General features: G+C 67.2%; 50 protein-coding genes and 8 pseudogenes (1 of these 58 cut by a window edge). 34 read left to right on the top strand and 24 right to left on the bottom strand.

What is annotated here, in order from left to right; genetic code table 11:
- The 4 genes from BCY76_RS05300 to BCY76_RS05285 form a co-directional block, all read left to right on the top strand.
- Positions 1–470: the end of an MFS transporter gene (locus tag BCY76_RS05300; RefSeq protein ID WP_085437285.1), read on the top strand. The gene continues 841 nt to the left of window position 1, outside the view; 470 of the gene's 1,311 nt are visible here — the last part of the coding sequence; the start codon falls outside the window, past its left edge; it ends in the stop codon at positions 468–470.
- Positions 471–544: 74 nt separating this feature from the next.
- On the top strand, positions 545–1,153 hold the full coding sequence (locus BCY76_RS05295) for a CueP family metal-binding protein (protein WP_070160887.1): 609 nt from the start codon (positions 545–547) through the stop codon (positions 1,151–1,153).
- 34 nt (positions 1,154–1,187) lie between these two features.
- Positions 1,188–2,876: an acetolactate synthase large subunit gene (locus BCY76_RS05290; RefSeq protein ID WP_083277587.1), complete on the top strand. Its 1,689-nt coding sequence runs from the start codon at positions 1,188–1,190 to the stop codon at positions 2,874–2,876.
- Between the two features lie 39 nt (positions 2,877–2,915).
- The gene (locus tag BCY76_RS05285; protein WP_070160889.1) at positions 2,916–3,224 is read left to right on the top strand and encodes a hypothetical protein; all 309 of its coding nucleotides are present in this window, start codon (positions 2,916–2,918) and stop codon (positions 3,222–3,224) included.
- A 52-nt stretch (positions 3,225–3,276) separates the two neighbouring features.
- On the opposite strand, the pseudogene BCY76_RS05280 reads toward BCY76_RS05285, so the two are convergent.
- The 4 genes and pseudogenes from BCY76_RS05280 to BCY76_RS05265 form a co-directional block, all read right to left on the bottom strand.
- Positions 3,277–4,286, bottom strand: a pseudogene (locus BCY76_RS05280) (IS481 family transposase).
- Positions 4,287–4,303: 17 nt separating this feature from the next.
- Positions 4,304–5,422 (bottom strand): PheS-related mystery ligase SrmL, encoded by a 1,119-nt coding sequence (gene srmL / locus BCY76_RS05275; RefSeq protein WP_070160891.1) that lies wholly within the window; start codon positions 5,420–5,422, stop codon positions 4,304–4,306.
- A gap of 216 nt (positions 5,423–5,638) precedes the next feature.
- Positions 5,639–6,625, bottom strand: a pseudogene (locus tag BCY76_RS05270) (IS481 family transposase).
- 87 nt (positions 6,626–6,712) lie between these two features.
- Positions 6,713–7,078 carry a VOC family protein gene (locus BCY76_RS05265; protein WP_070160893.1) on the bottom strand — a complete coding sequence of 122 codons (366 nt, stop codon included), beginning with the start codon at positions 7,076–7,078 and terminating at the stop codon, positions 6,713–6,715.
- 95 nt (positions 7,079–7,173) lie between these two features.
- On the opposite strand from BCY76_RS05265, the gene BCY76_RS05260 reads away from it, so the two are divergent.
- From BCY76_RS05260 to BCY76_RS17445, 4 genes and pseudogenes are all read left to right on the top strand, one after another.
- Positions 7,174–8,139 carry a helix-turn-helix transcriptional regulator gene (locus tag BCY76_RS05260; RefSeq protein ID WP_070160895.1) on the top strand — a complete coding sequence of 322 codons (966 nt, stop codon included), beginning with the start codon at positions 7,174–7,176 and terminating at the stop codon, positions 8,137–8,139.
- A 243-nt stretch (positions 8,140–8,382) separates the two neighbouring features.
- Positions 8,383–8,955: a hypothetical protein gene (locus tag BCY76_RS05255; protein ID WP_070160897.1), complete on the top strand. Its 573-nt coding sequence runs from the start codon at positions 8,383–8,385 to the stop codon at positions 8,953–8,955.
- Between the two features lie 108 nt (positions 8,956–9,063).
- Positions 9,064–9,972: an Abi family protein gene (locus BCY76_RS05250; RefSeq protein ID WP_237089980.1), complete on the top strand. Its 909-nt coding sequence runs from the start codon at positions 9,064–9,066 to the stop codon at positions 9,970–9,972.
- A gap of 145 nt (positions 9,973–10,117) precedes the next feature.
- A pseudogene (locus BCY76_RS17445) lies at positions 10,118–11,295 on the top strand (IS3 family transposase).
- A gap of 34 nt (positions 11,296–11,329) precedes the next feature.
- Here the strand turns inward: BCY76_RS17445 and BCY76_RS05230 are convergent.
- On the bottom strand, positions 11,330–11,884 hold the full coding sequence (locus tag BCY76_RS05230) for a flavin reductase family protein (RefSeq protein WP_070160903.1): 555 nt from the start codon (positions 11,882–11,884) through the stop codon (positions 11,330–11,332).
- A gap of 4 nt (positions 11,885–11,888) precedes the next feature.
- A complete protein-coding gene (locus BCY76_RS05225; protein WP_201791081.1) occupies positions 11,889–12,716 on the bottom strand; it encodes an SDR family oxidoreductase in 828 nt (275 codons plus the stop codon).
- 200 nt (positions 12,717–12,916) lie between these two features.
- Between BCY76_RS05225 and BCY76_RS05220 the strand changes: the two genes are divergently transcribed.
- Complete coding sequence (locus BCY76_RS05220) at positions 12,917–13,780, top strand: helix-turn-helix domain-containing protein (RefSeq protein ID WP_237089979.1); 864 nt, start codon at positions 12,917–12,919, stop codon at positions 13,778–13,780.
- A gap of 25 nt (positions 13,781–13,805) precedes the next feature.
- Here the strand turns inward: BCY76_RS05220 and BCY76_RS05215 are convergent, their stop codons facing one another.
- The 3 genes from BCY76_RS05215 to BCY76_RS18950 are packed head-to-tail and all read right to left on the bottom strand — an operon-like array spanning position 13,806 to position 15,114.
- Positions 13,806–14,234 (bottom strand): DUF4260 family protein, encoded by a 429-nt coding sequence (locus BCY76_RS05215; RefSeq protein WP_085437283.1) that lies wholly within the window; start codon positions 14,232–14,234, stop codon positions 13,806–13,808.
- Between the two features lie 44 nt (positions 14,235–14,278).
- Positions 14,279–14,773, bottom strand: a complete 495-nt coding sequence (locus BCY76_RS18955) for an alpha/beta fold hydrolase (RefSeq protein ID WP_237089978.1) — start codon at positions 14,771–14,773, stop codon at positions 14,279–14,281.
- On the bottom strand, positions 14,770–15,114 hold the full coding sequence (locus BCY76_RS18950; RefSeq protein ID WP_237089977.1) for an alpha/beta fold hydrolase: 345 nt from the start codon (positions 15,112–15,114) through the stop codon (positions 14,770–14,772). The genes BCY76_RS18955 and BCY76_RS18950 overlap by 4 nt, the downstream gene beginning before the upstream one ends.
- A 119-nt stretch (positions 15,115–15,233) precedes the next feature.
- Here BCY76_RS18950 and BCY76_RS05205 point away from each other — a divergent pair, with 119 nt between their 5' ends.
- A complete protein-coding gene (locus BCY76_RS05205) occupies positions 15,234–15,734 on the top strand; it encodes a CGNR zinc finger domain-containing protein (RefSeq protein WP_083277590.1) in 501 nt (166 codons plus the stop codon).
- A 6-nt stretch (positions 15,735–15,740) separates the two neighbouring features.
- Here BCY76_RS05205 and BCY76_RS05200 read toward each other — a convergent pair whose 3' ends face one another.
- A complete protein-coding gene (locus BCY76_RS05200) occupies positions 15,741–16,151 on the bottom strand; it encodes a RidA family protein (RefSeq protein ID WP_070160912.1) in 411 nt (136 codons plus the stop codon).
- An 81-nt stretch (positions 16,152–16,232) separates the two neighbouring features.
- Between BCY76_RS05200 and BCY76_RS05195 the strand changes: the two genes are divergently transcribed.
- Complete coding sequence (locus tag BCY76_RS05195) at positions 16,233–16,613, top strand: winged helix-turn-helix transcriptional regulator (protein WP_070160914.1); 381 nt, start codon at positions 16,233–16,235, stop codon at positions 16,611–16,613.
- Between the two features lie 12 nt (positions 16,614–16,625).
- On the opposite strand, the gene BCY76_RS05190 is transcribed toward BCY76_RS05195, so the two are convergent.
- Together BCY76_RS05190 and BCY76_RS05185 are read right to left on the bottom strand one after the other, a co-directional pair.
- Complete coding sequence (locus BCY76_RS05190) at positions 16,626–17,240, bottom strand: Atu4866 domain-containing protein (RefSeq protein ID WP_070160916.1); 615 nt, start codon at positions 17,238–17,240, stop codon at positions 16,626–16,628.
- Positions 17,221–18,081 carry a helix-turn-helix transcriptional regulator gene (locus tag BCY76_RS05185; RefSeq protein WP_070160918.1) on the bottom strand — a complete coding sequence of 287 codons (861 nt, stop codon included), beginning with the start codon at positions 18,079–18,081 and terminating at the stop codon, positions 17,221–17,223. Before BCY76_RS05185 ends, BCY76_RS05190 begins: the two co-directional genes overlap by 20 nt.
- 155 nt (positions 18,082–18,236) lie before the next feature.
- Between BCY76_RS05185 and BCY76_RS05180 the strand changes: the two genes are divergently transcribed.
- Positions 18,237–18,986: an SDR family oxidoreductase gene (locus BCY76_RS05180; protein ID WP_070160920.1), complete on the top strand. Its 750-nt coding sequence runs from the start codon at positions 18,237–18,239 to the stop codon at positions 18,984–18,986.
- Positions 18,987–19,054: 68 nt separating this feature from the next.
- Here BCY76_RS05180 and BCY76_RS05175 read toward each other — a convergent pair.
- A protein-coding gene (locus BCY76_RS05175) for an IS3 family transposase (protein ID WP_442935347.1) occupies positions 19,055–20,235 on the bottom strand; the annotation gives its coding sequence in 2 pieces (ribosomal slippage) (positions 19,055–19,972 and positions 19,975–20,235; 1,179 coding nt in all).
- 152 nt (positions 20,236–20,387) lie between these two features.
- Between BCY76_RS05175 and BCY76_RS17985 the strand changes: the two genes are divergently transcribed.
- Positions 20,388–20,528 (top strand): hypothetical protein, encoded by a 141-nt coding sequence (locus BCY76_RS17985; RefSeq protein ID WP_170922596.1) that lies wholly within the window; start codon positions 20,388–20,390, stop codon positions 20,526–20,528.
- Positions 20,529–20,609: 81 nt separating this feature from the next.
- Here BCY76_RS17985 and BCY76_RS05170 read toward each other — a convergent pair whose 3' ends face one another.
- Positions 20,610–20,825, bottom strand: a complete 216-nt coding sequence (locus tag BCY76_RS05170) for a helix-turn-helix transcriptional regulator (RefSeq protein ID WP_070160926.1) — start codon at positions 20,823–20,825, stop codon at positions 20,610–20,612.
- Between the two features lie 461 nt (positions 20,826–21,286).
- Positions 21,287–21,676: a heavy metal-responsive transcriptional regulator gene (locus tag BCY76_RS05165; RefSeq protein WP_019157843.1), complete on the bottom strand. Its 390-nt coding sequence runs from the start codon at positions 21,674–21,676 to the stop codon at positions 21,287–21,289.
- Between the two features lie 107 nt (positions 21,677–21,783).
- Here BCY76_RS05165 and merA point away from each other — a divergent pair, with 107 nt between their 5' ends.
- Positions 21,784–23,208: a mercury(II) reductase gene (gene merA, locus BCY76_RS05160; RefSeq protein WP_065361614.1), complete on the top strand. Its 1,425-nt coding sequence runs from the start codon at positions 21,784–21,786 to the stop codon at positions 23,206–23,208.
- 1,277 nt (positions 23,209–24,485) lie between these two features.
- Here merA and BCY76_RS05155 read toward each other — a convergent pair.
- The 3 genes from BCY76_RS05155 to BCY76_RS05145 are packed head-to-tail and all read right to left on the bottom strand — an operon-like array spanning position 24,486 to position 27,791.
- On the bottom strand, positions 24,486–26,006 hold the full coding sequence (locus BCY76_RS05155) for a VanZ family protein (protein ID WP_201791080.1): 1,521 nt from the start codon (positions 26,004–26,006) through the stop codon (positions 24,486–24,488).
- 9 nt (positions 26,007–26,015) lie between these two features.
- Positions 26,016–27,209 (bottom strand): GDSL-type esterase/lipase family protein, encoded by a 1,194-nt coding sequence (locus tag BCY76_RS05150; protein WP_085437281.1) that lies wholly within the window; start codon positions 27,207–27,209, stop codon positions 26,016–26,018.
- A 60-nt stretch (positions 27,210–27,269) separates the two neighbouring features.
- Positions 27,270–27,791, bottom strand: coding sequence for a hypothetical protein (locus BCY76_RS05145; protein ID WP_201791079.1), 522 nt, complete (start codon positions 27,789–27,791; stop codon positions 27,270–27,272).
- 131 nt (positions 27,792–27,922) lie between these two features.
- Here BCY76_RS05145 and BCY76_RS05140 point away from each other — a divergent pair, with 131 nt between their 5' ends.
- From BCY76_RS05140 to thiD, 4 genes and pseudogenes are all read left to right on the top strand, one after another.
- Entirely contained in the window at positions 27,923–29,197 is a 1,275-nt protein-coding gene (locus BCY76_RS05140; protein WP_170922595.1) for a sensor histidine kinase, read from the top strand.
- Entirely contained in the window at positions 29,194–29,913 is a 720-nt protein-coding gene (locus BCY76_RS05135; protein WP_070160932.1) for a response regulator transcription factor, read from the top strand. Before BCY76_RS05140 ends, BCY76_RS05135 begins: the two co-directional genes overlap by 4 nt.
- Before the next feature lie 99 nt (positions 29,914–30,012).
- Entirely contained in the window at positions 30,013–31,254 is a 1,242-nt protein-coding gene (gene chrA / locus BCY76_RS05130; RefSeq protein WP_085437279.1) for a chromate efflux transporter, read from the top strand.
- A gap of 149 nt (positions 31,255–31,403) precedes the next feature.
- Positions 31,404–32,216: pseudogene (gene thiD / locus BCY76_RS18945) on the top strand (bifunctional hydroxymethylpyrimidine kinase/phosphomethylpyrimidine kinase); the annotation flags it as partial.
- Between the two features lie 164 nt (positions 32,217–32,380).
- Here the strand turns inward: thiD and BCY76_RS05120 are convergent.
- Positions 32,381–33,175: a GTP pyrophosphokinase gene (locus BCY76_RS05120; protein WP_070160936.1), complete on the bottom strand. Its 795-nt coding sequence runs from the start codon at positions 33,173–33,175 to the stop codon at positions 32,381–32,383.
- 534 nt (positions 33,176–33,709) lie between these two features.
- On the bottom strand, positions 33,710–34,705 hold the full coding sequence (locus BCY76_RS05115) for a sugar-binding transcriptional regulator (protein WP_085437277.1): 996 nt from the start codon (positions 34,703–34,705) through the stop codon (positions 33,710–33,712).
- Positions 34,706–34,866: 161 nt separating this feature from the next.
- Between BCY76_RS05115 and BCY76_RS05110 the strand changes: the two genes are divergently transcribed.
- The 3 genes from BCY76_RS05110 (at position 34,867) to glpK (ending at position 39,153) form a co-directional block, all read left to right on the top strand.
- Positions 34,867–36,591, top strand: a complete 1,725-nt coding sequence (locus BCY76_RS05110) for a glycerol-3-phosphate dehydrogenase/oxidase (protein WP_070160954.1) — start codon at positions 34,867–34,869, stop codon at positions 36,589–36,591.
- A gap of 196 nt (positions 36,592–36,787) precedes the next feature.
- The gene (locus tag BCY76_RS05105) at positions 36,788–37,519 is read left to right on the top strand and encodes an MIP/aquaporin family protein (protein ID WP_070160942.1); all 732 of its coding nucleotides are present in this window, start codon (positions 36,788–36,790) and stop codon (positions 37,517–37,519) included.
- A gap of 119 nt (positions 37,520–37,638) precedes the next feature.
- Positions 37,639–39,153: a glycerol kinase GlpK gene (glpK, locus tag BCY76_RS05100; RefSeq protein ID WP_070160944.1), complete on the top strand. Its 1,515-nt coding sequence runs from the start codon at positions 37,639–37,641 to the stop codon at positions 39,151–39,153.
- 57 nt (positions 39,154–39,210) lie between these two features.
- On the opposite strand, the gene eda is transcribed toward glpK, so the two are convergent.
- Positions 39,211–39,864 (bottom strand): bifunctional 4-hydroxy-2-oxoglutarate aldolase/2-dehydro-3-deoxy-phosphogluconate aldolase, encoded by a 654-nt coding sequence (eda, locus tag BCY76_RS05095; protein WP_070160946.1) that lies wholly within the window; start codon positions 39,862–39,864, stop codon positions 39,211–39,213.
- 134 nt (positions 39,865–39,998) lie between these two features.
- Here eda and BCY76_RS05090 point away from each other — a divergent pair, with 134 nt between their 5' ends.
- The 3 genes from BCY76_RS05090 to BCY76_RS05080 all read left to right on the top strand — a co-directional run bounded on the left by BCY76_RS05090 (position 39,999) and on the right by BCY76_RS05080 (position 42,392).
- On the top strand, positions 39,999–41,447 hold the full coding sequence (locus tag BCY76_RS05090; RefSeq protein ID WP_085437275.1) for a gluconokinase: 1,449 nt from the start codon (positions 39,999–40,001) through the stop codon (positions 41,445–41,447).
- Complete coding sequence (locus tag BCY76_RS05085) at positions 41,444–41,773, top strand: hypothetical protein (RefSeq protein ID WP_085437273.1); 330 nt, start codon at positions 41,444–41,446, stop codon at positions 41,771–41,773. The genes BCY76_RS05090 and BCY76_RS05085 overlap by 4 nt, the downstream gene beginning before the upstream one ends.
- 106 nt (positions 41,774–41,879) lie before the next feature.
- Positions 41,880–42,392, top strand: coding sequence for an NAD(P)-dependent oxidoreductase (locus BCY76_RS05080; RefSeq protein ID WP_085437271.1), 513 nt, complete (start codon positions 41,880–41,882; stop codon positions 42,390–42,392).
- A gap of 38 nt (positions 42,393–42,430) precedes the next feature.
- On the opposite strand, the pseudogene BCY76_RS18940 reads toward BCY76_RS05080, so the two are convergent.
- Positions 42,431–42,688 (bottom strand): annotated as a pseudogene (locus BCY76_RS18940) (FCD domain-containing protein); the annotation flags it as partial.
- 298 nt (positions 42,689–42,986) lie between these two features.
- A pseudogene (locus tag BCY76_RS18935) lies at positions 42,987–43,361 on the bottom strand (GntR family transcriptional regulator); the annotation flags it as partial.
- On the opposite strand from BCY76_RS18935, the gene BCY76_RS05070 reads away from it, so the two are divergent.
- From BCY76_RS05070 to BCY76_RS05030, 9 genes and pseudogenes are all read left to right on the top strand, one after another.
- On the top strand, positions 43,360–44,751 hold the full coding sequence (locus BCY76_RS05070) for a GntP family permease (RefSeq protein WP_070162613.1): 1,392 nt from the start codon (positions 43,360–43,362) through the stop codon (positions 44,749–44,751). The pseudogene BCY76_RS18935 and the gene BCY76_RS05070 overlap by 2 nt on opposite strands.
- A gap of 26 nt (positions 44,752–44,777) precedes the next feature.
- Entirely contained in the window at positions 44,778–45,602 is an 825-nt protein-coding gene (locus BCY76_RS05065) for a glucose 1-dehydrogenase (RefSeq protein WP_070162615.1), read from the top strand.
- Entirely contained in the window at positions 45,602–46,681 is a 1,080-nt protein-coding gene (locus BCY76_RS05060; RefSeq protein ID WP_085437269.1) for a zinc-binding dehydrogenase, read from the top strand. The genes BCY76_RS05065 and BCY76_RS05060 overlap by 1 nt, the downstream gene beginning before the upstream one ends.
- A 402-nt stretch (positions 46,682–47,083) precedes the next feature.
- Positions 47,084–47,332: a glutaredoxin-like protein NrdH gene (gene nrdH, locus BCY76_RS05055; RefSeq protein ID WP_070162619.1), complete on the top strand. Its 249-nt coding sequence runs from the start codon at positions 47,084–47,086 to the stop codon at positions 47,330–47,332.
- A 102-nt stretch (positions 47,333–47,434) separates the two neighbouring features.
- The gene (gene nrdI / locus BCY76_RS05050; RefSeq protein WP_070162621.1) at positions 47,435–47,935 is read left to right on the top strand and encodes a class Ib ribonucleoside-diphosphate reductase assembly flavoprotein NrdI; all 501 of its coding nucleotides are present in this window, start codon (positions 47,435–47,437) and stop codon (positions 47,933–47,935) included.
- A 50-nt stretch (positions 47,936–47,985) separates the two neighbouring features.
- Complete coding sequence (gene nrdE / locus BCY76_RS05045) at positions 47,986–50,106, top strand: class 1b ribonucleoside-diphosphate reductase subunit alpha (protein WP_442935350.1); 2,121 nt, start codon at positions 47,986–47,988, stop codon at positions 50,104–50,106.
- A 156-nt stretch (positions 50,107–50,262) separates the two neighbouring features.
- Positions 50,263–51,254, top strand: a pseudogene (gene nrdF / locus BCY76_RS05040) (class 1b ribonucleoside-diphosphate reductase subunit beta).
- A gap of 7 nt (positions 51,255–51,261) precedes the next feature.
- A pseudogene (locus tag BCY76_RS05035) lies at positions 51,262–52,088 on the top strand (thioesterase family protein).
- On the top strand, positions 52,085–52,861 hold the full coding sequence (locus BCY76_RS05030) for a lipoate--protein ligase family protein (RefSeq protein ID WP_442935346.1): 777 nt from the start codon (positions 52,085–52,087) through the stop codon (positions 52,859–52,861). The pseudogene BCY76_RS05035 and the gene BCY76_RS05030 overlap by 4 nt, the downstream one beginning before the upstream one ends.
- 66 nt (positions 52,862–52,927) lie before the next feature.
- Here BCY76_RS05030 and BCY76_RS17975 read toward each other — a convergent pair whose 3' ends face one another.
- Complete coding sequence (locus BCY76_RS17975) at positions 52,928–53,566, bottom strand: vitamin K epoxide reductase family protein (protein WP_170922594.1); 639 nt, start codon at positions 53,564–53,566, stop codon at positions 52,928–52,930.
- 926 nt (positions 53,567–54,492) lie between these two features.
- Here BCY76_RS17975 and BCY76_RS05020 point away from each other — a divergent pair.
- The coding region (locus tag BCY76_RS05020) for an Rne/Rng family ribonuclease (RefSeq protein ID WP_442935349.1) at positions 54,493–56,722 on the top strand (2,230 nt) is incomplete at its 3' end.

Raw genomic sequence — 56,722 nt, 5'->3', positions numbered from 1 at the left:
TGATGATCGGCGCGATCGTGCTCCTGATCGGCGTGCTGGCGGCCGTGGCCATGACCGGGGCCGCTGTTGTCTCGTGGGCGGCCACGATCGCAATCTGGGTCATCATCGGCGCCGGCATGGCATTGATCGTCACCCCCACCGGTCGCGTCATCCGCTCCGCGGTACGTCCCTCCGAACTACCCGCGGCATTCGCCGCCCAGTTCTCTCTCTCCCACATGGCCTGGCTACTGACCTACCCGATCGGCGGTTGGGTTGGCACCGCAGCCGGATTCACCTGGGCATGGTCCCTCCTAGCAGCTCTCGCCGTCACCGGCTCCGTAGGCGCCGTCCTGCTCTGGCCAGCCACCACCCAACAAGCACCCGCATCACCGCCACCCCCAGGCGGCATTGACCGCCCCCTCAAGAAAGAGGCCGTCGCCCAAGAAGCCACCCTCACTGCAACCCAATGCTCCTGTGCACGCTCCGTCTGACCACACCGTGGTGGCACGTAACCGCACACCAAACTGGAGGCACTGCCCCAGGAACTTCGACCCCATGGAGAACGATGCCCCACCCCAGACCACACACCGCAACCGCGATCACCCTCGCCCTGACACTGGCGCTGTTCGCGTCAGGCTGCTCCACCGCATCCGAAGAAAGCGACACCGAAACCAAATCGGCCATCCCGGATGCGAGCGAGACCTGGCTTGCCGAATATAACCTCGATGGTCTCGACGGGCGAGAGATCACCGAGTACTTCGATGCGATGCCGGTCGCGGACCGGCCGGAGCACCTGATCGCCTCGGTCGAACCTGAGACGCTCGTGCTCTACGACACCAGTGGCAACGAGACCACCGTCCCGCTGCCAGAGGACGAGTTCTACCTCTCCTTCGCCCCGTTCATCGAGCACACCCACGACTGCCACTTCCACAGCCTCACCACCTGCCTGGGAGAACTGGCCAACGAGGAGATCGACATCACCGTCACCGACGAGACTGATGCGATGCTCGTCGATGAGACCGTGCGCACCTACGACAACGGCTTCGCCGGGCTCTGGCTGCCCCGTGACATCAAAGCCACCCTCACCGTCACCCAGGGTGAGCGCTCCGCCACGGTGCCGATCTCCACCGCCGAGGACGCCCCGACCTGCCTCACCACCCTGCAGCTGACCTGACCGATTCGAGCAGACAAGGAGGGCCACCGCCATCATGACCACCACTTTCACCGCAGCCGATCTGCTGGTCGCAGGACTGGAGAACGAAGGCGTCGATCGCATCTTCGGACTCCCCGGCGAAGAGAACCTCGATCTGCTCGACGCGATCCGCCGCTCCAACATCAAACTGATTCTGACCCGTCACGAGCAGGCAGCCGCCTTCATGGCGGCCACCCACGGGCGACTCACCGGCCGGCCAGGGGTGTGCCTGACCACGCTCGGCCCCGGTGCCCTGAACCTATCCACCGGAGCGGCCTATGCGCTGCTCGGGGCGATGCCGATGGTCATGATCACTGGCCAGAAAGGCATCCTCACCGCCGCGCAGGCACGCTTCCAGATCGTGGACACGATCGCGGCGATGAAACCGTTGACCAAGATGACCCAGCAGATCGTCTCGCCCGGCACGATCCCCACCCTGGTCCGCGAAGCCTTCCGCGTCGCACAGGCTGAACGGCCCGGCCCGGTGCACCTGGAACTTCCCGAAGACATCGCCGCCACCGCCACACCCCGCCTGGACCTCATCAAACCCGCTCACCCCGTCCTGCCCACAGCCAGCACCGAGGCGATCAACACGGCCGTCGAGGTGATCTCGGGAGCCAAGCGTCCGTTGATCATGCTCGGCGCTGCCGCAGCACGACCACGATGCACCCAGGCGCTGACCGATTTCGTCTCTCGCTCACGGATTCCGTTCTTCACCACCCAGATGGGCAAGGGCACCGTCTCCGGATGCACCGACCTCTACCTGGGCACCGCCGCCCTGACCGAAGGCGACTACCTGCACGAGGCCATCGACCAGGCCGACGTGATCATCACCATCGGCCACGACACCGTCGAAAAGCCCCCGTTCACCATGCGAGCCGACGGGCCACGGGTCGTTCATCTCGACTACCAGCCAGCCACCGTCGAAGAGGTCTACACCCCGCACATCGAAGTCACAGGCGATCTCCACCACACCCTGCACGCCCTCACCGAACAACTCGCCGGACACATACCGCACGCCGGAGCGCTGCTGCCGCTGCGTGAGCGCATCCTCGCGAAGGTCGCCGACCGGGCCACCGAGGACCGGCTCACCCCGCAACGCATCGTGCACCAGGTCCGCCAGGTCATGCCCGATGACGGCATCGTCGCCCTCGATAACGGCATGTACAAAATCTGGTTCGCCCGCAACTACCGCACCACCACCGCGAACACGCTCCTGCTCGACAACGCCCTGGCCACCATGGGAGCCGGGCTGCCCTCGGCGATCACCGCCGCACTCCTGCACCCGAGTCGTCGGGTCATGGCCGTCTGCGGCGATGGCGGGTTCATGATGAACAGCCAAGAACTCGAAACCGCCGTCCGCCTCGGCCTCAACCTCGTGGTCGTGATCCTCGATGACCACGCCTACGGCATGATCCGATGGAAACAAACTGTCGACGGGTTCCCCGACTATGGCATGACCTTCGGCAACCCCGACTTCGTCGCCTACGCAAGGGCCTACGCCGCCACCGGCACCCACGTCACCGAAGCTGCGCAGCTTGGCCCCGCCCTGGAAGACGCATTTACTCAGGGCGGAGTGCAGCTCATCCATGTCCCGGTGGACTACTCCGAGAACACCCGCGTACTCATTGAGGAGCTCCAACACTGCTCCACAACTCACGACGAGGCGGCCGATAGTGCTCTTCATCAGGCTCTCCGTTCGTGACCCCGCCCTGATCCTCCCGACAGACCAGAGCGTGCGCGCATGATCTCCGTACTGCGCAACCCGACCTACGCGAAACTGTTCAGTGCGCAGATCATCGCACTGCTGGGCACGGGTCTGCTCACCGTCGCCCTCGGCCTGCTCGCCTTCGACATCGCCGCAGGCGACGCTGGCGTCATCATGGGAGTGGCCATGTCGATCAAGATGATCGCCTACGTCGCCGTTGCCCCGATTACCACCGCACTGCTTGCCCGGTTGCCGCGCAAGCCGGTGCTCATCGGTGCCGACCTCATCCGCGCCGCCGTCGCGGCCGTGCTCACTTCAGCCCCTGCGCATCGAAGCCCCCGATAATGGGCCTTATCTGACCTATCTGCGGGAACCCGCACCGCGATAGGCTCGTTGGCTAGATGTATGAGGCCATGACGTTGTCGACGTGTGCCGATGTTGCAGAGGCAGGCGGTTGCCCGTCGTGAGCGCCGTGGGGACGGTGATAGTTGTAGTGCCGGTTCCACGTTTCCAGCGCGGCAGCGCGTTCTGCTTCCGAGCGCCAGATGCGCGCGTAGAGCAACTCTTCAGCGAGGATCCGGTTGTAGCGCTCGACTTTGCCGTTGTGTCGAGGCGTGTATGGCGTGATGCGCTGGTGTCGGCTGGTCCCGACGCTTCGCGGAAGGCAGCAGATCGGTAGCAGGAACCGTTGTCAGTCACGACGCGCTCGATCCGGGTGATGCCGTGCTTAGCGAACCAGGCTCTGGCCTGCCCGAGGAACGCGACGGCAGTGGCGGCCCTCTCGTCCGGTAGCGCTTCTGCGTAAGCGAGTCGGGTGTGTCCGTCGATGGCCGAATGCAGGTAGATGTACCCGGTCCTGGCACCGCGGGTCTTCGTGCGGGCGACAGCTTTGGCTTTCTCGCTGCCTTTGCCGTGCGCACGCCACCCGCCGCCGTCGGGGATGCGCCCGACCTTCTTCACGTCTAGATGCACCATGTGGCCGGGACGTTTGGCGTTGATGCTTTGCGGCTCCCGGTTCGTCTCGCCGTTCGGGTCGATAAAGTTCCGTCGATTCAGGCCCAGCTGTGCGAGGAGCCGGGTGATGGTGCGGCGGCTCACCGGTGTTCCTGCCTGCTCGAGCTCGAACGCAATACGGGACGCCGACCATTTGTGTTCGCGCCGCATCGACTCGATCTGCTGCACGAGGCAGCCAGGCGTTGCAGATGGCTGTCGGGCCGGAGAGGATGAGCGGTCCAGTAGGCCGGTCTTCCCGAATCGCTTGTACCTGTTGACCCATTTCGAGGCGGTCGCGCGGGAGATCCCCATCTCGGCGGCCACGTGGGAGATGGGGCGGGTGCGGCAGCGTTCGATCAGGCGGCGTCGGCCTTCGGGTGAGAGGGGAGCGTTGGCATGCGTAGGCGAGGTCATGACTGCTCTCAGCGATCTCAGATCAGCTCCATCACCGGGCCTTCATGCACGGCCTCGTAGATCACGTTGCGGATCACGTTGGCCTCTTCCGAGGTCAGGGTGCGGTCGATGGGGCGCAGCATGATCCGGATCAGGAGATTGACTTGTCCTTCCAGGGTGCCGAGCCTAGAGCGCGCGGCCTCGGGTAGTCCCTCGTGGGGTGTACGGCTGAGAATCTCGAGAGACTCGATGACGTCGGCGTTGTCTCCGAGGGCGACGCGGATGCGGTCACCAAGCGTCTCCTCGTCCTCTTGTGCATCAACGACGACTGAGAGGTCGCGCCGTGCCGCAGGCAGAAGTGAAACGTGCTGCCATGGATCCAGGGTGAGAATCTGGGTTGCTATGCGAGGGTCTTCTGCCCGGAGATAGCGGATGTCAGGGATGCCCTTGCGCAGCATGAGCGCACGTTCAAGGCCCATACCGAGAGCCAGGCCGGACCATCGCTCGGGGTCGAGGCCCGATCCGCGCAGCACATCGGGATGGATGCGGCCGCACTCAGCGAGTTCAAGCCATTCGTCTTCGTGGAGCACGTCGATCTGCCGGCCATCGACGGTGTATGGGTGCGCCACGTCTGTTGTTCTCCACTGCGCATCCGGGAGGACTGCCTCGACCAATTGGCCGATCATCGTGAGCATGTCCTCATCATCGATATCCGGAGTGCTACGGATGCGCCACAGGTCGACCTGGTGTGGTTCCCCCACGTGGGTGCGATCGACGGCGTCGCGACGGTAGACGAGGCCGGGTGCCACGAGTAACTCATCCACCTCGGACATCCCCGCATAGTCCTCAAGGGCGCGCGGGAGTTCGGCGCTCATGTGACTGCGGAGCATCACGGCGGGGCTGATGTAACGGGTGTACCGGCGAGCCCGAGTGACATCACCCACGGCGTAGCCGAGGCGGTCGTAGTTGTCCCGAACAGGAACGACCGGCGAGCTGCGCACATACCGGAGGGAGCTGTCCCACTCGGGCTGCAGGCGGTCGATGACCGATTGCAGGAGAGCCTGGATGGCGTGACGTCCCTGGTCGGGATCGGTGAGGTCGCGCACGTTGAGAGCACGATAGAGCTGGTCGGAAGTCAGATAGTCGGCGTGCGACATGAGAAGGTCTCCAAGAAGATGGCAGGTAGGTGAAGGACGAGAAACTTCCCCCGGCCGTACCTGCGGAGACCTACTGCGCTACGACTGCGCGTCGAAGACCCCGCGGCCATATCCCGGCCGGGGGTCTTGAAATCGCTGCTGCATCCGCATGACACCAGTGTAGCTGCGCGCCCAGCCACCCGCGAGCAACGTCAACAACCTCCTGGCCAGCAACAGCTAGATGTACTGACCGGGCACGTTGATTAATCGCGTGAAGGGCGGCTGATTGGCGCAGGCAGTGTGGGGTCGATGATGGTTGTAGTGGTGCAGCCACGTCGTGAGTGTGTCCCGGCGCTCTTGTTCTGACTGGTAGCAGCGGGCGTAGGCCCAGCGGTCGGCCATCGTCCGATGGAATCTCTCGACTTTTCCGTTCGTCTGCGGTCGGTAAGGGCGCGTGCGCTTCGGGGTGATGTCCAGGGCATCGCACGTGTCGCGCCAGAGGAAGGACCGGTACGCGCCACCGTTGTCCGACAGAATTCGTTCGATCGTGACGCCGCGTTCGGCGAACCACGCCACAGCTCGGTGCAGCATCCCTACGGCGGTGACGGCGGTCTCGTCATCGTGCACCTCGGTGTACGCGACGCGTGAGTGGTCGTCGATGATCGTGTGAATGAAGGCGTATCCGAGCTTCGGGTTGCCCCACTTGCTCTTCAGCTTGTCGGGTGTGGCCGAGCGGTTCTTCTCGCCTTGCTGGCGGCCGACATAGAGCCATCCGCCGCCGTCAGGTATGTTCCCTATTTTCTTCACGTCCACGTGGACCAGTGAGCCGGGGTAAGGGTGCTCGTAAGTGCGGATGGGTTCCCCTGTGGCACGGTCGAGATAGGACAGTCGGTTCAGCCGCGCCGCGGTGAGGATACGGTGGGCTGTCGACGCCGCGATGCCGAGTCGTGTGGCGAGCTGAACTGGGCCCTCCCTCAATCGCATCCGCAAGCTGACGCAGCGCATCGATACTGCTTTGGGCGTCTTGTTCGGCGAGGTCTTCGGTCGGGACGAGCGGTCATGCATGGACTCGCCGGCGCGCTAGCGGCCCACCCAGCGTTTCACGGTGGGCCAGGCGACCTGGAAACGGGCGGCAACTTCGCTGCTCGGCCACCCGTCATCAACGACGAGTCGCGCGACTTTCAGACGGTGGCGCGGGGTGAGGGCAGCATTAGGGTGTGACATGTCTGAGCTCCTAGACAGACCGAAGGGCCGACCATCGTGTGTGGTCGGCCCTTCGAGATCGAACATAGTGGGCGGGGCCCGTGCAGGTCAGTCCACCGGGGAGACCCGGATGAGATTGCCGTCGGGGTCGGTGATCACGAACGTGCGGCCGAAGACATCGTCGTGCGGCTCCTCCACGACGTGGACTCCCTTCGAGACCCACCTCGTGAAGGTCTCGTCAACTGCGGACGCCGGTCCCGGCACCATCAGCCCGACCTCGCACGTGCGAGGGGTGCTCGGATCCGCGTGCTCGCTGCGTCCTGTCCACAGCGCGAACAGGACGCCGGGGGCAACCTCGAAAGCCACATAGCGGGGGCTTGTGAAGGTCGGTTCGATCTCGAACAGGTCGCTGTAGAAGGCCGTGGCGTCTTCAGCATCGCGGACGTAGATCAGGAACAGATTGGGTGCGGGCATAGAACGCTCCTCAGGTCGTTGGGTTCTCGGTACCGCACCAGTTGACCGCCTAATCACGACAAGACCTGTCACCTTTTCTGCGAAGATTGGCCAGTATGAAGGCTTCGAGACTGCTGCACCTCTTGTTATTCCTGCAGACACGCCAGCGCATTACCACCACCGAACTAGCCGACCGTCTGGAGGTGTCCCGGCGGACTGTGCTGCGGGATGTCGAGGCGCTCTCGACGGCAGGTGTGCCTGTTTATGCCGAACGGGGCCGGAGCGGTGGGATCGTCCTGCTCCCCGGTGTACGGCTCAATGCATCCCATCTGGAACCTCGGGAGCTAGAGGCCCTCTCCGTTGCCGGTTTAGACAGCGCGCAACTTGAGAGTTTGGGGCTGTCTGCGGTGCGTGAGTCGGCCGCACGCAAGATCGCCGCCCGCCAGACCACAGCGCTCGAGTCCCCGAACCTGCCGCGCCTGTCAGACCTGGTCCTGGTGGACAGCAACGCGTGGCTTGCCGACTCAAACGCGGAGGTGGACGTAGCAGATCTAGCATCAGCGCTACGACACCGACGCCGGATGCGCATCCAATACCGGCGCAGCGCTGAGGGACAGGCTTCGATGTTGGTGGTCGACCCGTACGGGATCGTGGCGAAATCGGGCCGCTGGTACCTCATCGCCGACGACCAGGGAGCCGGCCGGCTGTTTGCTCTGGAACGGCTCTCGGCTTACGAGACACTCGACGCGCCAGTCGCCCTTCGCCCAGATCAGACCCTCCGCACCATGTGGGATGACCTGAAGGAACGCACCGAGACGCCAGGTCGCGTAAGCGTGACCGCCCGCCTTCGAGAAAACCGCCTCGACCTGGCACGGCGCATCCTCGGCACCCGCATCCACGAGGTCTCCGAAACCGAAAGAGGCTGGTGCTCGGTCGTCATCCGCTACCCCAACATCGAGTCAGTGCGCCAGCTCCTCCAATTCGGTGACCACATCGAGATACTGACCCCAGAGACAGCCCGCGAACGCATCGGTCAACTCGCCAGGGATCTCGCCGAAACGCACGCGGCCCCCGCCCCATGACTGGTAGGCGGCACGCCCCGCCGTCGATCAATGTCCCCGGTCAGTACATCTAGTGCCGCGCGACTGCCTACCTCTTCTCGCAGGCACGCGTGCCGGAATAGGTTCTACCCGCTCGTAAGGGAGCCCACGGCCGATGGGATTCGTCCCGCGTTGTCCCTTGCAGATACATGACCGCATAACAGTCCCCTTCCCGCAACGTAGGGCTTCGCGATGCCGCTGTGCGGTCAATGGGAAGATGCCCGCATGGACGTCGCCGCCTTCGTAATCTCCTGCCTCTCACTTGTCGTTGCCGGGCTCGGCACCTGGTTGGCGAATGCTCGCGCCAAGGAAGCGCTTGAGGAGTCTCGGCGTGCGGCTGCCGATGCGAGCTGGTCCAAGCTCCAGGAGGCGGTGCAGCGGCTCCTCGGCTTCGATCCCGCAGCTGAGCCAATCAACGATCGCCTGACAAATCTTCGCATCGCGATGATGGAGCTCGTCGAAAAGCTCGGCGACGCGTGGAAAGGTCTCGATCTATGGCTCGACTCCGAGCGGACCCTCGGCGCTACCTTCGGCCGGCTAGTCATGGAGCAGGCGAGGCCGGACGACTCGATCGACCGGCGACTGAAGAGCCTCGAACCTCTCATGTCCTGGGCGCAGGTGCTCAGCCAAAACCTCCGCTACCTCCGGTCAAAGGGTCATGACGGCCCGGCGCTCAGCGAGCTCACCGAGCACGCCAGGAGCATGACCCTCAGCGTTCACGAGCAGCAGGGTTGGGAGCCGCCTCGTACGTCCAACCCACGGGTCCGTCCGCTCGACGAGGACCTCCCACGGTCATGAAGGCGAGTTGTCGGCTGTCGGCCGCTCGCGTACACTGGCTACTACTAAGACCGGTTCCGCCTACCTCGGTAGGTCCAGGGCCGGTCCTCATTCTTTCAGGCGGTGTTCGTGGACAGTGGCGTCAAGGGGCACGAGTCCTACGCCCGGCAGGTCGAGATCCTCGCCGCCCGTGGCATGGACATGGGCGACCGCGAGTCGGCCGAGGCAACGCTCCGGCGAGTGAACTACTACCGGCTGAGCGGTTACTGGTATCCGTTCCGCAAGCAGGTTGAGGGTGGGCGCGAGGACGACTTTTACGTCGGCACGCGCTTCAGTGACGTGGTCGCGCTCTACGAGTTCGACGCCAGGCTTCGAGCCGCGACGTTCACAACGCTGACTCCCGTCGAGTTGGCCATCCGCGCGCTGCTCGGCCATGAACTCGGGAGCATCGATCCCTGCGCGCACCTCGACGCGGAACTGCTCGGCCCGACAGCTCGCCAAGGTGATCGCTATCCGAGGTGGCTGAAGAAGTACCAGCGCGAACTCAACTGTTCACGCGAAGACTTTGTGAAGCACCACGACATGAAGTACGGCGGGCGTCTTCCGGTCTGGGCTGCCGTCGAGATCATCGACTGGGGGAGCCTCACGCATCTCTACAACTTCGCGCCAGCCGGGGTTCGCGAGGACGTCGCCGATGCTTGCGGGCTCAGCCCTTCCCAGCTGGCGAGCTGGCTAAAGTCGCTCAACGTTGTGCGTAACACGTGCGCTCATCACGGCCGTCTCTTCAACCGGGTGCACACGCTCACGCCGAAGCTCCCACCTGTCGGCCGTCACGCTGATCTCCACGCCAGTGCTGCGGACTGGAGTCGCACGTTCGGGCAGTTGACGCTCGTGCAGTTCCTATCGGACCGGCTGGGGCTCGGCCGCAGCAGCCTGCTCCGAGCCGTTCTGAAGAGCTATCCAGCAGTTCAGGCCGTGCCCGTCGCGCACATGGGCATCCCTGACGACTGGCAGACCAGCAGTCCGCTCTGGGCCTGACGAAGCTGTGTCGGAAGTTGAACGCTAGAGGTTGTTCGGCTACGGAACGTGGTGGAGTTCCGCTTCAACGTTTAAAGGGCGTGAGGAACGAATCGGTGACAACTGATCGTTAGTGCCGGGAGGCGCTGGCGGGGAGGATGTCATCATGCCCGGTCCCTATCCCAGAGAGTTCCGCGAAGACGTTGTCGCGGTCGCTCGTAGCCGCGAGAGCGGCGTCACCATCAAGCAGATCGCCACCGACTTCGGCATCAGTGAAGCAACCCTGCAGAACTGGCTCCGCCAGGCCGATGTCGAAGACGGCAATCGACCTGGTCAGACCGCGGCGGACGCTGCCGAGGCTCGGGAGCTGAAGAAGCGGATCCGGTTGCTGGAGCAGGAGAACGAGGTCCTCTGCCGTGCGGCGGCGTATCTGTCGCAGGCGAACCTGAAACTCGGTGGCTCCCCAAAATGACGTACCCGCTCGTATCTGAGCTCGCCGACGCGGGGATTCCCGTGACGGTGTCGTGCCGGGTCCTCAAGCTCGCAAGACAGCCCTACTATCGGTGGCGCAAAGCCCCTGTCCGGGAGGCGGACGTGCTCCGCGCGTATCGGATCAACGCGCTGCACGACGCGCATCACGACGACCCGAGGTTCGGCTAGCGCTACTTGGCCGACGAAGCCCGCCGGGCGGGGTGGCGGATGAGCAGGCGCACGGCGTGGAAGCTGTGCTCGCAGGCCGGGATCCTCTCGTCCGCGCAGCGCCGGCGGCGCGGGAAGGGCAAGAAGGCCGGCCCACCGGCGTTCGACGATCACGTGCAGCGGGTGTTCCGCGCCGACGCCCCGAACCGGCTCTGGCTCACCGATATCACGGAGCACTGGACGAGCGAAGGCAAGCTCTACTGCTGCGCGATCAAGGACGTGTTCTCGAACCGGATCGTCGGCTACTCGATCTCAGACCGGATGACCGCGAAACTCGCCGTCGATGCTGTCGGCAACGCCGTCGCCCGGCGTGCTGAGGTCGCCGGGTGCATCCTGCACGCCGATAGGGGCAGCCAGTTCCGCTCCCGGGCCATGGCCCGCGAGCTGCGCCGCCACGACATGGTCGGATCGATGGGAAGAGTCGGCGCCGCGGGCGACAACGCTGCCATGGAGTCGTTCTGGTCGCTGCTGCAGACGAACGTGCTCAACCAGCAGCGGTGGGCCACCCGGCAGGAACTCCGGCTCGCGATTGTCGTGTGGATCGAGCGGAAGTATCACCGCCAACGCGCCCAGGACACCCTCGGCGGCTTGACGCCCATCGAGTTCGAAGCCAAGCTAGCCGAGCCGCACACACTCGCGGCCTAAACCGAACCTGTCACCAGTTCGTTCCTCACGCCCTTCAGGTGAGGTGCTGCCATTTGGTCATGCGGTCTCGTAGGTCGTGGAGCTGGCCGTTTTCGGTGAAGGTCCCGTTTCCGCGGTGGTGGAACTCCGGGGTCTCGGCGTCCGGGCGCAGCCATGCGGCGCGGGCGCGGAGGATCCACAGGTCATAGGCGTCGACGAGCGTGTCGTCTTCGACGGCGCACTCAATGTTTGCCACGCATTCTCCGATCAGGGGTGCCTCGATGGTTGACGCAGGCAACTGGGTGAGTCCGAAGTGTTCCCATTTGTTCATCTGTGCGCTGGAGGCGTTGCCGACGTCGACGGTCGTCTCCAGCAAGCCAGTGTCGGGAACCGCGATGACGCACTCACCGACGCGTCGTAGCGTCTCGTAGGTGGTATCCCAGGGGCCGACGACGACGGCGAGGGTGCCATCATGCCGGACGGGCATGTTGAACCCGTTGGTCATGATGGTGGGCCACTGGTCACCCCCGGTGGTGATCATCACCGTGGGGCCCGGCTCGATCAGCTGATGGACGAGCGAGACTGGATACGGCTCGAAAATGCTCGACATAGGATCAGTCACTTTCGGGGTGTGCGGTGGCCGCTGATGCCTCGCGCAGCGGGGTGATCTCGCGCTCGATGCGCTCGTTCATCTCGGTGCGACGGTCCAAGGCATCCTGCCCGACCGGCAGGCGCAGTGGAAGCCGTTCTCCTGAGGCGACCTGGTAGATGAATGCAGCCCCCTTGACCGGGTCACCAGGCTGGGTGTGGTTGGCTTCGTCGACCCAATCGAGGGTCACATGGGCTGGTGTGCCGTCGTAGACATCGATGCGGTGATCCGGCAGCTGGACTGAGGAGGCGTCGAGGAAGTCGGTGCGGAACACGCCAGGTTCGACGACCATGCTTTGGATGCCGAAGGATTCGAGCTCGGCCGCCAGGGCCTCGCTGATTCCTGCCACGGCGAATTTGGAGGCCGAGTACATGCTCACACCTGGTTCGCCCTCGAATCCGGAGCGGGACCCGATGTGAACGAGCTTGCCACTACCTGCTGCGCGCATGATCGGTAGCACCGCACGAGTGGTGTTGATCAGCCCGAAGACGTTGACATCGAACAGCGAACGCGCCTCGGCATCGGTGATCTCTTCTAGGGCACCGAGCAGGCCCCGGCCAGCGTTGTTGACCAGGACATCGATGGTGCCCAACTGGTCGGCGACCTCGGTCACAGCGGTGGCGATCTGCGCCTGGTCGGTCACGTCCAGGCCAACGGGCAACGCGTTCGGATGGGTACGCACGTCCTCGGGTAGTCGCTCCGGGAGGCGGGCGGCCAGGGCCACTTGTTCGCCGCCGGCCAGGGCTGTGCGAGCGATTTCAAGGCCGAGTCCGCGTCCGGCACCGGTGATCATCCAGACAGACATTGAAGGGGTTCCTTTCGGAGACAGTAGGTGACAGTCGTGCCGAGTGGCAGCGACTCATCCATCGTCTGCGAGGTCACGGCGGGCAAGAAGGCCTGAGGTTTCCTAGGACAGATTGGGCACCCTTGGCTCTCGCCAACGCCATCCCGACGCGGAAGAATGAGACCATGACTGGTCACTTAGAGCCGCGCTTGGCTGACTTCCTGCGTGCCGCACGGGGGCGAATCACTCCCGAGGCAGCAGGTGTGATCGACGACGGGCGGCGTCGGGTCGAGGGACTTCGCCGTGAAGAACTCGCCATGCTCGCCGGCGTCAGTGTGGACTACTACACCCGGCTAGAACAGGGCCGCAGCAAGAGCGCCTCAGCACAAGTCCTTGAGGCCATCGCTGAGGCTCTGCAGCTTGACGACACCGAGTGCGCCCATCTATATACGATCGCGAAACCCACCCCGGCCCGACGTCGGCGGGCGCCAAAACCCCAACAGGTGCATCCAGCGACTCGGACACTGCTGGAGACGCTCAATGAAGCCTCTCGACCAGCTTTCGTGCTGGGACGCCGCCTCGAAGTCCTGGGGCAGAACCGGCTCGCCGCGCTTCTCATCGCGGATTTCGAGGCCCTGCCAGCGACCGAGCGGAATCAAGCACGTTTTGTGTTCCTTGACCCCCATGCTCGTGAGCTCTACGCGGACTGGGAGCAGGTCGCTGCTGACACTGTGGCGATGCTGCGCATGGATGCAGGCAGGCACCCCGAAGACCCCGGGCTCGGCCGGCTCGTCGGGGACCTGTCCATTCAATGCCCGGAGTTCGGGCGCCTCTGGGCCCGGCACCGCGTGCACCAGCGCAGCACCGGCACCAAGCGCTACCACCACCCACTAGTCGGAGACCTCACCATCACCTATCAGGCGCTCACCCCTGGTGATGATCCCGACCAAACGCTGATGATCTATGACACCGAACCCGGGTCATCCTCGGCCCATGCACTGCAACTCCTTGCGACGAATAGCAGGAACGAGTACGCGAGCGGCTCCGAACAACAGCTGAAGCGTTCTGCCTGATAGCCCGCCGTGACAGATGGTATAGCTACTGGCCGGTTCCAGGGCGTGGCATGCCGGCACGAGCTGTCTTCCCGATGCTGCCGAGGTGGGTGTGGGTGAATGGGCCGAGTTTCAGGCCGAAGCCTAAGGCGCGGTCGACGGCGACGTGGAAGCCCCAGCAGGCCGCCAACAGCACCATCCAGTCGGCGTTCACCCCACTGAGGTGCAGCGCTGCCCAGCCTGCAATGAGCAGGGCCGGGGCGGTGTAGTTATGCACCAGGTTGTAGCAGAACGCTCCCACCCGCTGGTTGATCACATAACCCAGCGCGGAGAGGTCGAAGGCGAGGAAGGCAAGCAGCAGCACCCACCACGGCTGGCTCCAGGCCACCACGGCCAGAACGATGCCAACGGCGATCAGCGCATTCTCTGCCCGCTGCCAGCCGAATGCCCGGCGTTGTGGACTTTCTGCTGACATGCTGTGACTCCCTGTTTCCTGGCCGGATGTTTTCGCTGGTGGGTTCATATGCTGGCGCGCCAGTCTTTGATGATCTGGGTGACCTCATCCAGGTGGGACTCCAGAAGGAAATGGCCGCCGTCGAGCAGTTCGACCCGCGCGTTCGGGGAGTCGCGGCTAAACGCCGTGGCTCCGGCCGGGCCGAAGATCTCATCGTTCTTTCCCCATACGGCCAGCACGGGGACAGCGGAGGTGCGCAGCCAGTCATGGACCTGTGGGTATAGGGCACGGTTGCTGGCGTAGTCGGCGAACAGGGCCAGCTGCGCCCGGTCGAGGCCCGGGCGAGCCAGCAGGGCGATGTCGTGCTCCCAGGCCTCGGGCGCGATGGTGGACACCTCCGGCACTCCGTGGATGTATTGCCATTGAACGGCTTCCCGGTCGAGAGCCGGCCGCAGGGCATGCTCGTTGGCCTCTGTGGTGTCCTCGCCGTAAGCCCAGATGGGCTCCCAGAACTCCGGGATGAATCCTTCCTCGTAGGCGTTGCCGCTCTGGGAGATCACCCCCTCGACCGATTCTGGACTCGCCAAAGCCAGCCGCCATGCGATCGGGGCCCGTAGTCCTGGACATACACGGTGTACTTCATCACCCCTACAGCGTGGAGAAACGCCGAGGTGACATCGGCGAGAGCATCGAAGGTGTAGGAGAAAGCCTCCACAGGGGGAGTTGAAGACCGTCCGAAGCCGATGTGGTCGGGTGCGATCACGCGGTACTGATCAGCCAGTGCAGGGATCAGGTGGCGGAACATGTGAGAGCTTGTGGGGTAGCCGTGGAGCAGAAGCATCACTGGGGCGTCCTTCGGCCCTGCTTCGCGGTAGAACACTTCTAGGCCGTTGATGGGCATGGTGCGGTGGTAGACAGTCGGCATTTCTAACCCTTTAATTATATTTAACTGGTTATCTGTACGGTAGCATGGGATATGGAGCAAAGCTATGGCGTCATGCCACGGAGCTGAGGAAGACGATGATTGAGGACGAAGAACTGCTGATGGCAGTACTGAACAGTGCCCCCGTGGTCGACGGCTTCCCTATCGAACAGCTCGACGGCCCGGCGGGCAGCGAATTGGTCAGCCGATTCAGCGGTGCTGGTACCGGGGCTGAGCTTCTGTGTCTGCGTCGGACCCGCGACGCCCTGCAAGGCATAATCCGTGGAGAGGACGCCGCAGCTAAGCGCCTCGCCGCGACGATCGACAAAGCTGCCCTGCTGCCTGAGATCACACTCGAGGGCATTCATTGGGAACTCGACGCGCCAGCGGCACAGCGGCTGGCCGCACGTGTGGCGCTGGCATGGTCGCACGTGGTCCAGGAACTGCCTGGGCGCCTTCGGGCTTGCGCCAACACTGAGTGCAACCTCTTCCTGATCGACCACAGTCGACCAGGCACAGCGAAGTGGTGTTCCATGGCCACTTGCGGAAACCGGATGAAAGCACGCGCCCATGCCCAGCGCACCCGGGAACAGCGGTAAGGCGTCTCAGTCGAGCAGGGCTTCGGCTTCCACCTCGACCAGAACATCGGGTTCGAAGAGGTAGTCCACGCCGATACACGACAGCGGCGGCAGCGGCTGCGGGATGTCTAGTTCTTCTACGACGCTTTCGATACCGGCCATGAAGTCTGTGTACATCGCTGGCTCCCAGCCAGTGACGTAGAACCGCAGGCGGACCACGTCGGAGAAGCTGGCTCCGCCACCTGCCAGGCCTTTCGCCGTACTGCGCAGAGCGTGGGCCAGCTGAGCTGCAAGGTCGCCGGGGGCGAGCTTGTTGGCGTGTTCGTCACGGGCGATCTGGCCTGCGACGTTGACGTAGCGGCTGCCGGTGGCCACCGAGACGTGGTGGTAGGGGACTGGTTGGAACATGCCCTCCGGGGTAGAGAGTTCGACGGCCATGGGGTACTTTCCTTTCGTAGTGCGATCAGGTATCTCATGTGTACCTAGTAGCAGAAGAGCACTTCAACGAAACCAGGTGTCATGAACGAAACCACCCCTGCTGAGGCTGTCCACTCGCAGATCACTGGTGAGCACCGTGAGCTGCTCGATCAGGTGCTGGATAAGTGGTCGCTGCTGGTACTGGATAAGCTCTGTGAGAGCCCGCGGCGCTTCAACGAACTGCGGCGTGCTATTCCTACGGTCTCGCAAAAGTCACTCACGGCCTCGCTGCGCCGGCTCGAACGCAACGGCATGATCGAGCGGGTGGTGGTCGATACCCGGCCGGTTGCCGTGGAATACCGCATCTCAGCTCTCGGCCGAACCCTGCAGGACCTCATCGACGCCCTGCTGCTGTGGAGCACCACCCATATGGTGGAGGTCCAGCAGGCCCGCGAGATGTTCGACGCCGAGCACGACGCCTGAGCATTCCCCGGCTCATTTCTGTAGCACGAATCCGGCGTGGTGCAGGGTGCCGTCGTGGTACTGGCCGAAGGCCCAGAATCCGGTGTCGTCGAGGTAGGTGATGCGGTCTTCGTCGAGCCAGAATCTGCCGGTATAGGCGTTGCGGCGGCCACTGCGCGTCTCGCTGTACCGCCCGTCAGCGGTGAGGTACTGGGTCATGTCCCGGCGTGGATCAGTCCACGCACCAAGGCGAGCATCCCCGGCCGAGAGACCATCGATGCCTGCTGGGCGAACCGGCTGCCCCTGCCGGACTACCAGTTCCCCGTGTACGACGACGGCAACGAGGTCCCTTGGACTGACCACCAGCATGTTCCGAATGGCAGAGGTATCTGCTGTTCCTCTGATGACGGCGAACGTGGCGGGGTGACCGGCCATGAGGTCGAAACTCTCAGCAGCCGGTGGTGAGGCAGTTTCAAAGACGGTATCCACCAGCAGCGGAACCACTGAACAGCCCGCGGCCTCGATCAGCATCGACTGATCGGCTGGCACCTCCTGACCGCCGATCACTGCTCCACTGGCCTGAAGGTCGCCGCGTCGTGTCTGGCCAGGGGAGGTGTGGATAGTGGCATCAGCGACGATCAGCGTCATGGTTCTCCTTGTCATACGGATCAAAGGGTTGCTCCTGCTGGTTCAAGGCGCTGTGGTAGGTCCCCAGCAGGGCGAGCGCCTCCGCAGAGGTGGTGCCGGGTTCAGCGTCGTAGATGATGATCTGCCAGCCTGCGGCCTCCGGAACCTCGAAGGCCTGGTACTCCAAGCTGAGTGCACCGACCTGCCGGTGCTGGAACCGCTTGACCGCATGTGTCTTCCCGCGAACCTGTTGTTCGTCCCAGAGGCGTCCGAATTCGGCAGAGGCCTCTGAGAGCTCACCGATGAACGGGCCCATCACCGAAGCGGGCGTGCAGGTGGTGTTGTGCCGGAGGGTGGCGACCACCGACTCGGCGGCCCGATCCCAGTCGGTGTAGAACGTTCTGGCCGCAGGATCGAGGAAAACCATCTGAGCCAGATTGTCCTGGTGGGTGAAATCAGCGAAGAGCGCTCGGGCCAGCACGTTAGGAGCCAGGACGTCCAGAGTTCCAGTGAGCACGAAGGCTGCCTGGTGCGACCACTGCTCCAACAGTCGGGTCAGCTCCGGGCGCACCGCCTGCGGTACAGCAGACTCCGGGGGCTGATACCCGGCTAAGCGGAACAGGTGATCTCGCTGGGCTCCAAAAAGATCCAGGCCGCGGCACAGGGCCTGCACAATCTGTGCTGAGGGGTTCTTCTCCCGACCCTGTTCCAAGCGGGTGTAGTAGTCAACGCTGACACCGGCCAACACCGCGACCTCTTCACGGCGCAGGCCCGGCACACGACGGGCACCGGCATAGGGCAGGGACAGGTTCTCCGGCTGGATTCGTGCCCGGAGACTGCGCAGATACTGCCCGATGCTCATGACCAACAACTCTAGGGCTGGGCCACCGCCCCTGCCTGGCCCTGTCGCACCCAGGCTCAGCAGAACCTGGCAGAGGACGCTAACACCGAGAAGCCTTGAGACCAAGGGCCAGGGAACCACCCCTGGCACCACAACGATATGCAAGGAGCACAGTCATGTCCCCGACGAACGCGGACGCCAAGCCTGAGGTGAAGGTTGTTCTGATCACCGGAGCATCTAGCGGGATTGGAGCAGCTACCGCCCGAGAACTGGCCGGTGAAGGCCACACGGTAGTTCTCGGTGCCCGACGGCGAGACCGCCTGGAGGAACTCGTCTCCCAGATCAAGACCAGCGGAGCAACAGCTGCCGCCGTCTCGCTCGATGTCACCGACCCACACAGCGTCCAAGCAGCAGTCGACCACGTGGTCGAGGCATTCGGCAGGCTCGATGTGCTGATCAACAACGCAGGGATCATGCCGCTGTCCCCACTGGAGGAGTCCCACGTGGACGAATGGGACAGCATGATCGATGTCAACATCCGCGGAGTACTGCACGGCATCGCCGCAGCACAACCGGTGATGCGCGACCAGAAGAGCGGACACATCATCACCGTGGCCTCCACCGGTGCACACGAAGTGCTCCCCACAGCTGCTGTCTACTGCGCGACCAAATACGCCGCCTGGGCCATCAGTGAAGGACTGCGCATCGAATCCGCACCATGGCTGCAGGTCACCACCATCACCCCAGGGGTCACCGAGTCAGAACTCGCAGACTCCATCACCGACCCAGAGGCTCGTGAAGCCATGCGGCACTACCGGGCCAATGCCCTCCCGGCTTCCGAGATCGCCCGAAGCATCAGCTACGCGATTAATGTTGAGGGCGACGTCAACGAGATCATCATCCGCCCCACCACCCAGAGGCCCTGAACCAGCCGCCTTGAACTGGTGTCAGAAAACACCCCCGGGTCTGCTGACGATTTGGTTGACCTCGGGATTCACGCCGCCAGAGCGACGGTCGTTTTGTAAACGGTCTCGTATTCAACCGGGGTCAGCTTACCCAGGCGGCGCTGTCGACGACGCCGGTGATAGGTCCTCTCGATCCAGTAGATGATCTCCCTGCGGAGCTCGTCCCGGGAGGGCCAGCGGCGCCTGTTGAGCACGTTCTTCTGCAGCGTGGAGAAGAAGCTCTCCATCGCGGCATTATCGCCTGCAGCGCCGACCCGGCCCATCGAACCGAGCAAGCCATGAGCCTTGATTGCCCGCTGATATCGCCGAGATCTCAATTGAGACCCTCGGTCGCTATGTACAACACAGCCGACCACGTGTGCGGCCCCACGGCGAGCGACCGCGTCGTTCAAAGCAGCCACTGCCAGGTGTGACTTCATCCTGGGTCCGATCGAGTAGCCCACGATCCTGTTCGAGAACACGTCTTTGACTGCGCAGGCATAGAGTTTTCCTTCCGCAGTCTGATGCTCCGTGATATCGGTGAGCCATAGCTGATTCGGCGCAGTCGCAGTGAAGTCGCGTTCCACCTGGTCATCACAGACCGCAGGCCCTGGTTTCTTGTTCATTCTCCTGGCTCTGCAGATGGTGGCGGAGAAGATCCGCTGTTGGGAACACAGCCGCCAGACCCTGCGCTCTGAGACACGATGTCCGGCCGCGCAGAGCTCATCAGCGATGAACCTGTGCCCGAATTCTGGGTCGTCGGCGTGGATGTCATAGGCGGCGTTGAGCAGCGTGGCCTCCTGCCAGTCACGCTCCGAGACGGGGTTGGCCACCCACTGATAGAACGCCTGCTTGGAGAAGCCCAACACCCGGCAGGTCACCGCCACCGGAACACCGGCGGCGGCAAGGTCACAGACCAGCGGGAACATCATTGTGGGCGGGTCTGCCCGACCTTCAAATTCGCCTGCGACAAGTACGCCGTGGCTCGACGCAGGATCTCGTTTTCTTGTTCGAGTTCACGGATGCGTTTGAGCATCTTCGACTGGTCCGCTCGGCCAGCAGCATCTTCAGCAGGCTCGACACCGTGGTGATGTGCTCGATCCTTGCTCACCCACATTTGCAGGGCTGACTTCGAGATGCCCAGGTCTTGGCTGACCTGCTTCTGCCTCATCCCGGAATCGAGCAGCTCCAACGCGGAGGCCTTGAACTCCTCGGAGTAGATCTTCGGCATGGGACTATCCCCTCTGCTTTCTTAGCAGTCAGGAAGTCAATCGAACCGTCAGCAGACCCTACTTCCGCACTACGGACGAGTACCGGGAATGGCTGATCAGTCTCGGGATCCCGCAGCGCTCGGAAGAGGCGGTCACCCCCGATGCCTCGTGGGTGGCAGAGGTCTTCGGTGAGGACGACATCGACGATGGGGGAGAGGATCTCGGACCCGCTCCGGAGGCTCCGAAGCATCGGCCCGGTCCGGCCGGATCGAAGGCCGCAGAGCAGTGGGACGCGCTGGCCCTGGACGGCTGAGCCGACACCGGAATCTCCGCAGATACAGGTAGGCCCCGTGGACTGGTCATTGTCCACGGGGCCTACCTGTATCTGCGGAGGTCAGACCAGCATCGGCTCTCGTTGGGAGCGCACCCACTCCTCGACGTCTTCGGGGAGGTAGCGCACCGTCGATGTGCCGTACTTCACCGGTGCAGGTCCTCGGCCAGCGGAGTTCCAGTTGCGCAGTGTGCCCTCGGCGACACCCAGATGCTCGGCAACTTCGCGTCGGGTCATCAGCCGGGGTAGATCTTCCTTGGTGAGCTTCTTCTGCTTCATGCACTGAAAGTGTCCGGCGGTGACGGACGATGACTCCCCGGTTTTGCCCCAAGGTGCCTGCGGCGCGTGATGTCCGGTGACGGTTGTAGGTTCTCACTGAACTTGTCAGGGCCGCGCTGTGCTGACCTGGGGCATGACAACTCGGTGAGACGACTCCTGTCCCAGTAACCTGTCACAATCCTCAACGGCATCGCAGCACAGCGAAGAGGCTACGGGAGTCCAGCCCGCGGTGAAGGTGTGTCACTTGGGGATCCCCATACGACTACCGGGGTTGGCGACCCTCACCCCTGTCGACCCACCCGGATCGATACGTGCTGTGAGTCCCTCGGGCGCAGTTCCGATGCCCACTGCGCCGCTGACACTTTCGTGTCGGTAGGTCGAGGCGGAACGTTCCAGCTGTGCGGCTGGGGCTCGGTCGACCACCACCCCTCGATGGCGTGTCCGTGCGGCGTCGGGCTTGGCTACAGGTACCGGCAGACCTGGTCGGAGCTGCACGTGTCGGGCTCAACGTGCTCGGCCTGGTCGCGTAGCCCGGCGAGGGTGTCGCGCAGGTCGTGGAGCTGTCTGAGTTTCAGGTCAATGTCGGTCAGGCGTGCGTCGAGCAGGTCGCGTACGTGATCGCAGGGAGCTTGGCCGTGGTCGCGGATGTCGAGGACCTGCCGGATCTGGGCGAGGGAGAGTCCGGCGGCTTGGCCGCGGTGGATGAAGTCGATCCGGGTGAGGCTCTCGGTCGTGTAGTCGCGGTAGCCGCCGGGCGTGCGCTCGGCCGGGGGCAAGAGCCCCTGGTCTTCATAGAACCGCAGAGTCTTCGTGGTCGTGCCGGCCGCTTCAGCGAGCTCCCCGATCCGCATCCTCACCCCTCGTGTGTCACAGGTCTCACCCTTGACCTTCCCCTGTACTGGAAGCTTTAGTATCGCCGCATCAGGAGGATTTCTCAACAGTCCGGGGAGGGTTCGGGATGCAGTCGAAGATTGATCTGGCCGTGATCGGGTCGGGTGGCGCGGCGTTCGCCGCAGCGATCCGCGCCACCACGCTGGGCAAGTCGGTGGTGATGGTCGAGCGCGGCACGTTCGGCGGCACCTGCGTGAACACCGGGTGCGTGCCGTCCAAGGCGCTGATAGCGGCCGCCGAGGCCCGCCACGTGGCCGCGGACGCGGGCTCCCGGTTCCCGGGGATCGCCGCCACCGCGGGCGCGGTCGACATGCCCGGGCTGGTGGGTGGCAAGCAGGACCTGGTCGAGGCGATGCGGGGTGAGAAGTACTTCGACGTGGCCGAAGCCTACGGCTGGCCGGTCCGCCAGGGCCAGGCGGCCTTCGCCGGCACCCCGGATGCGCCTGTGCTGGAGGTCACCGCCGCTGAAGGCACCGTGGAAACCATCGAGTCCGCCCATTACCTGATCGCTACCGGCACCCGTCCCTGGGTCCCGCTCATCCAGGGGCTGGACGGCGTCGAGTACCTGACCTCGACGTCGGCGATGGAACTGTCCGAGCGCCCCGACTCGCTGCTGGTGCTCGGCGGTGGCTACGTGGCGCTGGAGCTGGCCCAGATGTTCGCCCGGCTCGGCTCGAAGGTGACCCTGCTGGTGCGTTCTCGGCTGGCGTCGAAGGAGGAGCCGGAGGTTTCCAGATCATTGCAGGAAGTCTTCGCCGACGAGGGCATCCGGGTGGTCCGCCGCGCTGTTCCCTCCCGCGTTGCCCGCGATACCGTCACCGGGCAGGTCGTCGTCATGGCCGAGGTCTCGGGCGGCGAGCAGGAGTTCCGTGCCGACGAGATCCTCGTCGCGCTCGGACGCCGCCCGGTCACCGAGGGGCTCAACCTCGAGGCCGTGGGGGTGAAGACCGGCGAGGCCGGACAGATCGTGGTCACCGACCAGTTGCAGACCGCCAACCCCCGCGTCTGGGCGGGCGGGGATGTCACCGGGCACCCCGAGTTCGTCTATGTCGCGGCCCGGCACGGCACGATCGTCGCCGAGAACGCCTTCACCGACGCCAACACTTCGGTCGACTACACACGGATGCCTCGGGTGACGTTCACCGGTCCCGCCATCGGCGCGGTCGGGATGACCGAGAAGGAGGTCATCGCGGCCGGGATCCGCTGCGACTGCCGCGTCCTGCCACTGGAGTACGTGCCCCGTGCGCTGGTGAACCGGGACATGCGTGGGTTCATCAAGATGGTCGCCAACGCCGACACCGGCGAGATCCTCGGTCTCACCGCTGTCGCCAAGGACGCCGGCGAGCTCGCCGCCGCCGGCGTCCACATCCTCGGCAAGACCATCGCAGAAGTCGCCGACGCGTGGGCCCCATACCTGACCATGGCCGAAGGCATCCGCATCGTCGCCAAGGCCTTCACCACCGACGTCTCGAAGCTGTCCTGCTGCGCCTGACCGCGCACTCACCCCAATAGAACTGGACGCACTCAATGAGACGATCCTCACCACCGACCTGACAGACCACCGACCTGGCAGACCGGCTCGTCCGGTCCGAGGAGACCGCCCTGCTGGTCCCGTTGCTGCGGCTGCGCGCCGCCGGTGACCCGATCACCATCGATCACCTCGCGACGGTCCCTCGACGGCACACTTCCGAGGGTCCCGCATGGGGAACCCCAACCGGGAACACCCACCTCTGACCAGGCGTAACGCCAACTGGCCAGAGAGGGTGTCCCGTATAGGTGGTCCGCACCCTGTCCCGCTGACGGGGGGCTAACCGGGACACCGTGCGTGCGAGCTTTTAGGTCTCGATAGATCGGCGGAGACTCTGCTGGGGAATCGCGGCCATGGGGATGATTCGACGTGACCCACTGACAGATAGATGACACCACTGACAAACCACTGACAGATAGGTGACACTACTGACAACTTAGCTGGAACCTACAACGGTTCCTGACGGTCTAACGTGGACCGATGGCCCTCATGCGAAGCGGACGGATCACCCTCTGTCGAGGAAGCGGCAAGGAGGTGGCCCGATTGACCGCCAAAAGTGGTCGCTTCGCCAGCGACCGTTTTACGACCACTTTTGAACGTGACGGCGCGTGATCCTGGGTTACGGTCAATGACGGTCTAACGTGGCTGGATGACCGGAAGCTCGCGGCAAAGGGCCGTCATGGCGGGCAACGGCGCGGGTCCGTCATACTCCTCTCCGAGGAGTACGACGGCGACGGTCGGCTTGCCGCGGCGATCCTGGTCGCTGGCACGCTCGCCTCCATCGTGACCATCCCGCTGGTGGCCGGGTTCCTGACAGTGTGACCACGACCCGCCGGGCATGTGAGACAGCTCACAGATAGGATGTCCCCACGGAGGTGGGGCGCATGCAGGAGCTTCTGGGCGATGTGTGGCCGATCCTCGGAGCAGTGGTGCTCATCGGGATCCTGGCCTGGGCGTGGTGGACGAAGAAGCAGGAGCGGGACAGGATCCGCAGCGCGGCGGAGGCGCGAGGATGGTCGTATCGTCCCTCCGATCGATCCCTGACGCGCCGCTTCGAGGGCAGGCCGTTCCGGTACGGACGACGCGGCAGGACGCCGTTGTCCGGTCAGGCCCGCGTGGATTACCGGACCACCGCGGTGCACGTGCTGGAGGGCGAGCATCGGGGCCGGCCTCTGCTGGCCTTCGAGTATCGGTACCGCACCGAGAGGCCGTCGGGGACTGCTCGGCGCACGTCCTCGGGATCACGCCGACGGGAGCGCGTCCAGGTCACCGAGAAGCACCAGATCGTGGTGCTGGGGCTGCACCAGCCGATGCCGCCGTTCTTCCTCGAACGTCGCGGCCTGTTCGGCAAGGCCGCCCAGGCGGTCGGGGTCGGCCCGGAGGCCATCGGGGACCCGGAGTTCGACGAGAGGTTCGTCGTCGGCGGCGTCCCGGCCGACCAGGCTCAGGAGATCCTGACCCGGGATGTGCGCACGTGGCTCCTCCAGGAGGAGCGGGCCGACCGGTGCCCGGTCCGCGTCGAGGGCGACGGCCTGCTGACCCACTCCCGGGCCGAACTGACCGTCGGACGCGTGGCGAAGGCGGCCGACTTCCTGGCGGAGCTGCTGGACCGCATCGAGACTGCCGAGCGCAGGCCCTGAGCCGACCCACGGCGGGTCGCGGGTGATCGCCCCGCTCACCGTCGGAGGTCCGACGACGGCGCGCGCCGCGCCACGCTTCGCGGCGGCATCGGTGACGCGCTGTCGCGAGAGGACTCCGGGAAGGCCTCGTCCGCGATCGGTGGTGAGGGTGGCAATGACGCTCAGCAGGACGAACGCCCAGGCCGCGGCGGTCCCGGGGCCGGGTGCGAGCATCAGCACGCCGAAGCCCACGACGCCGGTCACGGCCCGCAGCGTCCTGGTCACCGGTGTGGGGAAGACGGAGCCGGTGTAGCGCAGCTGCACGGCGACGTCTCCCACCGACCTGCCGGTGCCCAGGATGAGCAGCAGCCAGACGGCGCAGGCGGACAGCATGCCAAGCGTCGTCGGGGTCTCGCCGAGGGCCGCCTCGCGGTCGTCCAGGACGTACAGGAGGCCAGCCCGCAGAGCAATCGTCACGGCGGCCGCGAAGAGGAGGAGACCGAGGCCGTCGCAGAGCATCGCCAGCAGGCGCCGGCCCCGTGTGACCTCGCGGGGCATCACGGCCTCCACGTGGGTCCGGATGCCGCGGCGTTCGCGGGGGATGAGCACCGCGATGACGGATCCGCAGACGGCGCCCAGAGTGTTCATCAGCAGATCATCGACGTCGAAGACCCGGTAGGCACATGGGTAGAGGCCCCAGACGCCGGTCAGCTGAGTGGTCTCGATGACTGCGGACACACACAGACCCACCACTGCCGCCGTGGGGATCCCCCGGTTCCCCAGGAGCCGGATGAAGAAGCCCAGCGGCACGAACAGCAGCACGTTCAGCGCCAGCTGAAGCACGGCGGGGTCGGTGAGCGTGGCGCGCGGCGGGCCCAGCGCGCCTCGGACGTCATCGACGAAGCGCAGCGGATCCAGATTGGTCCCTGCGCAGGTGATCGTCTCGGGCGAGGGTAGGGGCAGCAACGTATAGGACCAGATGGCCCAGAAATAGACCAGTGCGGCGAACCAGACGAACAGACGCGTCGCGCTCAGCCGCCCCCGCACCCGATAGCTGACTACGACGAACGGCACGAACAGCGCGACCGCGGCGGCGAAGCCGACGCCGATGGCCAGCGCCCCGAGGATGACCTGCTGCTCCATGGGGGAAGCCTATCGCCGGCATGCGGGCCACGAGCTCCGCAGGATCCGCGCGAACCGTTCGCCGATGAGCGCGTGTGTGGCAGTGTCCGGGTGGAGAGCGTCCGGCAGGGGAAGCCGTTCCGCGTCTCGGGGCCCATAGAGGGACAGCCCGTCGACCAGATGCAGATGGGGATCGTCCTGGGCGCGTTCGCCCACGATCCGGGCCAGCTCCGCACGGACGACCGTCAACGTCAGGCGACCCTGCTCGACCTCGGCAGGGTCTCCGGCGGCGTGGAAGACGCGGCGCACGACGCCGTCATGCCCCGCGTGATCAGTGGCGACCACGGGCCCGGGAGTGTGCTCCTGGATGCCGCACCACAACGGGGTCACCACATGCAGCGGGGTGGTCGGATGGCCGTCACGGATCGTGTCCAGGAAGCCATGGACCGCAGGGGAGAAGCTGCGCAGCCGGAACACATCGCCGTTGACCACGTTGATGCCCAGCTTCAGTGTGATCACATCCGCCGGCAGGTCCCGGATGGTCCGCGCGGTGAACTGGTCGAGCATCGCGTTGCCGGCCAGCCCCAGGTTCACCAGGTCGAGGCCTGCGGCCTGCGCCGCCACCGCCGGCCAAGCCCGTGACGGTCCCTCGGCGTCGGATCCGTGACTGATGGAGCTGCCGTGGTGCACCCACCGCGGACCGTCGGACGGGGCCGGCGCCACTGGAGCATCCGCATGGATGTCCACCAGCTCCGCCGGCTCCTCATACGGCAGCCAGATCTCCACCAGCTTGTCGCCCGCGGGGAGCAGTCCGTCCGGGGCCGATCCGGAGACGTCCACCTGCCACAGCCCGGGATCCTCTGCCGTCCGGACTGGCTCCGACCCACGCTGCTCGAGCGGCTGAGCGACAGGACAGCTCAGCAGGGAGCCGTCGACCAGTACGTCATGCAGCGGAGCCGGGCGAGTGGGATCATCCCGGGCCCCCATGTCGGTGGGCAGCACGGTGACCATCAGCCGCCGGGCCGCCGTGCGCAGCCGCAGCCGCACTCCTGCCGGCGCGGCGGCCACAGCCGCTGTGCCCGGGTCATGGATCTGCCGCCGGGCCGGCGCCGGAAGCCGGTGCGGGACCACTCCGCGGAGACCCGGGGCGAGCTCCACCGCGCCGTGGACGTGAAGGGCTTCGATCGGACACGTCAGCGCAGAATCACAGGACACGTCGGTCATGGATCGACAGTCTACTGAGCCCTGCGGCGTGGACGGGTCCGGCTCCGCCCGACGGACGGATCAGCGGGAGCGGCCTCGCACCGGCTCACGGTCAGAGCGCGTCAGCAGCGACCGCAGGCAGCCGGCGGCCAGTCCGGTCACCGCGCCGACTGCCACACCGGTGAACAGGCTGGACACCGTGGCGGCCCCGCGGGTGATGAGGACATGCGCCGCCGGCGGCAGATCCTCGAAGTTCCCGCCCAGCCGCACATCGGCACCCGCCACGTTGAGGTCCCAGAGGACCAGGTGCAGGACGGCGAGCAGCACGCCGTACACCGCGCCCACCGCGAGCAGAGCCAGGAACGGACGGCGCAGACGCATCACGACGGCGACCACCACCCACACCAGCGGCGGAACCACGGCCAGAACAGCATTGAGGACCGAGCCCGGCGCGATCAGGTGCAGGTCATGCAGCACCACACGGGGCACGGCCAGGAGGGCCAGGGCGACGGCGCCGTACCAGGGCAGCGACGGGCCGGTGCGCCCAGCCAGCCCGTCGGGCGGAGGGCGATGCGGCGATGCGGGGTTCTGCGAGGTGTCCATGGGAACCAGCATCGCCTCGGGGAGAGGGCGGCCAAATCCGTCTCCAGGCGAGGGACCCGGTCGCCTCCAGGCGACACCCCAGACCTCCTGGGGCGATCACCTCTGGCCCAGGCCCGGCCTACACTGGGCCCATGGCACAGGCGGACCCCGAGGACGAGCGACGGGGCGTCGGCATGACCAGGCCGCAGGGCCTGGACATCGCGATGGCGCTCGCGGTCACCGCCACCCTGTCGATCATGATCTCAGCGGACCAGGCGGGGGACCGTGCCCCGGACGTTCTCGCCTACCTCTGGGCCGCCGGGCTCGGTGCGCTGATGCTCGCGCGCCGCAGCCACCCGTTGCTGGTGCTCTGGCTCACCGTGCTCGGCCTGTTCGCCTACTACAGCATCGGCTATCCGGTGGTGGGACTCAGCGTGCCCACCGCTGCGGCCCTGTTCTCCGCCGCCGAGCAGCGTGGTCCCCGCTGGCCGGCGCTCGCCGCCGTCGTGCTGCTGCTGGTCAGCTACACGGCGCGGCTCCTGCAGGGCCAGGATCCGGTCCAGATCCTCGGCTACGAGGCGGCGGGACATGTGGCGCTGATGGCCGCAGCGATCGCTCTGGGCGATGCCCTGAGGACACGCCGCCGTCTCCAGCGCCGCACCGACAAGCTGGTGGAGACCAGCGTGCGCCTGGAACGCAGCCGAGCCGCCCGTCAGCGCAGTGACGACCGCACGGCGCTGGCTCGGGAGCTGCATGATTCGCTCGGACATCAGATCTCCGTGATCACCCTGCATGCCGATCTGGCCCGAGAGGCCGCCGAAGACGATCCCGGCGCCGCACAGGAGGCCATGGACGTCGTGGCTCGCACCGGCCGCACCATGCTCGATGAGCTGCGCAGCACGGTCCGCCAGCTCCGGAAGGAGGCCGATGGGGACGATGCGGAGGACCCTGACCACGCCGCTGACGCCGTGAGCACCCCGTCCAGAGTGCCGCCTACGCTCCACGGCCTTCGGCGATCCGTCATCCCGGCGCTCCCGCTGCGCATCAGCTGTCACATCGAGGTCCCGGTGGCGCTGCCGCCGGCCCGGGAGGCGGCGGCCCATCGGATCGCCCAGGAGGCCCTGACCAACATCGTCCGGCATTCCCGGGCCGAGGAGGCTCGGCTGTGGATCGGGCTGACGGACGGCGGCCTGGGGGTCGAAGTCGAGGATCCCGGGCCGCGGCGGGAACCTGCCGCCGCGCACCACGGAAGCCGCCCGGCGGCCGGTCATGGGCTGCAAGGCATGCGGGAGCGCGCGGAGGCCTGCGGCGGATCGCTCGAAGCGAGGCCACAGGCCGACGGCTTCTTGGTGCGGGCCCTGCTGCCGCTGCCTTCGGACCCCGAGGAGCGTCGCCGCCCGCCTGCTGCCCCAGGGAGGACACCGTGACCATCCATGTCGTGCTCGCCGATGATCAGGACCTCGTCCGGGCGGGGATCCGGGCGCTGCTGGCCCGCGGAGCGCAGGAGGGCGGCGCCTCCGGGACTCTGGGCGACGAGCCCCTGGAGGTCGTAGGGGAGGCCGTCGACGGCGACGACGCGCTGCGCGTGGTCCGCCGGACCCGCCCTGATGTGGTCCTGATGGACCTGCGCATGCCCGGCACCGACGGAGTCGCCGCCACGCGAGCGATCCGCGCCGACCCGCAGCTGGACGGTGTGCGCGTGCTCATCCTGACCACCTTCGACGACGACGCCGACGTCCTCGACGCCGTCCGCGCCGGAGCGGCCGGATACCTGCTCAAGGACACGCCCGCCGAGCAGCTGAGGGGCGCGGTGAGGACCGCTGCCGAGGGCGGGAACCTGCTCTCTCCGCAGATCGCACGCCGACTCATGGAGCACGTGGCAGCGCTGCCGAGCCCTGCGAGCGGCCCCGACGACGGCGCCGGACTCGATCTCAGCGAGCTGACCGACCGCGAGCATGAGGTGCTGCGCGCGGTGGCGCAGGGCCTGACCAATGCCGAGATCGGTGCCACCCTGCATCTGAGCCCGGCCACGGCGCGCACCTACGTGAGTCGGATCCTGCACAAGCTCCATGCCCGAGACCGCACCGAGCTGGCCATCCTCGCCCATCGGGCGGGACTGGGGCCTCCCGAGCCCCGGGGCTGAACCTGATCCCGTGCCTGATCCCCGTGCCCGAGCCCGTGCCTGATCCCTTACCTGCTGCGTTTCCCCGCCGTTCACCTGCTCACGTCAGTCTGGAGTCCTGTGACCCCTTCTTCACCGTCCCACGGCCCCGCCCGCGCTCATGACGGCAGTGTCCTCGAGGTCTTCCTCGTCTTCCTCCGTCTCGGGCTGACGTCCTTCGGCGGCCCGGTGGCTCACCTCGCCTACTTCCGCGAGGCCTTCGTGGAACGCCGTCGATGGCTCAGCGAGAAGGCGTATGCGGACCTCGTCGCCCTGTGCCAGTTCCTGCCCGGCCCGGCCTCCAGCCAGGTGGGCATGGCGCTGGGGCTCCAGCGGGCCGGCTGGGGCGGCATGGCCGCGGCCTGGTTCGCCTTCACGATGCCGTCGGTCGTCCTGCTGGTCGTCGTCGCCTACGGGGTCTCCGCCGTCGGTGACCTCTCCGACGCCGGGTGGATCCATGGGCTGAAGGCCGCGGCTGTGGCGGTCGTGGCCCACGCGGTGCTGGGGATGGCCCGGACGCTGACCCCGGACGCGGCCCGCGCCACCATCGCGGCGCTGGCGATGATCACCGTGGTGCTGGTCCCGCACCCGTTCATCCAGGTCGCTGCGATCGCCGCGTCAGGAGTGATCGGTCTGGTGTGGCTGCGGCCCGAGACCCCGCAGGCGCGGGAGGAGGATGCCTTCACCGTGGCCGTCTCCCGCCGTGTCGCCGCCGCCGCGCTGGTGCTCTTCGGGATCCTGCTGGTGGGCCTGCCGCTGCTGGTGGCCGCGGCCGGGTCAGCGGCCTGGCACGCAGCGGCCCAGCTGGTGGACCTGTTCTACCGGGCCGGCGCCCTCGTGTTCGGCGGTGGACACGTGGTCCTGCCGCTGCTGGAAGCCGAGACGGTCGGTTCGGGCCTCGTGGACCCTGAGGTCTTCCTCGCCGGCTACGGCGCGGCCCAGGCGGTGCCGGGGCCCCTGTTCACCTTCGCCGGATACCTGGGGGCCTCCACCACCTCCGGTCCCAGCGGCGTGGTGGGGGCGCTGATCGCGGTGGCGGCCATCTTCCTTCCCGCGGCACTGCTGGTGGTGGGCGCCCTGCCCTTCTGGGAAGCGCTGCGCGGCGCCCCGCTGGCCCGACGCGCACTGACCGGTGTCAACGCCGGGGTGGTCGGAATCCTCGCGGCCGCCCTGTATGACCCGGTCTTCACCGCCGGAGTCCTCGACGTCGGTCCGGGGGCCCTCGGGCTGGTCGTCGGGGCATTCATCGCGCTGAACAGCTGGAGGGTGCCGGCGTGGGCGGTCGTCCTCGTCGCCGGCGTGCTGGGGTGGCTTGTGCTGTGACGGGCCCACGCGCCGTCGAGAGGCGATCAGCCGGGAACGTGGGTGTGAGGGCGCCCACCGCGCTGGACTAGACTCGATCATCGGCACGGGGTGCCGCGTCCCCGCAGGGGACCTGGCTGAGACCACACCCGTTGAACCTGCACCTGATCATGCTCGCGAAGGGATGCCCGATGACCTCACCCGCCTCTGCACCGCGCCGCTCCCCGTCAGGCGTCCGGGAGATCCCCAACGTGCTGTCCATCGCCGGGACGGACCCCACCGGCGGGGCCGGCATCCAGGCGGACCTGAAGAGCTTCGCCGCCCACGGAGCCTACGGCATGGCGGTGGTCACCGCACTGGTGGCGCAGAACACCGAAGGTGTCCGTGACATCCACCTGCCGCCGGTGACGTTCCTTCGTGCGCAGCTGGACGCTGTCAGTGACGATGTCGCTCTCGATGCGGTCAAGGTCGGCATGCTCGGCACCGTGGAGGTCATCGAGACCGTCGCCCAGTGGTGGGACGGCCTGCCGGACCGGCCGTGGCTGGTGGTGGACCCGGTGATGGTCGCCACCTCGGGGGATCGGCTCCTCCAGGCGGATGCCGAGCAGGCGCTCATCGAGTTCCTGCACCGTGCGGACCTCATCACCCCGAACATCCCCGAGCTGGCTCTGCTGGCCGGGCAGGAGCCGGCCGCCGATGCAGCGACGCTGGTCCGGCAGGCGCGGAGCGTCGCCGACGCCCACGGCGTGGTGGTCCTGGCCAAGGGTGGACACTTCGACGACGACGAGGTCGAGGACATCCTGGTGCATCCGGCCGACGACGACGGCGCTCGCCCGGACGAGGGCCGGCACGTCTCCGAACGGGTGCGCACCACCAGCACCCACGGCACCGGCTGCTCGGTGTCCTCCGCACTGGCGGCGCTGCGGGCGCGAGGTCTCAGCTGGGATGAGGCCGTGCCCCAGGTCAAGCTGTGGATGACTGAGGCGCTGCGCGACACGCAGCGCCTCAACGTCGGGCACGGGCACGGGCCCATCCAGCACTTCGCCCAGCTGTGGGGGACGCAGGCTGATCCGGACGCCGGACCGGCTCGCAGACGACGGACCCCCTGGGTGCCTGGACGCCGGCCGGTTGCCGCTCTGTGCGCGGCTCAGTTCTGCTGCGAGGAGGCCTGCTGTGCGATGTCCTCCCACTTCCACGCGGCGCTGGAGGCCTGTTCTCCGGGGAACTCGCTCTCGGGCACGTCCTCGTCGGGGAACCACGGTCCGGTGCGAGGGCGGTCGGCGGCGGCCGGCGTCGGACCGGTCGCGCCCTGCCCGGAGCTCGGCGCCTGTTCCTTCAGGGCGGTGACGCGATCCCGGATGTCCGCCATCTGGCGGTCCAGCGCGGCGGCCTTCTCGGCAGCGTCGCGCAGCTGGTCGTGGATGTCGTCAGGGACCTCACCGGAGTAGGTGTAGTAGATCTTGTGCTCCAGGGAGGCCCAGAAGTCCATCGCCACCGTGCGGATCTGCACCTCCACGTAGACGAACTCGGTCCGGTTGGAGAGGAACACCGGAACCTGCACGATCACGTGCAGGCTCTGATACCCGTTCGGCTTGGGGCTGCGGATGTAGTCCTTGACCTCCACCACGCGCAGGTCCGGCTGGCTGCACAGCATCTCGGCGACCCAATAGGCGTCGGAGACGAAGGAGGTGGTGATCCGGATCCCGGCGATGTCGCGGATGGAGCCGCGGATGCCCTCCAGGGTGGGCTCGCAGCCGTAGCGCTGGACCTTGTCCAGGATCCGGTCCAGTGACTTCAGCCGGAAGTTGACGTGCTCGATGGGGGAATAGTCCCGGGTGTGCTCGAACTCCTCGCGCAGCACGTTGATCTTGGTCAGCACCTCGTCCATGCCGAACTTGTAGTGCAGCTGGAACTCGGTGAGCTGGCGGCGGATGTCGACCATGCGCGGCACTGCCCCGGTGGTGCCGTTCTTGCCGGCGTTGGTGTGCAGCTGCCGCAGCAGCTGCTGGTAGGTGTCGTCGTCGGCGACGGCGTCGGTGCGGGCGATCGCGGCGCCACGGGTGCGGCCTGCCTGGCGCGGCGGCTGGTCCTCCGCGTCGTCGGCGCGCGTCGGGCCGGCCGGGCGAGAGCGGCCGGGGGAGGGAGAGTGCTGCTCACGGGGGAAGGGCTGGGCCCATCGGCAGACAGGAGACGGCTGTCGGCCTCAGTGGACTGGCCAGTGGACATGGTCACTCCTTCGTATTCCGTCCCGGCGCGTCGATACGAGCCGGGGTGTCGAGTCGGTGCAGCTCGACCCCTTCGATTGTCGACCCTAGGAGCGGAACCTGTGAAGTTCCTCGACGCATGTGGCCGAATCGAGACCTGGGAGCTGTTCTCCGCGGACCGCGCGTGGTGCTGCTCATGCCGATGCTCACCTCGCTGCTCACCTCGCTGCTCAGGCCGATGCTCAGGCCGCCGGCCTACGTCGCGGGACGCCTCAGCCCTCTGCCACCGCCTGGTCCCGGTGCTGGCCGTACGCCAGGCGGTCCGCGGAGATCTGGTCCAGCACCAGATCGGTGACCAGACCCGCGGCCAGGGCCCCGCGCAGCGCGGGCACCTTGTGGGGACCGTTGACCACGCACACGCGCCGCGGCACCTCCACGAGCTCCGTGGGCACCGGTCCGGAGCCCCTGCTGTTCAGTGCGATGTCCTCCCAGCTGCCGTCGGCCCGGAGGAACACGGTGCACACGTCACCCACCACCTGCTCGGCGCTGAGCGCGTTCAGGTCGTCTCGGCTGAGGTATCCGCCGGAGTAGACCTGGGAGGCCTGGCCCTCCGCGAAGGTCCCGACCCCGAAGACCGCGAGGGAGGCGCGGCGGTGCATGTCCAGGATGCGGCGGGTCGAGCGTTCCCGCCACAGCGCCTTCTTCGTCTCCTCGTAGTCGAAGAACGCCGGCACGGCGAACACGTGGGCCCGGGCGCCGTAGGCCGCGGCGAACCGCTCCACCACGCCGATTCCGGTCCCGAGCGGAGCACCGATGCCTTCCGGCTCCGAGTTCACCGCGCCGTTGAGCTGCACCACATGCAGGTCAGGGACCTCGCGCCGGTTCAGCCGCGCCACCACCGAGGTCATCGTCTGGCCCCAGGCCACGCCCACCACAGCTCCCGGGGTGACGAGCCGGTCGATGAGCCCGGCGGCCAGCACCGAGACGCTGTCGCTGCGGCGTGCGGGGTCGTCCCCGCGTTCGGAGACGGCCACATGGGCGCGCACCCCGTAGAGCTCACCGATCCGGTGCTCCAGGGCGCTGGTGCGGTCCACCGGGGGATGCAGCGAGATCCTGACGATGCCCTGACGACGCGCCTGCTGCAGGAGCCGGGACACGGTGGAGCGGGAGACGCCGAGCTCCGCCGCGACGGACTGCATGGTCCGATGCTCGCCGTAGTACATCCGTGCAGCGTGGTACTCCGCCTTCTCGCGGTATGAGGCCTTCATGGTGTGCAGTATGCCCCAATGGTGCACGTTTGTGCAGAATGCTTGAGAAGATGCGCTGGACCCGATGAGATGGACCACACATCACCGTCCATGTGACAAGGAGATCGCCGGTGAGAGCAGAGCCGCTCAGCACAGAGACCCGCCGCGAGGCCCTCGAGGCGATGGCGGGGACCAGTCCCGAGGACCCCTTGGACGTCCTCGTCGTCGGCGGTGGAGTCGTCGGCGCCGCCGCAGCCTTCGACGCCGCCACGCGCGGACTCCGCGTCGGCCTGGTGGAGTCGCAGGACCTCGCCCAGGGCACCTCGTCCCGCTCCTCGAAGCTCGTCCATGGCGGGCTGCGCTATCTGCAGATGCTCGACTTCAAGCTGGTCTCTGAGGCTCTCCGGGAGCGCGACCTGCTGCTGAAGCACACCGCGCCGCATCTGGTGCGGGCCCTGCCGTTCGTCTTCCCGTTCGAGAAGCGCGTGCTGGACCGAGCGTTCATCGGCTCCGGGGTCTCCCTCTATGACGCGATGTCCATGCGTCCCGGGGAGAAGCGCCCGGTGCCGTTCCATCGGCATCTCTCCCGCGCGCGGCTGCGGCAGCGCTTCCCGGGCCTGGACCATGACAAGTTCATCGGCGCCCTGGAGTACTACGACGCCCAGGTCGACGACGCGCGACTGGTCATGACGCTGGCTCGCAGCGCCCACAGTCTCGGCGCCCTGGTGGCGAGCCGTACGGAGGTCACCGAGTACCTGCGTGCGGGTGCGGCCGACACCGCAGACGCCGAGGCCGCCGCCGCCGAGGATGCTCCCGTCCAGGGAGTGGCCGTGCGAGACCGCGAGACCGGTGAGCGCCTCGAGATCCATGCGCGGGAGACGGTGCTGGCCGCCGGCGTCTGGACGGGTCGGCAGCAGGAGGCCGCCGAGGTCCCGTCGGGACTGAAGGTGCTGGCCTCCAAGGGCATCCACATCACTGTGCCGAAGGACCGGATCTCCGCGGACGACCATGTCGGCGTCATCACCCAGACCGAGAAGTCCGTCCTGTTCATCATCCCCATGGGGCGCTACTGGTCCATCGGCACCACCGACACCGCGTGGCATGAGGACATCGACACCCCTGCGCCCACCGCGGAGGACATCGACTACGTGCTCGAGCACGCCAATGCGGTGCTGGAGTCCGACCTCAGCCATGACGACGTCATCGGCACGTGGGCCGGCCTGCGTCCGCTGCTGCAGCCGGTGGAGACCGACGAGTCGAAGAGCTCCAAGGTCTCCCGCGAGCACACCGTCATGCGTCTGGCCCCCGGGCTCTCCGCCGTGGCGGGAGGCAAGCTGACGACCTACCGGGTCATGGCGGAGGACGTCATCACCTTCGCCCTCGGGGACCGGCAGGTCCACCGCGAGAGTCTGACCCATGCCATGCCGCTGCTCGGCGGGCAGGGATACAGCGAGTGGGAGGCCCGGGCGCCGGAGATCGGTCAGACCCACGGCTGGTCGGACGAGACAGTGGACCGGCTGCTCAACCGATACGGCTCGCTGCTTCCGGAGCTGCTGGCCCTGGTCGAAGAAGACCCTGCTCTCGGCGAGGAGGCGCCCGGCACCGGGGGGCACCTCCGGGTGGAGTTCCTCTATGCCGCCCGTGCCGAGGGCGCCCTCCACCTGGAGGACCTCCTCGAGCGGCGCACCCGGGTCTTCCACGAGGTCCCGGACCGCGGGCTGGGCGCCATGGACGCCGTGATCGAGATCGTCGCACCGGCCCTGGGCTGGGACGAGGCCGCTGTCGCGCGTGAGAAGCAGGCCTTCACACGGGTGGTCGAGGCGCACCTGGCCGCTGAACGCACCACCAGCGACGCCGAGGCGGCCGCGCTGGTGGCGGAGGCCACGCCGGACTACCTCGCTCGGTGACCCTGATCTGACGTCGCCGCCTGGCAGGAGTCGGCGGCGACGTCCGGGTGTCTCGCCCGTCCCTGATCGGACGGGCAGAGGTCCACCCTGAATGAACTGTGAGATGCAGCACAGCCAAACGGCGAAATGTTCGTCCGCTCACAGGTATCATCATCCGCACCTCGTTCAATGATGAATGGCAATAGGAGAGGGACCAATGGAAACGATCTTCCTGTTTGAGATCATGGGCACCGCGATGCTCATCCTCATGGGTGCCGGCGTGGTCGCCAACGCGATCCTGGCCGGGACCAAGGGGCTGGGCGGCGGCTGGCTGCTCATCAACTTCGGCTGGGGCCTCGGCGTCTTCGCCGGTGTCTATGTGGCCTACGGGTCCGGAGCCCACATCAATCCGGCGGTGACCGTCGGCCTGATGACCTCCGGGGCTGAGGAGTTCGCCCCGGGCATCGCGGCCACCGTGCCGCATATGTTCGCCTACTTCGCGGCCCAGCTGATCGGTGCCTTCATCGGCGCGGTCCTGGCCTGGCTGGCCTACAAGAAGCACTTCGACGCCGAGACCGACGCAGGCAAGATCCTCGGCGTCTTCTCGACCGGACCGGAGAAGCGGGCCTACGGCTGGAACGTGGTCACCGAGGCCATCGGGACCTATGTGCTGGTCCTGCTGGTGCTGATGTTCGGCGAGACCCCCTCGGAGCTCGGCCCGCTGGCCGTGGCGCTGGTCGTCGTCGGCATCGGTGCCTCGATCGGTGGTCCCACCGGCTATGCGATCAACCCCGCCCGTGACCTCGGTCCCCGCATCGCCCACGCGCTGCTGCCCATCGGCAACAAGGGGTCGAGCGACTGGGCCTACTCCTGGGTGCCCATCGTCGGCCCGATCCTGGGCGCGATCCTCGCCGGAACCACCGTCCAGGTCCTGCCGCTGCTCAGCTGAGCTCCGCACGAGGGGGCTGACGCGCCGCCCAGTCTCCAGGCAGACTGAAGACATCACGACCAGCAGTCCGACCAGCAGCCGCACAGCGCGGCACATTCCCCTGGGAAGGAACCAGACCCATGAACGACTACGTCCTCTCGATCGACCAAGGCACCACCTCCACGCGAGCCGTCGTCTTCGACCACGGCGGACAGATCGTCGGCAGCGGGCAGAAGGAGCACGAGCAGATCCTGCCCCGCGCCGGCTGGGTCGAGCACGACCCGCAGGAGATCTGGCGCAACACCCGCGAGGTCGTCGGCCTGGCTCTGGCCGACGCCAACATCAACCGGCACAGCCTCGCCGCCGTCGGCATCACGAATCAGCGGGAGACCACCGCCGTCTGGGACCGCCACACCGGCGAGCCGGTCCACAATGCCATCGTCTGGCAGGACACCCGCACCCAGGCGATCTGCGACGAGCTCGCAGGCGACGCCGGTCCAGAGCGCTACAAGGAGCGAGTGGGCCTTCCGCTGGCCACCTACTTCGCCGGCCCCAAGATCCGCTGGATCCTCGACAATGTCGAGGGGGCTCGGGAGCGTGCCGAGGCCGGCGACCTGATGTTCGGCACCATGGACTCCTGGCTGGTGTGGAACATGACCGGCGGCCCCAACGGCGGAGTGCACATCACTGACGTCACCAACGCCTCGCGCACGATGCTGATGAACATCGACACCTTGGACTGGAACGAGGAGATCTGCGCGGACATGGAGGTCCCGACCTCCATGCTTCCGGAGATCCGCTCCTCCTCCGAGGTCTACGGCCATGGCCACAAGCAGGGTCTGCTCATCGACACCCCGATCTCCGGGATCCTGGGTGACCAGCAGGCTGCCACTTTCGGTCAGGCATGCTTCGAGCCGGGCATGGGCAAGAACACCTACGGCACCGGAAACTTCATGCTGATGAACACCGGGGAGGAGGTCGTCCGCTCCGAGAACGGCCTGCTGACCACGGTGGCGTACAAGATCGGAGAGCAGAACACCATCTATGCCCTCGAGGGCGCCGTGGCCGTGACCGGATCCCTGGTCCAGTGGCTGCGCGACAACCTGGGCATCATCCGCAGCGCTCCGGAGTCGGAGGAGAAGGCCAAGAAGGTCGAGGACAACGGCGGGGCCTATATCGTCCCGGCCTTCTCCGGGCTGTTCGCCCCCTACTGGAAGTCGGATGCCCGCGGAGTGATCGTGGGTCTGACGCGGTACGTCAACCAGAACCACCTGTGCCGGGCCGCCCTGGAGTCGGTCGCCTACCAGAGCGCGGAGGTGGTGGAGTCCATGGACGAGGACGCCGGTCGCCCGCTCACCGAGCTGAAGGTCGACGGCGGCATGGTCGTCAACGAGACGCTGATGCAGTTCCAGGCGGACATCCTCGGCGTCGACGTGGTGCGCCCGCAGGTCATCGAGACCACGGCGCTCGGCGCCGCCTATGCGGCGGGGCTCGCGGTGGGCTTCTGGAAGGGCACCGAGGAGGTCACCGCGAACTGGGCGGAGGACAAGCGCTGGAGCCCGACCATGGACGCCGCCGAGCGCGAGCGGTCCCTGAGGCTGTGGAAGAAGGCCGTCGAGCGGTCCTTCGACTGGGTGGATGAGGACACGGCCTGAGGCGCACCCGGGCGCGGCCTGACCATCACGACGGCGGGGCTGATCTCTTCGAGGAGGTCAGCCCCGCCGTCGTGTGTCCCGACGTACGTGCGCGACGTGCTCCACGCTGTGCCGGATCGTCCCGGTCAGAGCTGCCTCGTCCTGGCGGGTCAGCAGGTCGCTCGGAACCATCCAGGAGCCGCCGACGGCGAGAACGGACGGCAGTCCCAGGTAGTCAGGGAGGCTCCGGGTCGTCACCCCTCCGGTGGGCATGAATCGCACCTGCGGGAACGGGGCGCTGAGTGCGCTGATGGCCTCGGGGCCGCCGGAGGTGGCGGCGGGGAAGAACTTGACCGTGGTCAGGCCCATCTCGAGGGCAGACTGCACCTCCGTGGCGGTGACGGCTCCGGGGATGACGGGCAGTCCGTGGGCGGCGGCGCGGTCCACCACGGCACGGGACAGTCCCGGGGAGACGATGAACTGCGCTCCGACCGTCGCGGCCCGGTCCACCTGCTCCGCAGTGACGATCGTGCCGGCCCCGACCAGCAGATCAGGCGTTCGGGTGAGCGCGGCCACCGAGGACTCAGCGGCCGCCGAGCGAAAGGTCACCTCGGCGACGGGAAGCCCGCCGGCGATCAGCGCGCGGCCCAGAGATGGCGCGTGGTCGGCGTCGTGGAGCGTGACCACGGGGACCACGCCGTGGTGGGCGATGGTGGCGAGCGCGTCGGTCATCGTCGACCTTTCCATCGGGCGTCAGAGTGGCCCGGTTCACTTTTCGAGTGAAATGATCATATCATTGGCGGCAGGCGGTGCCGCCTCGGGCGGCTCGCCTCCACCTTCAGCGTCGACCCAGGAGGCGAGACGGGATGCTCATCCTTGCCCTCGAAGCGAGCACGACCTCGGCGAAGACCATGCTCTTCGACACCGAGACCCAGGAGGTGACGGTCCGGACTCGCCGATTCGTCATCGGGGGAGAGGATGCGGCCGTCCGGGAGGCGGAAGGGATCTTCGTCCAGCTGGTCCAGCTCGGTGCCGAAGCGGCCGCCGGGCGCTCGGTGGACATGGTGGCGCTGTCCGGAACCTGGCACGGCCTGACCGTCCGCGAGCCGGACCTGAGCCCCATCACCGGCGTGCAGGAATGGCCCTACACGGGAGCCCAGGATCTCTGTGCCGACCTCCGTGCGGACCAGGAGTTCACGCGATGGTTCTATGAGCGGACCGGCTGCATGGTCAATGCGATCTACCCGGCCTTCAAGCTCATGCTCCTGGCCCGCCAGGGCATGGACCTGACCGGCGGTGTGGTCATGGACCAGAACAGCTACACCTTCGCCCGACTGACCGGTCGCCGCTGGACCTCCTACTCCCAGGCCTCCGGCACGGGACTGCTGAGCACCTCCTCCGATGACTGGGACCACGAGGTGATCCGTCGACTCGGCCTCGACGGCATCGAACTTCCGGAGCTCCATGACGGTGTCGACACCGCGCCGCTGACCGCTCAGGCGGCGAGCATGCTCGGTGTGGCGGCCGGGACCCCGGTGGTCGTGCCTGCCCCGGACGGGGGCCTCAACCAGGTGGGGGAGGATGCCACCGAGCCTGGGCGGATGACCTTCTCCATGGGGACCTCGGGAGCCCTGCGGTTCGCCGTCGGCGGCCCCTCGCTGTCACCGCGGATGAGCACCTGGGCCTATCGCTCGCCCACCGGCTGGCTCTCCGGCGCAGCCGCCTCCGGATGCACCAACTGCGTGGACTGGGCCAAAGGCCAGCTCTTCGGCGGCGCGATGACCTTCGACCAGCTGGAGCCGATGCTCAGCGCCCGGGAGAGGGATCTGCCGCTGTTCATGCCGTTCCTGTTCGGTGAACGCTGCCCCGGTTGGCAGGACCAACGGCGCGGGGGCTTCCTCGAGCTGCATCCCCGGCACAGTCGCGCAGACATGTATCAGTCCGTCCTGCATGGCGTGACGTTCTCTCTGCTCCACTGCTACCGGGAGCTGACGGCGCTCAACGGCGAGCCGGAGCGGATCATCCTCTCCGGCGGCGTGCTCTCCTCGCCGTTCTGGACCCAGCTGACCGCCGATGTCTTCGGCGTGGAGATGGAGATCTCGGCGCTGCAGCACAGCTCCACGGTGGGCGCGGTGAAGATGGGACTGCGCGCGGCCGGCGTGGAGAGCGCGCAGCCTGCACTCACAGAGGCCCGCAGGAGCACGATCACCCCTGATATGGCCCGGACGCGTCGATACGCCGCTGAGTTCGCCAGGTACCTGGAGGGCTACGCCCGCACCAGCCCGGCTGAAGACGCCTCGGGAGGTGCCGCATGAAGGTCCTGGTCACCCCGACGTCCTTGAGCCGCACGCCGGAGGACCCGGCGCTGCGCCGGATCCGAGAGGCAGGGGCCGACGTCGTGCTCAACCCCCACGGGCGGCCGCTGAGCGAAGCTGAGCTCATCGCCCTGATCGCCGATGTCGATGGGGTCGTGGCCGGGCTGGACGACTACACAGCTCGTGTCATCGCAGCGGCCCCCCGTCTGACGGTGATCTCCCGCTACGGCGTGGGCACCGACCGGGTGGACCTGGAGGCGGCGCGGGCGGCCGGCGTCGTCGTGACGATGCCCCGGGGGCCAACTCCCAGTCGGTGGCCGAGCTGACGGTCGGCCTGATGTTCGCGGTGGCACGCCGCATCCCGCGTCTCGACGCCGCCGTCGCCGCGGGGGACTGGCCCCGGGCCGACGGTGTTGAGCTCGGCGGCGTCGGCTGGGCGTCATCGGACTCGGTGAGATCGGGCGGCAGGTGGCTCGTGCCGGCGCCGGACTGGGCATGGAGGTCCATGGCTGCGACCCCGCCCTGGACGATGACCGCATCCGTGAGCTTGGGATCGTCCCCGGCTCCGTCGACGAGGTGTGCCGGCGGGCCGATGTGCTCAGCCTGCATGTGCCGCTGACACCGAGGACCCGCCATCTGGTCGACGCACGCCGCCTGGACCTGCTGCCGGACGGCGCCATCGTGGTCAACACGGCCCGGGGAGGACTCCTGGACGAGCAGGCCGCGCATGCGGCGCTGGAGGAGGGGCGGCTCCATGGGGTGGCAGTCGATGCCTATGAGACCGAGCCGCCGCGGAGCTCTCCGCTGATCGGTCATCCCCGGGTCGTGGCCACTCCGCACACCGGGGCCCACACTGCTGAGGCCGTGCACCGGATGGCGCAGGCCGCCGTGGGCAATCTGCTGGACGTCCTGCAGGGCCGGGACTGCCGCCACCGCGTGGTCTGAGCGGCAGGTCTCACAGGTGACCGACCGGCGGCAGAGGCTCAGGGCAGGACCCGCACCTCGGCGAGGATGGTCTCGACGTAGGCGCGCACGTGATGTTCCGCAGCGTCCGGATCGCCGCGCACGATGGCTCCGGCGGCCTCGACGTGGTTGTGCAGCGCCTCGTGGACGGGATGGGCAGGGGTCAGGCCGGCGTCCTGACGGCCGGTCAGGACCTCGGCGATGGGCTCCTTGATGGCGGTGAGCATGAGATTGCCGCAGGCGTCCAGCAGGCAGTCGTGGAAGGCGATGTCGGCGGCGAGATATTCGGGGCTGTCGCCCCGGCCGGCGGCTCCGAGCCGGTCGAGCTCGGCGGCGCGCTGCCGATCCTCGGCGCGCTGGTCCTCCGGTGGCGCGCAGTGCGGCCAACCGTGCGGCGGCCGGCTCCACGGCCAGGCGCATCTCGGTCAGCGCGACGATCTGCTGCGCCCGCGCCGCGCTGCGCAGCCTCCAGCGGATGAGATCGGGGTCCAGGACGCTCCAGCTGCTCATCGGCGCGACGGTGACCCCGATGCGGCGTTTGGAGGCCACCATGCCCTTGGCCTCCAGCACCCGGACCGCCTCGCGGATCACCGTCCGCGACACCCCGTACTCGGACTCGAGCCCTGCGAGAGTCAGCACGGTGCCCGGGGCGAGCTCGCCGCCGGCGATGCGGCGTCCGAGGTGGTCGAGGACGGAGTCGTGTGATGCCACGGGGCCTGCCTTCTGGGGGTGAGGTCCTGCTGCGGATGCTGGTGGGGGATGCTGGTGGGAGGGGCGGATCACCACCACACTAGGACACCACGATGGGGCCGTGACGGCTGACACGCATAGGTATGACCAGTGGTTGCGAAACGTGTGATCTATATGGCAGGCTCGGCTCTGTTCACGGCGTGTGAGGCAGGACACGGTCCTCCCCGCTGCGTCGTCCCGCAGATCAATGGAGATACACATGGACAACTGGACGCAGACCCTGGGCACCGGTCCGCTGCTGGCCATCGCCGTCGGCGCCGTCGCGCTCATCCTGCTGCTCATCATCCGCTTCAAGGTCCACGCCTTCATCACCCTCGTGGTCGTCTCGGCCTTGACCGCGATCGTCGCCGGCGTGCCGATGGCCGCCATCTCGGAGACGCTCATGGACGGCTTCGGCTCGACCCTCGCGTCGGTGGCGATCCTCGTGGCGCTGGGAGCCATGCTGGGTCGGCTGGTGGAGCACTCCGGAGGGGCGAAGGCCCTGGCGGATCGGATGGTGACCACATTCGGGGAGAGCAGGGCGCCGCTCGCGCTGGGAATCGCCTCCCTGATCCTGGGATTCCCGATGTTCTTCGACGCCGGCCTGGTGATGATGCTGCCGATCGTCTTCGCCGTCGCCCGACGGGTCTCCGGCAACAGGTCGGTCCTGCTCTTCGGCATCCCCACCGCCGCCGCCTTCTCCGTGATGCACGTCTTCCTGCCGCCGCATCCCGGCCCTGTCTCGGCCACCGAGTTCTACGAGGCGAACCTCGGACTCGTCCTGCTGGTGGGGCTCATCATCGCGTATCCGCTGTGGTACCTGGCAGGAGCCGTGTGGGGCCGTCTGGTGGGGGAGCGCATCATGGTGCCCGTCCCGAGCCTCTTCGGCGACGTCGACGACGACCAGCCGCACAACCCGCCGCGGGTCGCGACCGTCATCGGCCTGCTGCTGCTGCCGATGTTCCTGATCTTCCTCAACACCGGCCTGAGCAGCCTGGCCTCGGTCGGCGTGGTCAGCGACGAGGACCTGTGGGTCCAGACGCTGACGTTCCTCGGCACCTCGGCCATGGCCCTGCTGATCACCGTGATCGTCGCCACCGTCGTGCTGGGCCATCGCCGCGGTGAGCAGGGCTCGGCACTGGAGAAGCTGCTGGACTCGGCCCTCGGCCCGGTCTGCTCCGTCATCCTGATCACCGGTGCCGGCGGCATGTTCGGCGGGGTGCTCCGAGCTTCGGGCATCGGGGATGCTCTGGCGGACTCGCTCAGCGGCATCGGGCTGCCCGTCATCGTCGCCGCCTATCTCATCGCGGTGGCGCTGCGTCTGGCCCAGGGATCGGCCACCGTCGCCCTGGTGACGGCGGCCGGCCTCGCCGCCCCGGCCGTGCTCGCCGGCGACTTCAATGCGCTTCAGGTCGCCTGCATCGTGCTCGCCACGGCCGCAGGCTCCGTCTTCGCAGGACACGTCAACGACTCGGGCTTCTGGCTGGTCGGTCGCCTGATGGGCATGGACGTGAAGACCACCCTGAAGACCTGGACCGTGCAGCAGGCGCTGCAGTCCGTCCTCGGCTTCCTGCTCGTGGGCATCGTCTACCTGGCCGCCAGTGCCGTCTGAGAAGGGGGATCATGACTGATCAGCACATGCAGCGACCTGCGGAGTCCGCAGGCGATGACCCGGGGTCGACCGTGCCCACCGGCCCTTCGGCCCTGTTCGACGTCGCGGACCGGCTGGCGCTGGTGACCGGGTCCTCCCGAGGGCTGGGTCGGGCCTTGGCGCTGACTCTCGCCGACGCCGGGGCCCGCGTGGTGGTGCACGGCCGGGACGCTGAGGCCCTCGAAGCCGTGCGGGCTGAGGCCTCGAGTCGATCCGGTCGCGAGGCGGTGTCGGTCCGCTTCGACGTGACCGACGTCGCGGCCGTGCGGGCCGGGCTGGAGGAGCTCATCGCGGTCCACGGCGTCCCCGACATCCTGGTCAACAACGCCGGCCTGCAGCGCCGCGCGCCGTTCGAGACCTTCGATCCGGAGGACTGGGACGCGCTGGTCGCCTCGAATCTGGACAGCGTCTTCTACGTCTCGCGGCACGTGGTGCCCGGGATGGTCGCCCGCGGGTCGGGCAAGATCGTCAACATCGCCTCGGTCCAGTCGATGCTGGCGCGGGAGACGATCGCCCCGTACTCCGCCACCAAAGGAGCCGTGGCACAGCTGACCAAGGGCATGGCCGCCGACCTGGCGCGCCATGGGATCCAGGTGAATGCGATCTCGCCGGGCTACTTCGCCACGGAGATGAATCGGGCGCTGGTGGAGGACGAGGCGTTCAGCTCCTGGCTGGTGGCCCGCACGCCGGCCCGACGCTGGGGCTCCTTCGAGGAGCTCTCCGGTGCGCTGCTCTTCCTGACCTCTGAGGCCTCGAGCTTCGTGTCCGGGCAGAACCTGTTCGTCGACGGCGGCATGACGGCGGTGGTCTGATGGACAGGCCCAGCGAACGGGATCCCTGGACGACGGGGGAGGCGGGGTCGCGTGAGGTGCGTGCGCTGTTCATCGACGGCGCCGAGCAGGCGCAGGTGCGTCGGACCGTGGTGCCGCCGCCGTCCCCGGGCCAGGTGCGCATCGCCGTCCACCACGTGGGGGTCTGCGGATCCGACCTGCACTACTTCCAGCAGGGGGCCAACGGCGCCTTCGAGCTGCGGGAACCGCTGATCCCGGGGCATGAGCTCTCCGGAGAGGTGGAGCACGACCCGTCCGGGGGCTGGGCGCCAGGAACGCCGGTGACGGTGCATCCTGCGCGGTTCGGGACGCGGGACCCCCGGATCGCCGAGGCGCCCCATCTGTGGCCGGACGGATCGTATCTGGGCAGCGCGTCGACCTGGCCTCATACTCAGGGGGCGCTCACCGAGCTGCTCCTGGTGGACCGGGAGATGGTGCGACCGCTCCCGCGGGAGCTCCCGGTGCGCCGGGCCGTGCTCGCGGAGCCGCTCGGAGTGGCCCTGCATGCCCTCGCCCAGGCGCGGACGGTGGGTGCCGCGGTGCAGGGGGCACGGGTGCTGGTCGCCGGCGCCGGGCCCATCGGTCTGCTGGCGGTCGCAGCGCTCCGCGACGCCGGGGCCGCTGAGGTCACGGTGGCCGATGTTCTGGCGGAGCCGTTGGAAAGGGCGCGCGGCCAGGGCGCCGACGGCGCGGTGGACGTCTCGCGGGAGGAACTCCCTGCCAGCGCGTACGACCTGGTGCTGGAGTGCTCCGGTGCCGCGGCGTCGATCTCGGCGGTGCTGAAAGCAGTGCGTCCTGCGGGCGTCGTGGTGCAGGTGGGCATGGTGCCGGCTGAACCGCGACCGGTGGATCTGGCGCCGTTCATCGTCAAGGAGGTCCGCTACGTGGGCACCTTTCGGTTCCATGAGGAGATCGACGCCGCCGTGGAGATGCTGGCCAGACGCCCGGAGATCGAGTCGGTCATCACCCATGAGCTCGACCCAGGGGATCCGGCGGTGCTGTTCGCCGCCGCCGGGGACGCCCAGGCGTCTGGGAAGGTGATCACCGCCCGGTGGAGCTGAGCGGAGGCATGTGCCCCTGATTCCGCCCGCCCGACCCTGCCTCGGACCGGCCGCAGCACAAGATGTTGCGGCCGGTTCTGCGTCTGCGGGGCATATCTTCCGTCCCAGCGGGTCGACACGCCGCGACACGCGGTGAGAAAAATCATCCTTCCCGTGGAGGGGCCGATCTCCACAGCTGTGGACCACCGGGGTGCGTCACGCAGGGATCCGCATGAATCCGCGGATCCGTCGGTCCACAGGGGCTGTGCACTCGCCGGTGGACGAACTACACTGGTGTGAGTACAGCATCTAGTGGTGACTACCGTGCCCCGACCCAAGATGTAGTATTGAGGCATTGCTTCCACAGGAACACCCGACGACGACGCCCGCCCCTCGCAGAGGGCGGGAGAGAAGGGGAGGACCATGTCCGTCACCGTCTACACCAAGCCCGCATGCGTCCAGTGCAACGCCACCTACCGCGCCCTGGACAAGAACGGTGTCGCCTACACCTCCGTCGACATCTCGCAGGACCCGGAGGCGCTGGAGCGCGTCCGCGCCATGGGCTACATGCAGGCCCCTGTCGTCATCACCGAGGACGACCACTGGTCGGGCTTCCGGCCGGACAAGATCTCCGGTCTCGCCGCGCGCGCCGAGGCCACCTCGGTCGCCTGATCTCCGACACCGCGAGCGGGGTGGAGAGAGTCTCCCCGCGCATGGACACCCGGCAGGAATCAGTGCGGAGCAGCACCTGAGAACCATCGAGGAGCAGCAGCCATGACCGCAGCAGCCGTGGATGCGGCCGGCCCCGCCGGCGCCGCGGGCGCCCCTGCGGACGGCGGCCCCGGCAGGACGACGGCGGCATCCCTGATCTATTTCTCCTCGGTCTCGAACAACACCCATCGTTTCGTGGAGAAGCTGGGTCTGCCGGCCGAGCAGGTCGCCAGACTCCCGCTCCACACCCGAGAGGAGACTCTGCAGGCCACGGAGCCCTTCGTCCTGGTCCTCCCCACCTATGGGGCGGACGGCGGACGGGGCTCGGTGCCCAAGCAGGTCATCAAGTTCCTCAACGTGGAGTCCAACCGGAGACTCCTGCGTGGAGTCATCGGCGCAGGCAACACGAATTTCCACGAGAGCTACTGCATCGCCGGGGACATCGTCGCCGCCAAATGCGGTGTCCCTCATCTGTACAGGTTCGAACTGATGGGCACTGAGGACGACGTGTCCACCGTCCACCAGGGATTGGAAGAGTTTTGGAAACAGCAGTCACGCCGCTGAAGGACCGTGAATCGCACGCCGGTGCCGCCGGAGAGCAGCTCGCCAAGGAGCTGCCGCCGCAGTGGCAGGGGCTGAGCTACCACGAGCTCAATGCCATGCTGAACCTCTACGGCTCGGACGGGAAGATCCAGTTCGAGGCCGATCAGTTGGCCGCGCGGCAGTACTTCCTCGACCACGTGAACACCAACACCGTGTTCTTCCACGACCTGGACGAGAAGCTGAAGTACCTCGTCGAGAAGGACTACTACGAGGTCGAGACCCTCGAACAGTACAGCCGGGAGTTCATCAACCGGCTCTGGGAGACCGCCTATGCCCGAAAGTTCCGCTTCCCGACGTTCCTGGGCGCCTTCAAGTTCTACACCTCCTATGCCCTGAAGACCTTCGACGGCAAGCGGTACCTCGAGCGCTTCGAGGACCGGGTCTGCATGGTGGCCCTGCATCTGGCACGCGGCGACGAGCAGCTGGCGATGGACATCATGGAGGAGATCGTCTCCGGGCGCTTCCAGCCGGCGACGCCGACCTTCCTCAACGCGGGCAAGAAGCAGCGCGGCGAGCTCGTCTCCTGCTTCCTGCTGCGCATCGAGGACAACATGGAGTCGATCGCCCGCGGCATCAATTCGGCGCTGCAGCTGTCCAAGCGCGGCGGCGGGGTCGCCCTGTCGCTGACCAACATCCGCGAGCACGGCGCTCCGATCAAGCAGATCGAGAACCAGTCCTCCGGCGTCATCCCGGTGATGAAGCTGCTCGAAGACTCCTTCTCCTACGCGAATCAGCTGGGCGCCCGCCAGGGAGCCGGTGCCGTGTACCTCAACGCGCACCATCCTGACATCCACCGATTCCTGGACACCAAGCGGGAGAACGCGGACGAGAAGATCCGCATCAAGACTCTTTCGCTCGGCGTCGTCGTCCCGGACATCACCTTCGAGCTCGCCAAGCGCAACGAGGACATGTACCTGTTCTCCCCGTACGACGTCGAGCGGGTCTACGGCAAGCCCTTCAGTGAGATCTCGGTGACCGAGAAGTACTACGAGATGGTCGACGACGCGCGGATCCGCAAGACGAAGATCAACGCTCGGGAGTTCTTCACCACCCTGGCGGAGATCCAGTTCGAGTCCGGGTACCCGTACGTCATGTTCGAGGACACGGTGAACCGGGCCAACCCGATCAAGGGCCGGATCACCATGTCCAACCTGTGCTCCGAGATCCTGCAGGTCTCCGAGCCCAGCGAGTACAACCCGGACCTCGGCTACGCCACGGTGGGCAAGGACATCTCCTGCAACCTCGGCTCGCTGAACATCGCCAAGACGATGGACTCCCCGGACTTCGGGCAGACCATCGAGACGGCGATCCGTTCGCTGACCGCGGTCTCGGACATGTCCTACATCGACTCGGTCCCCTCGATCGCGGACGGCAACCGCCGCTCGCACGCCATCGGCCTGGGCCAGATGAACCTGCACGGCTATCTCGCCCGGGAGCGGGTCTTCTACGGATCCGACGAGGGCCTCGACTTCACGAACATCTACTTCTACACGGTGCTGTTCCACGCACTGCGTGCCTCCAACCGGCTGGCCACGGAGAAGGGTGAGGTGTTCGACGGCTTCGAGGACTCGACGTACGCCTCCGGCGAGTTCTTCGACAAGTACACCGAGCAGGTCTGGGAGCCGCAGACCGAGAAGGTCCGCGAGCTGTTCAGCCACGTGCACATCCCCACGCAGGCCGACTGGCGCGAGCTGAAGGCCTCCGTGATGGAGCACGGCATCTACAACCAGAACCTGCAGGCCGTGCCGCCGACGGGCTCGATCTCCTACATCAACAACTCGACCTCATCGATCCACCCGGTGGCCTCGAAGATCGAGATCCGCAAGGAGGGCAAGATCGGGCGCGTCTACTACCCGGCGCCCTTCCTGACCAACGACAACCTGGAGTACTACCAGGACGCGTACGAGATCGGATATGAGAAGATCATCGACACGTATGCGGCCGCCACGCAGCACGTGGACCAGGGCCTGTCGCTGACGCTGTTCTTCAAGGACACCGCCACCACCCGCGACATCAACAAGGCCCAGATCTACGCGTGGAAGAAGGGCATCAAGACGCTGTACTACATCCGTCTGCGTCAGCTCGCGCTCGAGGGCACCGAGGTCGAGGGCTGCGTGTCCTGCATGCTGTGAGGTTCGGCGGCGGGCCCACCGCGGAGCCCGCCCCGGACGCCCGACACCGCGCCGATCGACACCGCGCCGATCGACACCGCGCCGATCGACACTGACGGAGAGACGAGGGCTGGGCCGAACGGACCCGCCCGGACGAGAAGAGAGACCTCACCCGAGATGACCACATCAGCATCTGCGACGACCTCCTCGACGCTGCTCGACCACGTCGAGGCCATCAACTGGAACCGCATGCCGGACGAGAAGGACGGCGAGGTCTGGAACCGTCTGGTCAACAACTTCTGGCTGCCGGAGAAGGTGCCCCTGTCCAACGACGTCCAGTCCTGGGCGACGCTCACCCCGGAGGAGCAGACCCTGACCATGCGGGTCTTCACCGGCCTGACCCTGCTGGACACCATCCAGGGCACGGTGGGCGCGGTCGCGCTCATCCCGCATGCGCTGACCCAGCATGAGGAGGCGGTGTACACGAACATCGCCTTCATGGAGTCGGTGCACGCGAAGTCCTACTCCTCGATCTTCTCCACCCTGTGCTCCACCAAGGAGATCGACGACGCTTCCGCTGGTCCCGGGAGAACCCGAACCTGCAGCGCAAGGCTCAGATCGTCATGGACTACTACCACGGGAACGACGGGCTGAAGAAGCGGGTGGCCTCCACGATCCTGGAGTCCTTCCTCTTCTACTCCGGCTTCTACCTGCCCATGCACTGGTCCGCCCACGCGAAGCTGACCAACACCGCCGATGTCATCCGTCTGATCATCCGTGATGAGGCGGTGCACGGCTATTACATCGGCTACAAGTACCAGCGCGCGCTGGAGGCCGAGACTCCGGAGCGGCGTCAGGAGCTGAAGGACTACACCTTCGATCTGCTGTTCGAGCTCTACGAGAACGAGGTGCAGTACACCCACGATCTCTACGACGGCGTCGGGCTGAGCGAGGACGTGAAGAAGTTCCTGCACTACAACGCCAACAAGGCGCTGATGAACCTCGGCTACGAGGCGATGTTCCCCAAGGACGTCACCGACGTGAACCCGGCGATCCTCTCCGCGCTGAGCCCCAACGCCGATGAGAATCACGACTTCTTCTCCGGCTCCGGTTCCTCCTACGTCATCGGCAAGGCCGTGGAGACCGAGGACGAGGACTGGGACTTCTGACGTGACCGTGCAGTCCGGGGGCTCGCAGCAGACGAAGGATGAGACGACAGAGCTCGCTGACGGAGACTTCTTCTATGAGTCTCTTGGCGAGGGCCGGTTCCGCTCCACGATCCATGCCCAGGGGGCGTGGAACCCGCATGAGCAGCACATGGCTCCCGCCACGGGGCTCCTCACGCATGCGCTGGAGAGCTTCCAGCCCCGTGACGATCTGCGGCTGGCACGCCTGAGCCTGGACATCCACGGCATCATCCACGCGGGCGAGATCGAGGTGGTCACCCGGATGATCCGTCCGGGGCGCACCATCGAGCTCGTCGAGGCGGAGATGATCGCTCAGGGGCGCACCGCGGTGGTGGCGCGAGGCTGGCGACTGAAGACCTCGGACACCGCCGAGGTCGCGGCGAGCGAAGACGAGGCCGTGCCGGGGCCCGATCTGATGGAGCCCTGGGAGGGCATGCAGGTCTGGCCCGGCGGCTACATCCGCTCCCTCGAGATCCGTGTGGGGGAGGAACATCGCCCCGGTCGCGGCCTCACCTGGCTGCGCAACCCCTATGAGATGGTCTCCGGCGCGGAGACGTCGTCGCTGGTGCGCCTGCTCGGGATGGTGGACACCGCCAACGGCGTGGCGCCGCGGGTGCCTCCGGGGCCCGAGTCCTGGATGTTCCCCAACGTCGACCTGCAGATCCACCTGCATCGGACTCCGGTGGGACAGTGGCTGGGCGTGCAGACCCGGCAGACGTTCGGCGCGACGGTGTCGGCCTGACCTCGTCGGTGCTGCACGACGTCGAGGGCCCGTTCGGCCGCGCCGAACAGATCCTCACCGTCCGACCGCTGTGAGGAGCTCCCGACGCCGGACGCGTCCGTCCCAAGAGCTGCAGCTGCATCGACTGGCGGCGTCCCAGGGTGCTGCGGCCGACCTGGCCGGGGCGATCTCGCTGCTCCAGCGCACGCGATCCGGCGGCACCGCCCCGATGCTGCGGATCTATCGCCCTCGCCCGACGGTGGCCTTCGGCCAGCGGGACCAGCGGCTGCCGGGCTTCGACGCCGCCTCCGAGGCGTGTCGGCGACTCGGATTCGAGCCTCTCGTGCGGCGGGCCGGCGGGCGGGCCGCCGCCTATCATCCGGGCTGCCTCGTGGTGGACCACATCGAACCCGACGACGATCCGATCGTGGAGTCCCAGGACCGCTTCGCCGCCTTCGGCGAGCTCCTCACCGCCGCGCTGACCGCCTGCGGGCTGGAGGCGCGCCTGGGGGAGATCCCGGGGGAGTACTGCGCCGGACGGGAGTCCGTGCACGCGGTGGGCCGGGGAGACTCCGGTCCGTGGGCGGCGGATCGGCGCGTCAAGGTCATCGGCACCGCCCAGCGCGTCATCGCCACCGGCTGGCTGTTCTCCTCAGTGATCGTGGTCGAAGGAGGTGCGGAGGTCCGCCGCGTGCTGGGGGAGGTCTACGCGCATCTGGGCATCCCCTGGGATCCTCTGACGGCAGGATCCGCAGACGAACTCCTGCCCGGCCTGACGGTGGACGCCGTGGAAGAGGCGGTGCTGGACGCCTATCGGAGCCATTGGACGCTCCTCGAGGAGGAGAAGACGACGCCGGACCTCGGCTGAGTCCGCGGCGCACTCGCCCGGGGAGTCCGGTGAGCGCGGGAGCCCGGTGAACGTGGGAGTCCGGCCTCAGAGGCTGAGCGCCTGGGGCAGCTCGAGCACGATGCTCACGGCCACCAGCAGATAGAGCAGCACCATGACCACCCACCACCAGTCGGCGGTCAGGCGGCGCAGGGCCTCAGAGGCCGGGATGACGCCGGCGAGGATGTTGCGGGCGGTCACCGCCACCGTCAGAGGGATCACCGCCGCCCAGACGATCATGCAGTACGGGCACAGCGCACCGATGGCGTAGACGGCCTGCGACCACAGCCAGACGCAGAAGCCGAAGGCGAAGAGGACACCGGCCTGGAGCCCGGACCAGTACCAGTGCGGGGGGCGGAGCCCGGCCCACAGCGTGATGCCGATCGCGATCACCACGGGGAAGCCCACCACGCCGATGAAGATGTTCGGGAAGCCGAAGGTCGCGGCCTGCCAGGAGTTCATGACCTCCCCGCAGGAGACCCATGGATTGATGTCGCAGGCGGTGGAGTGCTCGGCGTCCTGCCACAGCTGGATCCGCTCGTAGAGGAGCAGGAAGCTCGCCACCGCCCCGACGAGTCCGGTGATCACCAGCCACAGGCCCACCGCAGGACGGCTGAACGGGCCGCGCGCCTGAAGGGTGCGGCCGCCGTCGGGGGCCTCCACGGTCGCGGTCTTCTCCACTGCCATGTCCAGCATTGTACGGGCCGAGGCTGAACCGTGAGTCCTCCGGCCCAGGGCATCAGCCTGCCGGGGGACCGAGTGCGGGTGTGCGATACTGAGAATCACCGACGCCCGGACCACACCCGGGGGTCGGACGAGCTTGACTGCTCCGACAGCTGCATATCCGCACCACATGCATGGGCCAGGCGACGCCGGCACCCGTCGTGGACGAGGGACGCCCCCGAGTCTGCACGGATCCGACGAGACGATGGACGACACAGCGCAAGATGCCGCCGCCGACGCCCCAGGAGCCCTCGCGGGCCCCAACACTGCACGCGGGCGGAAGCAGCACGGAGTGAGTGTTCGCGGACAGGCCGTGAAGAGCGCACAGCGAAGGACGCTGTCAGCGCCCGGCATGGTCCGCGAGGCTGCGAGACAGGTTTTTGCAGACATCAAGGATGTGCCCCGGTCGCACCCGCTGTGAGAGAGCGGGAGGGCGTGACCGGAGGAATGACCGTACAAGCAGCCGGCGCGAGGGTGGGTGTGGCAGCCTCGGCGTCGGCATGGAGCAACAGAACAATGTCGCACACAGACACGCCGAACGACGCGGCGTCGACACAGGACACCGTCGGCGCGGACATCTTCAACCCGTTCAGCCCCCCTCCGGCGGACGCGTCGGCCGAGTCGGCAGAGGCCACGAGCGCAGCCCAGCCGGACACCGACACGCCCGAGCCCGCCACGGACGGCGGCACGGACAGCGGCACGGACTCCGGCACCGGCGGCGACACGCCGGCCCGCGGGAGTGCCGAGGACGCTCCCGCTCAGGAGGCCGCCGGCCTGGCGTCCGATGCCTCGACGGAGGAGGACGAGGGTCGGACCAGGACGCGCAGGCTGCCGAGGAGGCCCCGGCGGCCGACCCCGTCATGGTCCTGTTCCAGGCCCCCGACCTCTCCGTGGTGGAGAAGGCGCGGCGTTCCCGTCCTTCTCGGGAGGACGCGGCAGCCGCCGACGCGGAGTCCGATGACGACGCTCGGGACCGGGACGCTTGGGAGGACCAGGACGACCGAGGGGACGACGGGGCAGACTCCCGCGATGACTCAGTCGGCGAGTCCTCGGGCGGATCTGGTGCCGATGACGACGGCTCCGGCGGACAGCGGCGGTCACGGCGCAAGCGCCGCCGCGGTGGTCGGGGTCGCAGCCGACAGTCCTCGGAGAACTCCGAGACGCCCGAATCGTCGGGCAGCTCCGAGGCGTCGCCGTCCGGTGACTCCGGATCCTCCGCTCAGAGCGGGGCCGGAGATGGTGAGAACGGTGAGGAGCCCCGCGACGCCGAGGGCGAGGTGGTCCGCAAGCGTCGGCGCCGTCGCCGTGGTTCGGTGGACATGGAGGTCGCCGGCGGCGAGGGTGACGACCCGGAGCACACGGTGACGCGCGTCCGCGCGCCCCGCGAGGTCTCGGAGTCCTCAGCCCCGACGAAGGTCGCCAGCCTCAAGGGCTCGACGCGCCTGGAGGCCAAGCGCCAGCGTCGTCGTGCTTCCCGGGAGACCGGACGTCGGCGTCAGGTCATCACCGAAGCGGAGTTCCTGGCTCGCCGCGAGTCGGTGGACCGGAAGATGATCGTCCGGCAGAAGGGCGACCGGATCCAGATCGGCGTCCTCGAGGACGGAGTGCTCGCCGAACACTACGTGTCGAACACCCAGCAGGACTCCCTCATCGGGAACGTGTACCTGGGCAAGGTCCAGAACGTGCTGCCCTCCATGGAGGCGGCCTTCGTGGACATCGGCAGGGGCCGCAATGCGGTGCTGTACGCCGGTGAGGTCGACTGGGACGCCGCCAATTTGGACGGCGCCCCCCGGAAGATCGAGAACGCGCTGAAGTCGGGCGACTCGGTCCTGGTCCAGGTGACCAAGGATCCCGTCGGCCACAAGGGGGCACGGCTGACCAGCCAGGTCTCGCTGCCCGGACGGTACCTGGTGTTCGTGCCGGGCGGCTCGATGACGGGCATCTCACGCAAGCTGCCGGACACCGAGCGGTCCCGTCTGAAGAAGATCCTCAAGGAGCAGATGCCGGACAACGCCGGCGTCATCGTGCGGACCGCCGCTGAGGGCGCCTCCGAGGAGGAGCTCACCCATGACATCAACCGGCTCCGTGCCCTGTGGGAGACCATCCAGGCTCAGAAGGCGGACCGGAAGGTCCTCGCCCCGGAGCTGCTCTACAGCGAGCCGGACCTGACCATCAAGGTCGTCCGCGACGTCTTCAACGAGGACTTCTCCTCCATGGAGATCCAGGGTGAGGAGACCTGGGACAGCGTCGAGGCCTACGTGACATACGTGGCGCCCCACCTGCTGGACCGGCTGCACCGCTGGGACCCTGAGGAGCAGAAGGCCGACGACATCTTCGCCCACCACCGCATCGACGAGCAGCTGGCCAAGGCGCTGGACCGCAAGGTCAACCTTCCCTCCGGCGGCTCCCTGGTCTTCGACCGGACCGAGGCGATGACTGTGGTCGACGTCAACACCGGCAAGTTCACCGGCTCCGGCGGGAACCTCGAAGAGACGGTCACCCGGAACAATCTGGAGGCCGCCGAGGAGCTGGTGCGGCAGCTGCGTCTTCGGGACATCGGGGGCATCATCGTCGTCGACTTCATCGACATGGTCCTGGAGTCCAATCGGGACCTGGTGCTGCGGCGGCTGGTGGAGTGTCTGGGGCGGGACCGGACGAAGCACCAGGTGGCCGAGGTGACGTCCCTGGGTCTGGTCCAGATGACGCGCAAGCGCATGGGGACCGGCCTGCTGGAGGTCTTCTCGGAGCCCTGTGAGCACTGCGCGGGTCGCGGGCTGATCACCCATGGGGAGCCGGTCGGCCATGTGCCCTCCTACACCTCCCAGGGGGAGGCACGCTCCGGCAAGGGCCCGAAGAAGCGTCGCAAGAAGGGCGGGAAGGCCTCCTCCGGGGCCGACCAGCAGACCTCCGGCGAGCCGAGCGCCCAGGAGCGCGAGAAGCAGGAGAAGGCTCGTCAGGCGCTGGCCCAGGTCGCCGCGGCGACGACAGGACATACCGAGGACTCCTCGGACGAGACGTCCGGCGGCTCCGGTTCCGGCGGGGGCCAGGACACGTCCGGGCAGACGCGGGAGGACTCCGGCGAGCAGCAGGGCTCGGGCCGGCGACGTCGCGGACGCAAGC

The sequence above is a fragment of the Nesterenkonia sp. PF2B19 genome (assembly GCF_001758425.2).
In the GTDB taxonomy this organism is placed as follows: domain Bacteria; phylum Actinomycetota; class Actinomycetes; order Actinomycetales; family Micrococcaceae; genus Nesterenkonia; species Nesterenkonia aethiopica.
Note: the sequence above shows the minus strand (reverse complement) of the source record. Positions and strands in the feature narration are given on the sequence as shown.

Excerpts from the sequence above, each read along its gene's own strand:
- BCY76_RS05295 (WP_070160887.1), top strand. The coding sequence starts at position 545 with ATGCCCCACCCCAGACCACACACCGCAACCGCGATCACCCTCGCCCTG.
- BCY76_RS05290 (WP_083277587.1), top strand. The coding sequence starts at position 1,188 with ATGACCACCACTTTCACCGCAGCCGATCTGCTGGTCGCAGGACTGGAG.
- BCY76_RS05285 (WP_070160889.1), top strand. The coding sequence starts at position 2,916 with ATGATCTCCGTACTGCGCAACCCGACCTACGCGAAACTGTTCAGTGCG.
- srmL (WP_070160891.1), bottom strand. The coding sequence starts at position 5,422 with ATGTCGCACGCCGACTATCTGACTTCCGACCAGCTCTATCGTGCTCTC.
- BCY76_RS05265 (WP_070160893.1), bottom strand. The coding sequence starts at position 7,078 with ATGCCCGCACCCAATCTGTTCCTGATCTACGTCCGCGATGCTGAAGAC.
- BCY76_RS05260 (WP_070160895.1), top strand. The coding sequence starts at position 7,174 with ATGAAGGCTTCGAGACTGCTGCACCTCTTGTTATTCCTGCAGACACGC.
- BCY76_RS05255 (WP_070160897.1), top strand. The coding sequence starts at position 8,383 with ATGGACGTCGCCGCCTTCGTAATCTCCTGCCTCTCACTTGTCGTTGCC.
- BCY76_RS05230 (WP_070160903.1), bottom strand. The coding sequence starts at position 11,884 with ATGTCGAGCATTTTCGAGCCGTATCCAGTCTCGCTCGTCCATCAGCTG.
- BCY76_RS05225 (WP_201791081.1), bottom strand. The coding sequence starts at position 12,716 with ATGATCACCGGTGCCGGACGCGGACTCGGCCTTGAAATCGCTCGCACA.
- BCY76_RS05215 (WP_085437283.1), bottom strand. The coding sequence starts at position 14,234 with ATGTCAGCAGAAAGTCCACAACGCCGGGCATTCGGCTGGCAGCGGGCA.
- BCY76_RS18950 (WP_237089977.1), bottom strand. The coding sequence starts at position 15,114 with ATGCCCATCAACGGCCTAGAAGTGTTCTACCGCGAAGCAGGGCCGAAG.
- BCY76_RS05205 (WP_083277590.1), top strand. The coding sequence starts at position 15,234 with ATGATTGAGGACGAAGAACTGCTGATGGCAGTACTGAACAGTGCCCCC.
- BCY76_RS05200 (WP_070160912.1), bottom strand. The coding sequence starts at position 16,151 with ATGGCCGTCGAACTCTCTACCCCGGAGGGCATGTTCCAACCAGTCCCC.
- BCY76_RS05195 (WP_070160914.1), top strand. The coding sequence starts at position 16,233 with ATGAACGAAACCACCCCTGCTGAGGCTGTCCACTCGCAGATCACTGGT.
- BCY76_RS05190 (WP_070160916.1), bottom strand. The coding sequence starts at position 17,240 with ATGACGCTGATCGTCGCTGATGCCACTATCCACACCTCCCCTGGCCAG.
- BCY76_RS05185 (WP_070160918.1), bottom strand. The coding sequence starts at position 18,081 with ATGAGCATCGGGCAGTATCTGCGCAGTCTCCGGGCACGAATCCAGCCG.
- BCY76_RS05180 (WP_070160920.1), top strand. The coding sequence starts at position 18,237 with ATGTCCCCGACGAACGCGGACGCCAAGCCTGAGGTGAAGGTTGTTCTG.
- BCY76_RS05170 (WP_070160926.1), bottom strand. The coding sequence starts at position 20,825 with ATGAAGCAGAAGAAGCTCACCAAGGAAGATCTACCCCGGCTGATGACC.
- BCY76_RS05165 (WP_019157843.1), bottom strand. The coding sequence starts at position 21,676 with ATGCGGATCGGGGAGCTCGCTGAAGCGGCCGGCACGACCACGAAGACT.
- merA (WP_065361614.1), top strand. The coding sequence starts at position 21,784 with ATGCAGTCGAAGATTGATCTGGCCGTGATCGGGTCGGGTGGCGCGGCG.
- BCY76_RS05155 (WP_201791080.1), bottom strand. The coding sequence starts at position 26,006 with ATGGAGCAGCAGGTCATCCTCGGGGCGCTGGCCATCGGCGTCGGCTTC.
- BCY76_RS05150 (WP_085437281.1), bottom strand. The coding sequence starts at position 27,209 with ATGACCGACGTGTCCTGTGATTCTGCGCTGACGTGTCCGATCGAAGCC.
- BCY76_RS05145 (WP_201791079.1), bottom strand. The coding sequence starts at position 27,791 with ATGGACACCTCGCAGAACCCCGCATCGCCGCATCGCCCTCCGCCCGAC.
- BCY76_RS05140 (WP_170922595.1), top strand. The coding sequence starts at position 27,923 with ATGGCACAGGCGGACCCCGAGGACGAGCGACGGGGCGTCGGCATGACC.
- BCY76_RS05120 (WP_070160936.1), bottom strand. The coding sequence starts at position 33,175 with ATGGTCGACATCCGCCGCCAGCTCACCGAGTTCCAGCTGCACTACAAG.
- BCY76_RS05115 (WP_085437277.1), bottom strand. The coding sequence starts at position 34,705 with ATGAAGGCCTCATACCGCGAGAAGGCGGAGTACCACGCTGCACGGATG.
- BCY76_RS05110 (WP_070160954.1), top strand. The coding sequence starts at position 34,867 with ATGGCGGGGACCAGTCCCGAGGACCCCTTGGACGTCCTCGTCGTCGGC.
- BCY76_RS05105 (WP_070160942.1), top strand. The coding sequence starts at position 36,788 with ATGGAAACGATCTTCCTGTTTGAGATCATGGGCACCGCGATGCTCATC.
- glpK (WP_070160944.1), top strand. The coding sequence starts at position 37,639 with ATGAACGACTACGTCCTCTCGATCGACCAAGGCACCACCTCCACGCGA.
- eda (WP_070160946.1), bottom strand. The coding sequence starts at position 39,864 with ATGACCGACGCGCTCGCCACCATCGCCCACCACGGCGTGGTCCCCGTG.
- BCY76_RS05090 (WP_085437275.1), top strand. The coding sequence starts at position 39,999 with ATGCTCATCCTTGCCCTCGAAGCGAGCACGACCTCGGCGAAGACCATG.
- BCY76_RS05085 (WP_085437273.1), top strand. The coding sequence starts at position 41,444 with ATGAAGGTCCTGGTCACCCCGACGTCCTTGAGCCGCACGCCGGAGGAC.
- BCY76_RS05070 (WP_070162613.1), top strand. The coding sequence starts at position 43,360 with ATGGACAACTGGACGCAGACCCTGGGCACCGGTCCGCTGCTGGCCATC.
- BCY76_RS05065 (WP_070162615.1), top strand. The coding sequence starts at position 44,778 with ATGCAGCGACCTGCGGAGTCCGCAGGCGATGACCCGGGGTCGACCGTG.
- BCY76_RS05060 (WP_085437269.1), top strand. The coding sequence starts at position 45,602 with ATGGACAGGCCCAGCGAACGGGATCCCTGGACGACGGGGGAGGCGGGG.
- nrdH (WP_070162619.1), top strand. The coding sequence starts at position 47,084 with ATGTCCGTCACCGTCTACACCAAGCCCGCATGCGTCCAGTGCAACGCC.
- nrdI (WP_070162621.1), top strand. The coding sequence starts at position 47,435 with ATGACCGCAGCAGCCGTGGATGCGGCCGGCCCCGCCGGCGCCGCGGGC.
- BCY76_RS17975 (WP_170922594.1), bottom strand. The coding sequence starts at position 53,566 with ATGGCAGTGGAGAAGACCGCGACCGTGGAGGCCCCCGACGGCGGCCGC.